The sequence below is a fragment of the Streptomyces sp. NBC_00727 genome (assembly GCF_045161745.1).
Classification (GTDB): Bacteria; Actinomycetota; Actinomycetes; order Streptomycetales; family Streptomycetaceae; genus Streptomyces.
In genome coordinates this window covers 3,945,510-4,000,799 of sequence record NZ_CP108981.1, presented here as the reverse complement: position 1 = coordinate 4,000,799, position 55,290 = coordinate 3,945,510, and the positions used below count along the sequence as shown (strand labels likewise).

General features: G+C 71.8%; 54 protein-coding genes, 2 pseudogenes and 1 riboswitch (1 of these 57 cut by a window edge). Of the genes and pseudogenes, 26 read left to right on the top strand and 30 right to left on the bottom strand.

Going from position 1 to position 55,290, the window contains the following annotated elements; genetic code table 11:
* The first annotated feature begins 84 nt into the window (after positions 1–84).
* Genes OG242_RS17940 through OG242_RS17925 form a run of 4 tightly spaced genes read left to right on the top strand, consistent with a single transcriptional unit; the run spans position 85 to position 3,704 of the window.
* Complete coding sequence (locus tag OG242_RS17940; RefSeq protein ID WP_405899130.1) at positions 85–375, top strand: response regulator transcription factor; 291 nt, start codon at positions 85–87, stop codon at positions 373–375.
* The gene (locus tag OG242_RS17935; protein WP_405899129.1) at positions 365–1,720 is read left to right on the top strand and encodes a peptidoglycan-binding protein; all 1,356 of its coding nucleotides are present in this window, start codon (positions 365–367) and stop codon (positions 1,718–1,720) included. Before OG242_RS17940 ends, OG242_RS17935 begins: the two co-directional genes overlap by 11 nt.
* On the top strand, positions 1,717–2,430 hold the full coding sequence (locus tag OG242_RS17930) for an ABC transporter ATP-binding protein (RefSeq protein WP_405899128.1): 714 nt from the start codon (positions 1,717–1,719) through the stop codon (positions 2,428–2,430). Before OG242_RS17935 ends, OG242_RS17930 begins: the two co-directional genes overlap by 4 nt.
* A complete protein-coding gene (locus OG242_RS17925) occupies positions 2,427–3,704 on the top strand; it encodes an ABC transporter permease (RefSeq protein ID WP_405899127.1) in 1,278 nt (425 codons plus the stop codon). The genes OG242_RS17930 and OG242_RS17925 overlap by 4 nt, the downstream gene beginning before the upstream one ends.
* Before the next feature lie 89 nt (positions 3,705–3,793).
* On the opposite strand, the gene OG242_RS17920 is transcribed toward OG242_RS17925, so the two are convergent.
* Positions 3,794–4,177, bottom strand: coding sequence for a cold-shock protein (locus OG242_RS17920; protein ID WP_405899126.1), 384 nt, complete (start codon positions 4,175–4,177; stop codon positions 3,794–3,796).
* Positions 4,178–4,377: 200 nt separating this feature from the next.
* On the opposite strand from OG242_RS17920, the gene OG242_RS17915 reads away from it, so the two are divergent.
* Complete coding sequence (locus OG242_RS17915) at positions 4,378–4,605, top strand: hypothetical protein (protein ID WP_405899125.1); 228 nt, start codon at positions 4,378–4,380, stop codon at positions 4,603–4,605.
* Here OG242_RS17915 and OG242_RS17910 read toward each other — a convergent pair.
* Positions 4,602–5,225: an HAD family hydrolase gene (locus tag OG242_RS17910; RefSeq protein ID WP_405899124.1), complete on the bottom strand. Its 624-nt coding sequence runs from the start codon at positions 5,223–5,225 to the stop codon at positions 4,602–4,604. The genes OG242_RS17915 and OG242_RS17910 overlap by 4 nt on opposite strands.
* A 44-nt stretch (positions 5,226–5,269) precedes the next feature.
* Positions 5,270–6,280 (bottom strand): hypothetical protein, encoded by a 1,011-nt coding sequence (locus tag OG242_RS17905; RefSeq protein WP_405899123.1) that lies wholly within the window; start codon positions 6,278–6,280, stop codon positions 5,270–5,272.
* 84 nt (positions 6,281–6,364) lie between these two features.
* Here OG242_RS17905 and OG242_RS17900 point away from each other — a divergent pair, with 84 nt between their 5' ends.
* A complete protein-coding gene (locus OG242_RS17900) occupies positions 6,365–8,800 on the top strand; it encodes a helicase C-terminal domain-containing protein (RefSeq protein WP_405899122.1) in 2,436 nt (811 codons plus the stop codon).
* A gap of 176 nt (positions 8,801–8,976) precedes the next feature.
* Positions 8,977–10,620 (top strand): DNA repair helicase XPB, encoded by a 1,644-nt coding sequence (locus tag OG242_RS17895; protein WP_405899121.1) that lies wholly within the window; start codon positions 8,977–8,979, stop codon positions 10,618–10,620.
* Positions 10,621–10,639: 19 nt separating this feature from the next.
* Here the strand turns inward: OG242_RS17895 and OG242_RS17890 are convergent, their stop codons facing one another.
* Complete coding sequence (locus OG242_RS17890; RefSeq protein WP_405899120.1) at positions 10,640–10,810, bottom strand: hypothetical protein; 171 nt, start codon at positions 10,808–10,810, stop codon at positions 10,640–10,642.
* A gap of 359 nt (positions 10,811–11,169) precedes the next feature.
* Between OG242_RS17890 and OG242_RS17885 the strand changes: the two genes are divergently transcribed.
* Positions 11,170–13,242: a HelD family protein gene (locus OG242_RS17885; protein WP_405899119.1), complete on the top strand. Its 2,073-nt coding sequence runs from the start codon at positions 11,170–11,172 to the stop codon at positions 13,240–13,242.
* A 53-nt stretch (positions 13,243–13,295) separates the two neighbouring features.
* Here the strand turns inward: OG242_RS17885 and OG242_RS17880 are convergent, their stop codons facing one another.
* Both OG242_RS17880 and OG242_RS17875 read right to left on the bottom strand, forming a co-directional pair.
* Positions 13,296–15,935 (bottom strand): glycoside hydrolase family 9 protein, encoded by a 2,640-nt coding sequence (locus OG242_RS17880; RefSeq protein ID WP_405899118.1) that lies wholly within the window; start codon positions 15,933–15,935, stop codon positions 13,296–13,298.
* A gap of 460 nt (positions 15,936–16,395) precedes the next feature.
* Positions 16,396–17,085 carry a copper homeostasis protein CutC gene (locus OG242_RS17875; protein WP_405899117.1) on the bottom strand — a complete coding sequence of 230 codons (690 nt, stop codon included), beginning with the start codon at positions 17,083–17,085 and terminating at the stop codon, positions 16,396–16,398.
* Between the two features lie 257 nt (positions 17,086–17,342).
* Here OG242_RS17875 and OG242_RS17870 point away from each other — a divergent pair, with 257 nt between their 5' ends.
* On the top strand, positions 17,343–19,613 hold the full coding sequence (locus OG242_RS17870) for a heavy metal translocating P-type ATPase (protein ID WP_405899116.1): 2,271 nt from the start codon (positions 17,343–17,345) through the stop codon (positions 19,611–19,613).
* Positions 19,614–19,630: 17 nt separating this feature from the next.
* Here the strand turns inward: OG242_RS17870 and OG242_RS17865 are convergent, their stop codons facing one another.
* The 4 genes and pseudogenes from OG242_RS17865 to OG242_RS17850 all read right to left on the bottom strand — a co-directional run bounded on the left by OG242_RS17865 (position 19,631) and on the right by OG242_RS17850 (position 21,495).
* Positions 19,631–20,182 (bottom strand): GNAT family N-acetyltransferase, encoded by a 552-nt coding sequence (locus OG242_RS17865; RefSeq protein WP_405899115.1) that lies wholly within the window; start codon positions 20,180–20,182, stop codon positions 19,631–19,633.
* Between the two features lie 42 nt (positions 20,183–20,224).
* Positions 20,225–20,494, bottom strand: a pseudogene (locus OG242_RS17860) (GNAT family N-acetyltransferase); the annotation flags it as partial.
* Positions 20,495–20,535: 41 nt separating this feature from the next.
* A pseudogene (locus OG242_RS17855) lies at positions 20,536–20,793 on the bottom strand (IS200/IS605 family accessory protein TnpB-related protein); the annotation flags it as partial.
* A gap of 66 nt (positions 20,794–20,859) precedes the next feature.
* Complete coding sequence (locus OG242_RS17850; RefSeq protein ID WP_405899114.1) at positions 20,860–21,495, bottom strand: hypothetical protein; 636 nt, start codon at positions 21,493–21,495, stop codon at positions 20,860–20,862.
* A 175-nt stretch (positions 21,496–21,670) separates the two neighbouring features.
* Between OG242_RS17850 and OG242_RS17845 the strand changes: the two genes are divergently transcribed.
* Positions 21,671–22,318 carry a hypothetical protein gene (locus OG242_RS17845; RefSeq protein WP_405899113.1) on the top strand — a complete coding sequence of 216 codons (648 nt, stop codon included), beginning with the start codon at positions 21,671–21,673 and terminating at the stop codon, positions 22,316–22,318.
* Between the two features lie 85 nt (positions 22,319–22,403).
* The gene (locus tag OG242_RS17840; protein WP_405901641.1) at positions 22,404–23,627 is read left to right on the top strand and encodes a Cmx/CmrA family chloramphenicol efflux MFS transporter; all 1,224 of its coding nucleotides are present in this window, start codon (positions 22,404–22,406) and stop codon (positions 23,625–23,627) included.
* Between the two features lie 27 nt (positions 23,628–23,654).
* Here the strand turns inward: OG242_RS17840 and OG242_RS17835 are convergent, their stop codons facing one another.
* The gene (locus OG242_RS17835; protein ID WP_405899112.1) at positions 23,655–23,924 is read right to left on the bottom strand and encodes a DUF4031 domain-containing protein; all 270 of its coding nucleotides are present in this window, start codon (positions 23,922–23,924) and stop codon (positions 23,655–23,657) included.
* A 12-nt stretch (positions 23,925–23,936) separates the two neighbouring features.
* Positions 23,937–24,320: a hypothetical protein gene (locus OG242_RS17830; RefSeq protein ID WP_405899111.1), complete on the bottom strand. Its 384-nt coding sequence runs from the start codon at positions 24,318–24,320 to the stop codon at positions 23,937–23,939.
* Positions 24,321–24,418: 98 nt separating this feature from the next.
* On the opposite strand from OG242_RS17830, the gene OG242_RS17825 reads away from it, so the two are divergent.
* The 3 genes from OG242_RS17825 to OG242_RS17815 all read left to right on the top strand — a co-directional run bounded on the left by OG242_RS17825 (position 24,419) and on the right by OG242_RS17815 (position 28,106).
* A complete protein-coding gene (locus OG242_RS17825) occupies positions 24,419–25,336 on the top strand; it encodes a MurR/RpiR family transcriptional regulator (protein ID WP_405899110.1) in 918 nt (305 codons plus the stop codon).
* A 74-nt stretch (positions 25,337–25,410) separates the two neighbouring features.
* The gene (gene murQ / locus OG242_RS17820) at positions 25,411–26,373 is read left to right on the top strand and encodes an N-acetylmuramic acid 6-phosphate etherase (RefSeq protein ID WP_405899109.1); all 963 of its coding nucleotides are present in this window, start codon (positions 25,411–25,413) and stop codon (positions 26,371–26,373) included.
* A 209-nt stretch (positions 26,374–26,582) separates the two neighbouring features.
* Complete coding sequence (locus OG242_RS17815; RefSeq protein WP_405899108.1) at positions 26,583–28,106, top strand: PTS transporter subunit EIIC; 1,524 nt, start codon at positions 26,583–26,585, stop codon at positions 28,104–28,106.
* 66 nt (positions 28,107–28,172) lie between these two features.
* On the opposite strand, the gene OG242_RS17810 is transcribed toward OG242_RS17815, so the two are convergent.
* The 6 genes from OG242_RS17810 to OG242_RS17785 all read right to left on the bottom strand — a co-directional run bounded on the left by OG242_RS17810 (position 28,173) and on the right by OG242_RS17785 (position 32,466).
* The gene (locus OG242_RS17810) at positions 28,173–28,778 is read right to left on the bottom strand and encodes a Uma2 family endonuclease (RefSeq protein WP_405899107.1); all 606 of its coding nucleotides are present in this window, start codon (positions 28,776–28,778) and stop codon (positions 28,173–28,175) included.
* A gap of 119 nt (positions 28,779–28,897) precedes the next feature.
* On the bottom strand, positions 28,898–29,671 hold the full coding sequence (locus OG242_RS17805) for an inositol monophosphatase family protein (RefSeq protein WP_405899106.1): 774 nt from the start codon (positions 29,669–29,671) through the stop codon (positions 28,898–28,900).
* Complete coding sequence (locus OG242_RS17800; RefSeq protein ID WP_405899105.1) at positions 29,619–31,244, bottom strand: IS200/IS605 family accessory protein TnpB-related protein; 1,626 nt, start codon at positions 31,242–31,244, stop codon at positions 29,619–29,621. Before OG242_RS17800 ends, OG242_RS17805 begins: the two co-directional genes overlap by 53 nt.
* A complete protein-coding gene (locus OG242_RS17795; protein ID WP_405899104.1) occupies positions 31,237–31,812 on the bottom strand; it encodes an IS607 family transposase in 576 nt (191 codons plus the stop codon). The genes OG242_RS17800 and OG242_RS17795 overlap by 8 nt, the downstream gene beginning before the upstream one ends.
* Positions 31,813–31,987: 175 nt before the next feature.
* Positions 31,988–32,233: a hypothetical protein gene (locus OG242_RS17790; protein WP_405899103.1), complete on the bottom strand. Its 246-nt coding sequence runs from the start codon at positions 32,231–32,233 to the stop codon at positions 31,988–31,990.
* The gene (locus OG242_RS17785; RefSeq protein ID WP_405899102.1) at positions 32,230–32,466 is read right to left on the bottom strand and encodes a hypothetical protein; all 237 of its coding nucleotides are present in this window, start codon (positions 32,464–32,466) and stop codon (positions 32,230–32,232) included. The genes OG242_RS17790 and OG242_RS17785 overlap by 4 nt, the downstream gene beginning before the upstream one ends.
* A gap of 113 nt (positions 32,467–32,579) precedes the next feature.
* Here OG242_RS17785 and OG242_RS17780 point away from each other — a divergent pair, with 113 nt between their 5' ends.
* Complete coding sequence (locus OG242_RS17780) at positions 32,580–33,422, top strand: helix-turn-helix domain-containing protein (RefSeq protein ID WP_405899101.1); 843 nt, start codon at positions 32,580–32,582, stop codon at positions 33,420–33,422.
* The gene (locus tag OG242_RS17775; RefSeq protein ID WP_405899100.1) at positions 33,403–33,669 is read left to right on the top strand and encodes a DUF397 domain-containing protein; all 267 of its coding nucleotides are present in this window, start codon (positions 33,403–33,405) and stop codon (positions 33,667–33,669) included. Before OG242_RS17780 ends, OG242_RS17775 begins: the two co-directional genes overlap by 20 nt.
* A 69-nt stretch (positions 33,670–33,738) precedes the next feature.
* On the opposite strand, the gene OG242_RS17770 is transcribed toward OG242_RS17775, so the two are convergent.
* Positions 33,739–34,035: a hypothetical protein gene (locus OG242_RS17770; protein WP_405899099.1), complete on the bottom strand. Its 297-nt coding sequence runs from the start codon at positions 34,033–34,035 to the stop codon at positions 33,739–33,741.
* Between the two features lie 401 nt (positions 34,036–34,436).
* On the opposite strand from OG242_RS17770, the gene OG242_RS17765 reads away from it, so the two are divergent.
* Positions 34,437–35,150, top strand: coding sequence for a hypothetical protein (locus tag OG242_RS17765; protein ID WP_405899098.1), 714 nt, complete (start codon positions 34,437–34,439; stop codon positions 35,148–35,150).
* A 19-nt stretch (positions 35,151–35,169) separates the two neighbouring features.
* On the opposite strand, the gene OG242_RS17760 is transcribed toward OG242_RS17765, so the two are convergent.
* Positions 35,170–35,754, bottom strand: a complete 585-nt coding sequence (locus OG242_RS17760) for a DinB family protein (protein ID WP_405899097.1) — start codon at positions 35,752–35,754, stop codon at positions 35,170–35,172.
* Positions 35,755–35,927: 173 nt separating this feature from the next.
* On the opposite strand from OG242_RS17760, the gene OG242_RS17755 reads away from it, so the two are divergent.
* The gene (locus tag OG242_RS17755) at positions 35,928–36,758 is read left to right on the top strand and encodes a DUF6461 domain-containing protein (RefSeq protein WP_405899096.1); all 831 of its coding nucleotides are present in this window, start codon (positions 35,928–35,930) and stop codon (positions 36,756–36,758) included.
* Positions 36,759–36,824: 66 nt separating this feature from the next.
* Here the strand turns inward: OG242_RS17755 and OG242_RS17750 are convergent, their stop codons facing one another.
* Entirely contained in the window at positions 36,825–37,214 is a 390-nt protein-coding gene (locus tag OG242_RS17750) for a hypothetical protein (RefSeq protein ID WP_405899095.1), read from the bottom strand.
* Positions 37,215–37,336: 122 nt separating this feature from the next.
* On the opposite strand from OG242_RS17750, the gene OG242_RS17745 reads away from it, so the two are divergent.
* A complete protein-coding gene (locus tag OG242_RS17745) occupies positions 37,337–37,579 on the top strand; it encodes a type II toxin-antitoxin system VapB family antitoxin (RefSeq protein WP_374781379.1) in 243 nt (80 codons plus the stop codon).
* The gene (locus OG242_RS17740) at positions 37,579–37,998 is read left to right on the top strand and encodes a PIN domain nuclease (RefSeq protein ID WP_405899094.1); all 420 of its coding nucleotides are present in this window, start codon (positions 37,579–37,581) and stop codon (positions 37,996–37,998) included. Before OG242_RS17745 ends, OG242_RS17740 begins: the two co-directional genes overlap by 1 nt.
* 17 nt (positions 37,999–38,015) lie before the next feature.
* On the opposite strand, the gene OG242_RS17735 is transcribed toward OG242_RS17740, so the two are convergent.
* The 6 genes from OG242_RS17735 to thrC all read right to left on the bottom strand — a co-directional run bounded on the left by OG242_RS17735 (position 38,016) and on the right by thrC (position 45,271).
* The gene (locus OG242_RS17735; RefSeq protein WP_405899093.1) at positions 38,016–38,648 is read right to left on the bottom strand and encodes a maltokinase N-terminal cap-like domain-containing protein; all 633 of its coding nucleotides are present in this window, start codon (positions 38,646–38,648) and stop codon (positions 38,016–38,018) included.
* 104 nt (positions 38,649–38,752) lie between these two features.
* Positions 38,753–40,804 (bottom strand): glycosyl hydrolase family 28-related protein, encoded by a 2,052-nt coding sequence (locus tag OG242_RS17730; protein WP_405899092.1) that lies wholly within the window; start codon positions 40,802–40,804, stop codon positions 38,753–38,755.
* 352 nt (positions 40,805–41,156) lie between these two features.
* Positions 41,157–42,782, bottom strand: a complete 1,626-nt coding sequence (gene groL, locus OG242_RS17725) for a chaperonin GroEL (protein WP_093707625.1) — start codon at positions 42,780–42,782, stop codon at positions 41,157–41,159.
* Between the two features lie 317 nt (positions 42,783–43,099).
* A complete protein-coding gene (locus tag OG242_RS17720) occupies positions 43,100–43,306 on the bottom strand; it encodes a cold-shock protein (RefSeq protein WP_003967346.1) in 207 nt (68 codons plus the stop codon).
* Positions 43,307–43,661: 355 nt separating this feature from the next.
* Positions 43,662–43,937 (bottom strand): MoaD/ThiS family protein, encoded by a 276-nt coding sequence (locus OG242_RS17715; protein WP_405899091.1) that lies wholly within the window; start codon positions 43,935–43,937, stop codon positions 43,662–43,664.
* 41 nt (positions 43,938–43,978) lie between these two features.
* The gene (gene thrC / locus OG242_RS17710) at positions 43,979–45,271 is read right to left on the bottom strand and encodes a threonine synthase (protein ID WP_405899090.1); all 1,293 of its coding nucleotides are present in this window, start codon (positions 45,269–45,271) and stop codon (positions 43,979–43,981) included.
* A 17-nt stretch (positions 45,272–45,288) separates the two neighbouring features.
* Positions 45,289–45,415, bottom strand: a riboswitch (SAM riboswitch).
* 461 nt (positions 45,416–45,876) lie between these two features.
* Between thrC and OG242_RS17705 the strand changes: the two genes are divergently transcribed.
* On the top strand, positions 45,877–46,824 hold the full coding sequence (locus tag OG242_RS17705) for a glucosyl-3-phosphoglycerate synthase (RefSeq protein WP_405899089.1): 948 nt from the start codon (positions 45,877–45,879) through the stop codon (positions 46,822–46,824).
* Between the two features lie 64 nt (positions 46,825–46,888).
* A complete protein-coding gene (locus tag OG242_RS17700; protein WP_405899088.1) occupies positions 46,889–48,283 on the top strand; it encodes a trehalose-6-phosphate synthase in 1,395 nt (464 codons plus the stop codon).
* Here OG242_RS17700 and otsB read toward each other — a convergent pair.
* From otsB to OG242_RS17685, 3 genes are all read right to left on the bottom strand, one after another.
* The gene (gene otsB / locus OG242_RS17695) at positions 48,280–49,116 is read right to left on the bottom strand and encodes a trehalose-phosphatase (RefSeq protein WP_405899087.1); all 837 of its coding nucleotides are present in this window, start codon (positions 49,114–49,116) and stop codon (positions 48,280–48,282) included. The two genes, OG242_RS17700 and otsB, sit on opposite strands and share 4 nt — an antisense overlap.
* 433 nt (positions 49,117–49,549) lie before the next feature.
* A complete protein-coding gene (locus tag OG242_RS17690) occupies positions 49,550–49,810 on the bottom strand; it encodes a DUF3263 domain-containing protein (RefSeq protein ID WP_405899086.1) in 261 nt (86 codons plus the stop codon).
* Positions 49,811–49,855: 45 nt separating this feature from the next.
* Positions 49,856–51,073 (bottom strand): extracellular solute-binding protein, encoded by a 1,218-nt coding sequence (locus OG242_RS17685; protein ID WP_405899085.1) that lies wholly within the window; start codon positions 51,071–51,073, stop codon positions 49,856–49,858.
* 336 nt (positions 51,074–51,409) lie between these two features.
* Here OG242_RS17685 and OG242_RS17680 point away from each other — a divergent pair, with 336 nt between their 5' ends.
* From OG242_RS17680 to OG242_RS17665, 4 genes are all read left to right on the top strand, one after another.
* On the top strand, positions 51,410–52,318 hold the full coding sequence (locus OG242_RS17680; protein WP_405899084.1) for an SIS domain-containing protein: 909 nt from the start codon (positions 51,410–51,412) through the stop codon (positions 52,316–52,318).
* 178 nt (positions 52,319–52,496) lie between these two features.
* Positions 52,497–53,390 (top strand): ROK family protein, encoded by an 894-nt coding sequence (locus OG242_RS17675; protein WP_405901640.1) that lies wholly within the window; start codon positions 52,497–52,499, stop codon positions 53,388–53,390.
* The gene (nagA, locus tag OG242_RS17670) at positions 53,390–54,550 is read left to right on the top strand and encodes an N-acetylglucosamine-6-phosphate deacetylase (protein ID WP_405899083.1); all 1,161 of its coding nucleotides are present in this window, start codon (positions 53,390–53,392) and stop codon (positions 54,548–54,550) included. The genes OG242_RS17675 and nagA overlap by 1 nt, the downstream gene beginning before the upstream one ends.
* A 161-nt stretch (positions 54,551–54,711) precedes the next feature.
* Positions 54,712–55,290: the 5' portion of a 1-phosphofructokinase family hexose kinase gene (locus tag OG242_RS17665; RefSeq protein WP_405899082.1), read on the top strand. 369 nt of this gene lie beyond the right edge of the window; the window shows 579 of its 948 coding nt (coding positions 1–579); it begins with the start codon at positions 54,712–54,714; its stop codon lies off the right edge, out of view.

Below are 55,290 nucleotides of genomic sequence, written 5' to 3'. Positions count from 1 at the left end.
CCATCCTCTCCCCCCTGCCAGTGAGCTAACGTGGTCCGGACCACGGAACTGGCAATTCCACGGGCGGATCCCGGGGGGGGAGATATGGGCAATTCGGACAAGAGTCATAGAATCAATGAACATGAGGCAAGACTCCTGCAACTTCTTTATGCGGGATATGAGGACGCCCGGGTCGCCCGAGCTCTCGGCCTGAGTCACCGCACTGTGCAGCGCCATGTGAAGCGGCTGATGCTCAAGGTCGGCGTGAACAGCAGGCTGGCCCTTGGGGCGCGGGCGCAGGAGCTCGGCTGGCTGAGCCGGTCCGGCGAACGGGGCGACACCCAGGGGCCCGAGACATCGTGGGGGCAGCGCGTGAGGGACCGGGATGCCGCGTAATCGACGACACGTCCTGTTCACGGTGGCGGCCCTGGCGGTCACGCTGACCGGGGCCGGTCTCGCGTCCACCGCCTTCATCTCCTCGCCCCAGCAGGCCGCCGCCGAGGCGGGACCGCCCACACCGGACGTCCTCACGGCGCCGGTGGAGCGCCGGGTGCTCACCGACACCATCGTCCTTCGCGGCCAGGTCACCGCCGGCCGGACCTTCGACGTGTCGTCGGCCGGGCCGTCCGGTAAGGACGCCGGCGCGCCCGTGGTGACGAAGGTGATGGTGAAGACGGGCGCCGCGGTGAAGCCGGGCAAGGTGCTGCTGGAGATCTCCGGACGCCCCCTCTTCTCCCTCGAAGGCAAACTCCCGGTCTACCGCGACCTGCGCCCCGGATCACGCGGCGACGACGTCCGTCAGCTGCAACACGCGCTGGCCGCAGTCGGGTTCGGCAGCCAGGGCGATCAGGCGGGCTACTTCGGCACCGCCACGAAGACGGCGGTGACCCGGTTCTACGCATCGCTCGGCTACGACCCCGTCCCCGCGCAGGAGGACGGACAGCTCAAGCTGCGGGAGGCCCGGCGCACGGCGACCGACATGGAACGCGCGGTGCAGGACGCCAAGCCCGGTACGGCCAAGCAGAGGGCGATGGAGGACCTGGAGGTCGCACGCGACGAGCTGAACGCCGTGGAGGCCGCGGACGGCCCCATGGTTCCGGCTTCCGAACTCGCGTTCTTCCCGGTGTTCCCCGCTCGGGTCGACTCGCTCGACGCACGCGTGGGCGGACCGGTCGGCGACAAGCTCCTCACCGTCTCGGCCGGAGACCTGGTGGTCAAGGGCTCCCTCGGGTCGAGCGAAGTCGGGCTGGTCAGGCCGGGCCAGAAGGTCCGGATACTTTCGGAACTCACCGGCACGTCCGCGTCGGGCGTCGTCGAATCGGTCGCCGACGGCCTGTCCGCCGCCGTGTCCGACACCGGGGAAGAGGGCGCGGCCCCCGCCGCCGACGGCGAGAAGGGGGCGGTCGGACATGCCCTCGTCGTCACCCCCACCAAGGCGCTGCCCGCCGAACTCGCCCACCAGAACGTCCGGCTGACCGTCGAGGCGGCCACGTCCAAGGCCAAGGTCCTCGTCGTCCCCATTTCCGCGGTGTCCGCGGGAGCGGATGCCAGGACCACGGTCACCGTGCTCCTGGCCGACGGCGGACGGCGCCGGATCGAGGTGCGCCCCGGCATCTCGGGCGACGGATACGTCGAGGTCACTCCGGTCGGAGGTAGCGGCCTCGCCCCCGGTGACAAGGTCATCGTCGGTGGCGCCCCGGCCGGCGGCGCCACCGCGGAACGGGGCGGCCCGTCTTCATGACGACCCACGCCCCCCTCGAAGACGCTCCTCCGCTCGTCATGGAGTTCGACCAGGTGGCCCTCACCTATCCCGGGGCGCCGCCGGTCGAGGCGCTGAAGCCCTGTCACCTCGCGGTGCGCAAGGGCGACTACCTGGCCGTCGTCGGCCCGTCCGGCTCCGGGAAGTCCACCTTCCTCAACATCGCGGGGCTCCTCGACGTGCCCACCCAGGGCCGCTACCTGCTCGACGGCACGGACACCACCGCCCTCCGGGAGGCCGACCGCACGGCGCTGCGGGGCCGCCGTATCGGCTTCGTCTTCCAGGCGTTCCACCTCGTACCGCACCGCAGTGCCGTCGAGAACGTCACGCTGTCCATGCTCTACGCGGGCACTCCGCGTCGTGAGCGCAAGAAGCGCGCGCTCGAAGCGCTCCACCGGGTGGGGCTCGGCCACCGGGCCGAGGCGTTGCCGATCCGGATGTCCGGCGGCGAGCGGCAACGGGTCGCCATCGCCAGGGCCCTGGTGGCGCGCCCGTCCCTCCTGCTCTGCGACGAGCTCACCGGCAACCTGGACTCCGCCACCGCCGAGTCCGTACTCACGCTCCTCGACGAACTCCACCGCGACGGCATGACCTTGCTCGTCATCACGCACGACCCGGTCGTGGCCGCTCGCGCGGCCCGGAAGGTGACGATCAGGGACGGCGTCCTCACCGAGACGGAGAGCGCCGCATGACTCCACGCGTTCTGCGCACCGTCCTACGACGGCTCCGGCACCGGGGGCCCGCCGGGGCGGTCGCCCGGACCCGTCTCCACCCCCTGGACCTGCTCGCCGAGGCACACGCCGGAATCCTCCAGCGGCCCGGCCGCTCCGCGCTGACCGCCCTGGGCACCGTGCTGGGGGTGGGTACGTTCGTCGCCATCCTGGGCCTGACCGCCACCGCCTCCTCCCAGATCGACGCACGCTTCAACACCCTCGTCGCGACGGAGGTGACGATCGAGGACATCGGCGGGGACGGTGCCGAGCACATCGCCAACGCGTTCCCCGACGACGCGCCGTCCCGCATGGAGAACCTGAACGGCGTCCGGCACGCGGGCGTCTACTGGCACGTCGACGTCACCGGCGGAAGCACGGTCACGGCCGCGCCGGTCGGCGACACGGCGGCCGGTGAGGAAGCGGCCGTGGTCGCGGCGACCCCCGGGGTGCTCGCGGCAGCCGACCCGACGCTCTCCCAGGGGCGGACCTTCGACGCCTTCCACCAGGGCCGCGCCGAGGATGTCGTGGTCATCGGCTCCGGGCTCGCCGACCGGCTCGGCATCACCACCCTGGAGACCCAGCCGGCCGTCTTCATCGGCGGCACCCCGCTCACCGTGATCGGCATCGTCGACGACGTGGCCCGCCAGGAGGACCTGCTCCTCTCCGTCATCGTCCCGAGCAGCACGGCCGAGAAGTACTGGGGCGGCCCGGCCCGCGGCGAACGCGCCAAGATGCTGGTCTCCACCCGGCTCGGGGCCGCCACCCAGATCGCGCAGGAAGCGGCGCTCGCCCTGGACCCGGCCCACCCGGACCGCTTCAAGTCGATCCCGCCGCCCGACCCGCGCACCCTGCGCGGCAACGTCAGCGGCGACCTCGACCAGCTCCTGCTGCTGCTCGCCGGCATCTGCCTGGTCATCGGTACGGTCGGCATCGCCAACACCACGCTCGTCGCGGTGCTGGAGCGCACCGCGGAGATCGGTGTACGCCGGGCCCTCGGCGCGCGCGCCCGGCACATCACCGCCCAGTTCCTCACCGAATCCGGGGCACTGGGCGCGCTGGGCGGCCTCGTGGGCACCAGCCTGGGCACCCTCACCGTGGTCGGCGTCGCCGTCGCCCGGGACTGGACCCCGATCATCCACCCGGCGACGGTGGCGGCGGCGCCCCTGATCGGCCTGGCCACCGGCCTCCTGGCCGGCCTCTACCCCGCGTGGCGGGCGTCCAGAATCCAGCCGGTCGAGGCCCTGCGGCGCTGACGCGCGCCGAACACGCCTGTGGGCGCCCCGGCCGGGGCGCCCACAGAGACTTTCGAGGGAGACCTTCCCCTGGACGTCGAGCTGGTCCGCTAGACGTCGAGCTGGTCCGCGACCGCGCGCAGGAGGCCGGCGATCTTGGCGCCCGCCGCCTTGTCGGGGTAGCGGCCTCGCTCCAGCATCGGGGTGATGTTCTCCAGGACGGTCGTCAGGTCCTGGACGATCGACGCCAACTCGTCCGGCTTGCGGCGCTGGGCCGCCGCGACGGACGGGGTCGGGTCGAGGACCGACACGGAGAGCGCCTGGTCACCGCGCTGGCCGGCGACCACGCCGAATTCGACGCGCTGGCCGGGCTTGAGAGCGTCGACCCCGGCCGGGAGCACGGACGAGTGCACGAAGACGTCGCTGCCGTCGTCGCGGGAGAGGAAGCCGAAGCCCTTCTCGCTGTTGAACCACTTGACCTTGCCAGTCGGCAAAGCACGCACCCCATCTCAACCCGTATGCCGGAACAAAGCCCTCAGCAGGTCAGGCCGTCCTGTGGTCGTGCTCCCCTGCTGGCTGAAGCCTCCACAGGTGAAGTACCCCTCGTCAAGCCTGGTCATCCGGACTGTGTCCGGAAACGGCACCCGCTTCACCCGGACACGGATTCACCGCCCCCGGGAACTACCCTGACGGTGTGAGTACCTCAACTTCCGACGCCCGCGGCGCGGGCGACCGGCTGGTCCGGATCGGCGCGATCGTCTTCTTCGTCGGCGCCCTCGCCACCATGGCGACCATGGCCCCCCTCTTCCTGGGCACCCACCCGCTCCCCTCGATCGCGTGGTCCCTCTGCATGCTGATGGGCGTCGGCTTCCTGATCGCGGCGGCGGGCGTCATCCGCTCGGCCCGCGCGGGGGCGCGCTAGCGCCGGGCCTTCGCGTACGCCTCCAGCCAGGCGGGCAGCTCCGTGAGCGAGGCGAGGACCACGTCCGCGCCCGCGTCACGCAGTTCGTCGGCGTCGCACGGGCCGGTCGCGACGGCCACCGAGACGGCGTCCGCGGCCCGGGCGCCGCGTACGTCGCCGACGTGGTCGCCCACGTAGACCGTGGCGCCGTGCTCCCTCAGCGCCACCGCCTTCTGCTCGGCCCAGAGGTCGCCGACGACGACGTCCGGCTCGATGCCGAGGTGCGCCAGGTGCCGCTTGGCGTTCGGTTCGTACTTGGCGGTGACCACCATCGTCCGGCCGCCGAGCGCGCGGATCGCCTCGATCGACTCCCGCGCGCCCGGCATGGCGAGCGTCGGCGTGATCGCGTACGAGGGGTATATCTCCCGGTACCGGTCCGCCATCGCGGGCACCTGGTCGGCCGGGAACCAGTGCGCGATCTCCTGCTCCAGCGGCGGGCCCAGGCGGCTCACCACCAGGTCGCCGTCGATCGTGGCCCCGGTCTCGGCGGCGAACATCGCGAAGGCGGCCTTGATGCCGGGGCGGGAGTCGATGAGCGTCATGTCCAGGTCGAAGCCGACCATCAGCGGTGAGGAAGTCATGCCCCCATTCTGAACGCCGTACGAGCCCGGCCGGGCGGCCCCCTCTACCGACGCCTCGCCCGCCACACCAGGAACAGCGCCGAGGCCACCGCCGCCGCACGGATCGTGACCGGCCATACGTCGCCCAGCGCGTCCTTCATGCCGTGCTCCGGGATCGGGGTGCCCCAGCGGCCGTCCATGCGGCCCCACAGCCAGACCAGGGCCGCCGCCGCGACCACCCCGGGCAGGCCCATCGCCGCCCACTTCGCCTCCGCGCGGGTCAGTTTCCGCGAGCTGTACGCGAGCAGCCAGCCGCCCGCCAGGGCCAGCAGGGAGCCCATCACCGCCCCCGTCACCAGGAGCGCCGCCGCCAGCAGCAGTACGGGGTTGCTGAAGCCGCGACGCGGGGCGGCGGCCTGGACCGGGGCCGGGGCCGGTCGGGTGCGGCGGAGCTTCGGCAGCCGGCGGCGGCGCTTCTCCGGGGCCGCGGCCTCCGGCTCCTCGTCGTCCGCCGGGGTCTCCCCCTCCGGCTCCTCCTCCCGCGCCCTCTCCCGCTCCTCCTCCGGGACCGGCGGCCGCAGCAGTTCCGGGATCTCCACACCGCCCCGGAAGCCGGCCACCTCCGTACCGGGGCCGAACTCGCCGAACGCGCCCGGGCCCGACTCGCCGAACGGACCGGGCTCGTCCAGCCACCAGTCCGCCTCGCCGCCGTCACCCAGCTCGTCCGTACCCGCCCGGTGCGGGCCGGCGGCGCCCGGGTCCGGCGAGGCGTCCGCGTCGTCCTCCTCCGGCGCGTCGCCCGAGGGACGCGCGCGGCGCGGTCCGGGAATTTCCGGCGCCTCCGGTGCCCTCCGGCCCGCCGCCGCGACCAGTTCGTCCGGGGTGCCGAGCGTGCCGATGATGCGGCGGACCTGGCCGGGCGTGTGCGCGGCCCGGGACGTGCGCTGCCGCTCGATCTCGGCCCGGAGCTCCGACACGAGCCGCATCCGGGCGCCGGAAGGCAGCTGTTGCTGCTGGGCCAGGTCGCCGACCCGGCTCAGATAGTCGTAGACCAGCTGGTCGCTCTCGATCCCCACGCGATGGTCCCCTCGGTTCCCCTCTACCGGCCTGCACCGACGGTAGCGCCCTCGCGGCTGTCCGGAGCGACTACCGTGGGGCGGATGGGGACCACACCACCGCGGACGCTCGCCGAGGCTCTGCGCGCCCGGGACGACGAGTCACTGGCCGGGCTGCTGCGGGCGCGGCCCGATCTCCTCTCCCCCGTGCCGGGCGACATCACCCAGCTCGCCACGCGTGCGGGCACCCGTGCGTCCGTCGTCCGGGCCCTGGAACACCTCGACCGGTTCGCCCTGCAGACCGCCGAGGCCCTGGCGGTGGCGCCCGACCCGGCCCCGTACGAGACGCTGCTCGGGCTGATGACCGGTGACGGGCAGGACGACGGCGAGCAGCGCGACGGCGCGGGCGCCGCGATCGCCGAGGCGCTGCCCGGCGCGGTCGGCACCCTGCGCGAGCAGGCCCTCGTGTGGGGCGAGGACGACCGGCTGCGGCTGGTGCGTACGGCGCGGGAGCTGCTGTCGCCCTCCCCGCAGCACCCCTCCCCCACCGGCCTCGGCCCGACCGTCGCCGAGGCCACCGCCGGGATGTCGCCCGGCCGGCTCCAGGAGATCCTGACCGCGGCCGGGCTGCCCGCCACGCACGACCCGGTGTCCGCGGTGACCGCCCTGACCGCGCTGTTCACCGACCGCGCCCGGATGGGCGAGCTGCTGGACACCGCCCCCATGGAGGCGCTGGCGGTCCTGGACCGGCTCGTGTGGGGGCCGCCGTACGGGGAGGTCACGCCGAACCCGACGCCGCCCGTGAAGTGGCTGCGCGACCGGGGCCTCCTGCTGCCCGTCTCGACCCGGACCGTCGTGCTGCCGCGCGAGGCCGCGCTGCATCTGCGGGCCGGGCGCGCGCACCGGGTGCCCGAGCCGCGGCCGCCGGTCGTGGCGGCGGTGGCCGAGCGCGATCCACAGGCTGTGGACAGTGCGGCGGCCGGCCAGGCGTTCCTGGCGGTGTCCGCCGTCGAGGAGCTGCTGAAGCTCTGGAACGGCGGCGGGCCCGTCGTCCTGCGCTCCGGCGGGCTCAGCGTCCGCGAGCTGCGGAAGACCGCCACCGCGCTGGACGTCCAGGAGCCCGTCGCCGCGTTCTGGGTGGAACTCGCGTACGCCGCCGGGCTGCTGGCCTCCGACGGCGAGGCGGACGAGCGGTACGCGCCGACCCCGGCGTACGACGAGTGGCTGGAGCGGTCCGCGCAGGAGCGCTGGGTCGCCCTCGCCACCGCCTGGCTCACCGCCACCCGCACCTCCGGACTGGTCGGCGGCCAGGACGCCAAGGGCCGGGCCCTGTCCGCGCTCGGCCCCGACCTGGACCGCTCCGCCGCGCCCGAGGTACGCCACCGGGTCCTCGCCCTCCTGGGCGCGCTGCCGCCCGGCACCGCGCCCGACCCGGAGACCGTGCTCGCCCGCCTCCGCTGGGAGCGGCCCCTGCGCGGCGCCGCCGGGGAGGGCATGGACCTGCGGTCCCGGATCGCCCTGTGGACGCTCAACGAGTCGGAGCTCCTCGGCATCACCGGGCGCGGCGCCCTCGCCTCGCAGACCCGCGCCCTGCTCACCGGCGGGCCCGCCGAGGCGGCCGGCCTGCTCGCCCCACTGCTGCCCGAGCCCCTGGACCACGTCCTGCTCCAGGCCGACCTGACCGCCGTCGCGCCCGGGCCGCTGGAACGGCCGCTCGCGGACATGCTCGGCGCCCTCGCGGACATCGAGTCCAAGGGCGGGGCGACGGTGTACCGGTTCACGCCGGGGTCGGTGCGCCGGGCCCTGGACGCCGGGCAGACCGCCGCCGACCTGCACGCCTTCCTCGCCACGCACAGCCGCACGCCGGTGCCGCAGCCGCTGAGCTACCTCATCGACGACGTGGCCCGCCGCCACGGCCACCTCCGGATCGGCGCGGCCTCCTCGTACGTACGCTGCGACGACGAGGCGGTCCTCGGGGAGATCCTCGCCGACAGGCGGTCCGCCGCGCTGCGGCTGCGCCGGATCGCCCCGACGGTGCTGGCCGCCCTCGCCGACCCGGCGTCCCTCCTCGACGGGCTCCGCGAGATGGGGTACGCCCCCGCCGCGGAGTCCGCCGACGGCGACGTCCTGATCACCCGGGCCGGCGCCCACCGCACCCCGCCCCGCTCCGCGCCCGCCCCCGTCCCCGAGGGCCCGCCCGTGCCCGACACCACCCTCCTCGGCGCGGCGGTCCGGGCGATCCGGGCCGGCGACAACGCGGCGACGGTGGTCAAGGCCCAGCCGGACACCGGGCCCGCCGGACCGCCCGGCGCGCTGCCGCGTACCACCCCGGCGGAGACCCTGGTCACCGTCCAGGCCGCCGCGATGACCGGCTCCACGGTCTGGATCGGCTACGTCAACGCGGAGGGCGCCGCCAGCCAGCGCGTGATCGCCCCGGTCCGGGTGGAGGGCGGCTTCGTCACGGCGTACGACCACACGGCGGACGAGATCCGCACGTACCCGCTCCACCGGATCACGGGCGTGGCGGAGCTGGCGGAGTAGGACGCGCGCCTTCGGGCTGCCCGCGCGATTCCAGCCCGTCCGGCGCTTGAGGACGGAACCCTCGGCCCCGGCCCGGGGTACCCGCGCGAGGCCCACCAGACGTACCGGGCCCACGACACACCGCCCACCGATGCGGCACACTGGAGGTTTCCCACGAGCCGAAAGGGCCAACGCGCGTGAGCGGACCCCTCATCGTCCAAAGCGATAAAACACTCCTGCTCGAAGTCGACCACGAGCAGGCCGACGCCTGCCGCCGGGCCATCGCGCCGTTCGCCGAGCTGGAGCGGGCGCCCGAGCACATCCACACGTACCGGCTGACCCCGCTCGGGCTGTGGAACGCCCGCGCGGCCGGGCACGACGCCGAGCAGGTCGTGGACGCGCTCGTGACGTTCTCGCGCTACCCCGTACCGCACGCGCTGCTCGTCGACATCGCCGAGACGATGGACCGCTACGGCCGCCTCACGCTGTCGAAGCACCCCGTGCACGGGCTCGTCCTGACGACGACGGACCGGCCGGTGCTTGAGGAGATCCTCCGGTCGAAGAAGGTCCAGCCGCTGGTCGGGGCCAGGATCGACCCGGACACCGTGGCCGTGCACCCGTCCGAACGCGGGCAGGTCAAGCAGACGCTGCTCAAGCTCGGCTGGCCCGCCGAGGACCTCGCGGGGTACGTGGACGGCGAGGCGCACCCGATCGAGCTGGACGAGGACGGCTGGGCGCTGCGCCCGTACCAGCAGCAGGCCGTGGACGGGTTCTGGCACGGCGGGTCCGGGGTCGTCGTGCTGCCCTGCGGGGCGGGCAAGACGCTCGTCGGGGCGGGCGCGATGGCGCAGGCCAAGGCGACGACGCTGATCCTCGTGACGAACACCGTCTCCGCCCGCCAGTGGAAGCACGAGCTGGTGAAGCGGACCTCGCTGACCGAGGACGAGATCGGCGAGTACAGCGGGACGCGGAAGGAGATCCGGCCGGTCACGATCGCCACCTACCAGGTGCTGACGACCCGCCGGAAGGGTGTCTACCCGCACCTGGAGCTGTTCGACTCCCGGGACTGGGGCCTGGTGATCTACGACGAGGTGCACCTGCTCCCCGCGCCCGTGTTCAAGTTCACCGCCGACCTCCAGGCCCGCCGCCGCCTCGGGCTGACCGCGACGCTGGTCCGTGAGGACGGCCGCGAGTCGGACGTCTTCTCGCTCATCGGGCCCAAGCGGTTCGACGCGCCGTGGAAGGAGATCGAGGCGCAGGGCTACATCGCGCCGGCGGACTGCGTGGAGGTCCGGGTCAACCTCACGGACTCGGAGCGCCTCGCGTACGCGACCGCCGAGGCCGAGGAGAAGTACCGGTTCTGCGCGACGACCGCGACGAAGCGGAAGGTCACCGAGGCGCTGGTGCGCAAGCACAAGGGCGAGCAGACACTTGTCATCGGGCAGTACATCGACCAGCTGGACGAGCTGGGCGAGCATCTGGACGCCCCGGTGATCAAGGGCGAGACGAGCAACGCGCAGCGCGAGAAGCTGTTCGAGGCGTTCCGGCAGGGCGAGCTGAGCGTGCTGGTGGTGTCGAAGGTGGCGAACTTCTCCATCGACCTGCCGGAGGCGACGGTGGCCATCCAGGTGTCGGGGACGTTCGGTTCGCGCCAGGAGGAGGCGCAGCGCCTGGGCCGGGTGCTGCGGCCGAAGGCGGACGGGCACGAGGCGCGGTTCTACTCGGTCGTCGCGCGCGACACCATCGACCAGGACTTCGCGGCGCACCGCCAGCGGTTCCTGGCCGAGCAGGGCTACGCGTACCGCATCGTCGACGCGGACGAGCTGCTGTCGGAGAGCTGAGGGAAGGGCGGGGGTGCGGTCAGCGGCGCCGCACCCCCGCCTCCTCCGCGTACTCGCCGAGCACGACGACGCCGAACGCGGCCTGCGCGAACACCTTCACGGCGCGCAGGGCGCCGGTGGTGCGGTTGTGGGGGTGACCGGGGGCCGCGGTGGCGCCGGTCCTTCGAGGGTCGAGAGTGACGGTACTCATGTATCCATGGTGCTCCGGACGGGTGCGCCGGGGCGTCGGCCCGGAGGCGGAAGCGGGGCTCCGCGCGCGTACGCCTCCGGTCGCACGGCATCCCCTACGGGACGTACGTGAGCACCCCGACCCCTCCGCGTAAAACCGTTCGCGCCCCGTACCACCCCCCGGTACACTCTCCGGTCTGCCCGCCTCCCGCACCGTGGTACCGGCGGCCCCCGAGGGGCCCTGCCGGCAGCCGGGGGAGCGCCGCCGACCGGACGGAAACCGGCCGACAACCGTACGCACGATCGATCCCCGAGCGGACCGCACACCCCCAAGGGTGAGACGCGGTCCGCCGTCCTGCGTTGAATGCCGGAGGCAACACCGTGCCCGCGCACGAATTCGAGAGCGACACCACCACAGACCCCCTCGCCCATGAGCGCGCCCATCTCGCGGCGTCCCGCGCCGCGTTGCGCGCCATGCGGGAGGACGCCCAGGCCCTGGACATCCGCGACGTCACCGCGAACTGGGTGAACGCGGCGGTGCTCCAGGCGCAGATCGACGAGCGGATCAAGTCGCTCGCGGACCTCGCGCACACCCCGCTGTTCTTCGGGCGCCTGGACTACCTGCACGTGGTCGGCGCCGAGGAGGCCGAGGGCGCGGAGGGCGAGCAGTTCTACATCGGGCGCCGCCATGTGCACGACGCGGTCGGCGACCCGATGGTGATCGACTGGCGCGCCCCGGTCTCGCAGCCGTTCTACCGGGCCTCCCGCAAGGACCCGCTGGACGTGGGACGCAGGCGCCGCTTCGGGTACACGGGCGGCGACCTCACCGCGTACGAGGACGAGCACCTGACCGACCCGGCGGAGACGGAGCAGACGAGCAAGCTGCTCCAGGCGGAGATCGAGCGCCCGCGCGTCGGGCCGATGCGGGACATCGTCGCGACGATCCAGCCGGAGCAGGACGAGATCGTCCGCAGCGAGCTGGGCGGCACGGTCTGCGTGCAGGGAGGGCCCGGCACCGGGAAGACGGCCGTGGGCCTGCACCGGGTGGCGTACCTGCTGTACGCGCACCGCGAGCGCCTGGCCCGCACCGGCACCCTGGTCGTCGGCCCGAACCGCTCGTTCCTGCACTACATCGAGCAGGTGCTGCCCGCCCTCGGTGAGCTGGAGGTCAAGCAGGCGACCGTCGAGGACCTGGTGACCGCGAAGGTCGAGGTCCGGGGCGCGGACGAGGCGACGGCGGCCGTCGTGAAGGGCGACGCGCGGATGGCGGAGGTGCTGCGCCGGGCGCTCCGCTCGCACGTCACGCTGCCGACGGAGCCCGTGATGGTGGTGCGCGGCTCGCGGCGCTGGCGCGTTCCGGCGTACGAGATCGAGGAGATGGTCCAGGAGCTGCTGGCCCGGGACATGCGGTACGGCGCCGCGCACGAGGCGCTGCCGCAGCGCATCGCGCACGCCGTACTGGTGCGGATGGAGCAGTCGGGCGAGGCGCCCGACGACCGGGTGCAGAATTCGGTGGCCCGCAACCCCGCCGTGAAGGCGGCCGTCAAGGCGATCTGGCCGGCGGTCGAACCGGCCAGGCTGGTCCTGCGCCTGCTGGCCGAGCCGGAGTTCCTGGCGGAGCACGCGGAGGGGCTGCTGACCGAGGACGAGCAGAAGGCGATCCTCTGGATCAAGCCTGCCCGCAGCGTGAAGTCCGCCAAGTGGTCGGCGGCGGACGCGGTCCTGATCGACGAGGCCGCCGACCTGGTCTCCCGTACGCACTCGCTCGGCCATGTCGTGATCGACGAGGCGCAGGACCTCTCCCCCATGCAGTACCGCGCCGTCGGCCGCCGCTGCTCCACCGGTTCGGCGACCGTCCTCGGCGACCTGGCGCAGGGCACGACGCCGTGGTCGACGCAGAGCTGGGAGCAGGCGCTGCACCACCTGGGCAAGGCGGACGCGCTGGTGGAGGAGCTGACGGCCGGTTTCCGCGTGCCGCGCGACGTGATCGCGTACGCCTCCCAGCTGCTCCCGGTGATCTCGCCGGGGCTGACCCCGGTGGAGTCGGTGCGTGAGTCGCCCGGTTCGCTGTCCGTACGGGAGGTGGCGGACGCGACGGCGCTGGACGCGGCGGTCGTCGCGGCGTGCGAGGAGTCGCTGGTCCACGAGGGGTCGATCGGCCTGATCGCCGCCGATGCCCGCATCCCGGCGCTGGCCGACGCGCTCACGGCGGCCGGTCACACGTATCTCTCACCCGGCCAGGAGACGACCGCCGAGTCCCGGCTGACCCTGGTCCCGGCGTCGCTGGCGAAGGGCCTGGAGTACGACTACGTGGTGCTGGACGAACCGGCCGCCGTGGTCGACGGCGAACCGGACGAACGCACGGGCCTGCGCCGCCTGTACGTGGCGCTGACCCGTGCGGTCTCCGGCCTGACGGTGCTTCACGCAGCGTCGCTGCCGGAGGAGTTGGCGTAGCGAAGGAGCGGGGGCGGGAGGACCCTCGCGTCCACTCCCGCCCCCGCCCGGTCTCATCCGGCCGTACAGGACCGCCCGTTGAGCTTGACCGTGCCCGGGTCGGCCGCCGGGCCCGTGCGGCTGCTGTTGAACCCGAAGTCGACGGAGGCGCCGGGCGCGAGCGTCCGGTTCCAGGAGAGCGGCTCGGCCGTCACCGTCCTTCCGTACTGGGCGAGTTCGGCGCTCCAGGTGTGGCTGAGCTTCTGGTCGCCGGGCAGCAGCCAGGTCAGGGACCAGGGGGTGACGGGCTCGGTGCCGGTGTTCTTCACCGTGACCGTGGTGGTCGAGCCGGTGTTCCACGGGTGCGAGGAGTACGTCACCGTGCAGGCGCGCTCCGGTCCGGCGCCGTCGCCCGCGTCGTCCAGGTAGGAGGCGATGTAGGCCAGCGGGGCGTTCCAGTTGATGGCGACCTCGTTGGTGGCGTAGGAGCCGTTGTCGTCGAGGTAGCACATCGCGGCCGCGCAGCCCTTGAGCTTCGACGCGGCCTCCGGGTCGCCCGAGGTGGGGGCGGTCAGGTTGGGCCCGCCCGCGAGGGAACCGGCCGGCGGGTGCGGCAGGGACGGGTCGGACTCGTGGGCCCAGAACCGGTGGTGCTGGTTCTGCGAGAACCGCTCGCCGTAGCCGGTGACGTACGACTGGTTGAGCGGGTTGCGCCCGAACAGGTAGTCCGCGCCTCGCAGGACGGCGTCCCGGTAGCCGGCCTCGCCGGTGAGGTCGGCGGCGGTGGCCAGCACGATCATGTTGTTGAGGACCTGGCTGTTGGAGCCCCAGGCGTAGTTCTGGTCCTTGGGCGCGTACGGCACGCCGTACAGCTGGTCCTCGGTCTGCTGCGCGTACCGGTCGGCGGCCGTGGTGACGACCTCGCGTACGTCGGCGAGCTGGGCGGACGTCAGGTCGTTCGGGACCGTGGCCAGGGTCAGCACGCCGAGCCCGGCGGTGCCGCCCCACCACATGCCGCCGTCGGCGGGGAAGGCCGCGTCCACGTCACCGTGCAGCGGCGATGCGAGCAGCGCCTGCCGGTAGGTGTCCTTGCCGGTGGTGGTGAACAACTCTGCGGCGGCCCAGTAGAACTCGTCGCGCACGTCGTTGTCCTCGTACGTTCCGCCCCCGACCCCGTCGGCCGGGCTGGCGAGGACGTCCGGGTGCGCCTTCGCGGCGGCCCACGCCGTCTCGGCGGCGGTACGGCACTTGGCGGCGAACTCCGCGTCGAACGGGGCGTACAGCCGGGCGCACTGGGCGGCGGTCGCGGCGAGGTTCAGGGTCGCGGCGGTCGTCGGCGGGTGCAGTTCGCGCTGCTCCGGGTCGAGTTCGGGCCGCATCGGCAGGCCGGTCCAGTTGGCGTCGTGCACCTTGTGGTGGGCCATGCCGGCGAGCGGCTGCCCGGCCGGGACCTGCATGCGCATGAGGAAGTCCAGCTCCCAGCGCGCCTCGTCGAGGATGTCCGGCACGTCGTTGCCGTGCTCGGGCACCCGCAGCGCGCCGTCGCCCAGCTCGGCGGACTCGGCGCCGTCGGCGGTCAGCGTCCGCTCGTACGTGTCCATCAGCTCGGCGACCGCGATGCCGCCGTTCACCACGTACTTGCCCTGGTCCCCGGCGTCGTACCAGCCGCCGCGCACGTCGAGCCGGTAGTCGCAGACGCCCGCCTGGCACGGCACGTCCGTGTCGCCCTTGTTCGGCGCCACGCCGAGGTGTCCGGCCGGGCGCGCGTACTCCTCGCCGACGAGGTCCGCGTCGATCGCGATGCCGCTGCGGTTCTGGTAGAAGTACGCGAGCGAGTCGGACCGCAGCCCGTCGTAGAGGTCCGCGCGGATCGAGAACGGCTCGCTGACCTGCCCGTCCGCCTCGACCGTGAAGCCGTCGCCGGTGGCGGTGGCGTCGCTGAAGTCGAAGGTGTGCACGTTCTGCCGCGAGGTCGGGTCCTCGCCCTTCGGCACGGTCGTCCCGCTCGCGACGGTCGCCCCGTCGGCCGCCTTCAGCTTCCACGGCAGCGGGTCGGTCGCGTCGGTGACCAGGGTGCCGGTCTTCGGTCCCCTGGGCAGGTAGCCGACCTGGTTGACGCGTACGGGCGAGCCGGTGTCGGGCACGTACACGGGCGGCTCGGCGCCCCCGCGCAGCGACACGTCGTCCACACAGAAGGTGGCCGCCGCCGCGCCCCCGCCGACCTGGAAGGCGACCTGCGCGCCGTCCTGGTCCGCGCTCGCCGTGAAGACATGGGTGAACGCGGTCGCGTCGGCGCCGATGTGGTCCGTCGCGGAGAGGTCGGCGGTGTACGGGTCGGTCGCCATCTGCACGTTGGTGTGAATGGACAGGGGCGCGGACGAACTCGCCGTGTACGTCAGCGTGTACGCCTCCCCCGCGACGAGCGGGATGTCGTTCTGCCCGATGATCGCGTCCCACGGATTGGCGGTCCCCGCCGGCACGTCGGCACACAGCCGCCCGTCGACCACGGCGACGGGCGCGTTGGCCGTCGACCACCAGGGCGCGGTCCCGGCGGAGAAGTCACCGTTGGTGATCTGCTCCGGCGCGGGCTCGTCGCCATCGGCGGCAGCGGCCCCGGGCGCGGTGATGAGGCCGCCGCAGAGGGCGGCCAGAGCCAGCACGCCGAACACACGACGTCTGCGCCGGACGGATGACGGGGGCGAGAAGGCGTTCACGGATAGCCTTTCGACGTGGGGGCCTGATACGGGATGGGAGCGCTCCCACGACAGACGGGCATGCCGGGGAGGCGCGCCATGGGAGCGGTCCCATCACGCGCAGCCATTGTGGAGCGAGGGACACCCGTTACGCCAGGGTCATGACAGGGCGACGTTCCGCCGCGAGGCTGGGCGCGACCGAATCCCGCCCGTCCCGGGGCGACCGCGCCCGCCCCGGGGCAATCCCGCCCGCCCGGGCCGGCCGCGCCCGCCCGGGGCAATCGCGCCGCTCGGGGTAATCGCGCCCGTGGGGCAATCCCGCCCACCCCAGGGGCAATCCCGCCCGCTCGGCACAATCAAGCCCCTCCGGCGATTGAGGAGCGGAGGTCCGGGGGTAGCGCCCCCGCGACGGGCGGAGGCAAAACCAAGCCCCTCCGGCGATTGAGGAGCAGGGGTCCGGGGGCAGCGCCCCCGGGAGGCCCTACGCGTCAAGCACCGCCCGCCACTCCCGTACCGCCGCCGCGTCCACCGGCCCCGCCCAGCCCCCCGGCCGCGCCGCACCACCGATGTGCACGGCGTCGATCCCCGCACCCAGCAGCTCCGGCAGGTGCTCAAGCCGAAGCCCGCCCCCCACAAGAATCCGCGGCTCGTACCCGGGCTCGCCGTCGCGCCCCGCCTCGGTCACCAACGTGGGAATCCCCGCGTCCACCCCCGCGGCCGACCCGGCCGTCAGGTACGTGTCGAGCCCCGGCAGATCCGCGAGGGCCTTGCGCAGCGCATCCCGGTCCGCCGCGCGGTCGATCGCACGGTGGAACGTCCAGCGGCACCCGTCCAGCTCCGCGACCAGCCGTTCGACCGCGACCAGGTCCGGGTTCCCGTCCGCGTCCAGGAAGCCGAGCACGAACTCGTCCGCGCCCTCCGCCCGCAGCTCGCGCGCCTTGCTTACGAGTACGTCGACGTCACCGGCAGCGAATCCGTCGGCGACCCTGAGCATCACGCGCAGCGGAATGTCCACCGCGGCCCGGATCGCCGCGAAGGTCGCACAGGACGGGGTGAGGCCGTCCGCCGCCATGTCGGTGACCAGCTCAAGCCGGTCCGCACCACCCGCCTGGGCAGCGACCGCGTCCTCCGCGTCGAGAGCGATCACCTCCAGGACTGCACGGTTGCTCATGGGAACCCAATCCTCCAGGAAGCAGCTATAGGTCTAGTCCAATGACCCAGCCTACGGGGCGGTAGGCCGGGGGCGCAGCCCCACCGTGAACGTGAAGATACGCGAGGTCAAACGCACGCCGGGCGATCGTCAGAGGCGACCCGCACATCCACCGGGGATCACGCTTGCCTCTCCATAGGGGGGAGGGGTATACATGGGAACCAGAAGGAGATACCCCCTGGGGGTACCCACCAGCCATCCGAGGAGGGGAAGGGCCCGTGTCCACGCACACCGCAGCCACCACGCCCACCACACCCACCACCGAGGTCGAGCTGGCCATCGGAGGCATGACGTGCGCCTCCTGCGCGGCCCGTATCGAGAAGAAGCTCAACCGGATGGACGGCGTGACCGCCACGGTCAACTACGCCACGGAGAAGGCCCGCGTCAGTTACGACGGCGGCGCCGGCGTCTCCGTACAGGACCTCATCGCGACGGTCGAGAGGACCGGCTACACCGCGCAGGAGCCCGCACCCCCGCCGCGTAGGCCCGAGGAAACGACCGCACCACCCGTCCAGGAGACGGACACGTTGCGGCAGCGGCTGGTCACGGCGGTCCTCCTCGCCGTGCCGGTGATCCTGATGTCGATGATCCCGGCGCTCCAGTTCGACAACTGGCAGTGGCTCTCGCTGACGCTGACCGCGCCCGTCGTCACGTACGCCGCCTGGCCCTTCCACCGCGCCGCGTGGACCAACGCGCGGCACGGCGCGGCGACCATGGACACGCTGATATCGGTCGGCACGTCCGCCGCGTTCCTGTGGTCGGTGTGGGCGCTGTTCTTCGGCACCGCCGGGATGACCGGCATGACGCACCCCTTCGAGCTGACCATCGGCCGCAGCGACGGCGCCGGGAACATCTACCTCGAAGCGGCGGCGGGCGTCACGGCGTTCATCCTCGCCGGGCGGTACTTCGAGGCCCGTTCCAAGCGGAAGGCGGGCGCCGCGCTGCGGGCCCTCCTCGAACTGGGCGCCAAGGAGGTCACGGTCCTGCGCGACGGCCGCGAGGTGACCGTGGACACGGCGGATCTACGGGTCGGCGACCGCTTCCTGGTCAGGCCGGGCGAGAAGATCGCGACGGACGGCGTGGTCGTCGAGGGCTCGTCCGCCGTGGACGCGTCCATGCTCACCGGCGAGTCCGTCCCCGTGGAGGTCTCCACCGGCGACACGGTGACCGGCGCGACGCTGAACGCGGGCGGGCGGCTCGTCGTCGAGGCGACCCGCGTCGGCGCGGACACCCAGCTGGCCCGGATGGCGAAGCTGGTCGAGGACGCGCAGAACGGCAAGGCGGCGGCGCAGCGGCTGGCGGACCGGATCTCGGCGGTGTTCGTCCCCGTGGTCATCGCGCTCGCACTGGGCACGCTGGGCTTCTGGCTGGCGAACGGGTCTGGGCTGACGGCCGCGTTCACGGCGGCGGTGGCGGTCCTGATCATCGCCTGCCCGTGCGCGCTCGGCCTCGCCACGCCGACCGCGCTGATGGTGGGCACGGGGCGCGGCGCGCAGCTCGGCATCCTGATCAAGGGCCCCGAGGTCCTGGAGTCCACCCGCCGGGTCGACACGATCGTCCTGGACAAGACGGGCACGGTCACGACGGGCCGGATGACCCTCCAGGCCGTCCACACGGCCTCGGGCGCAACCGAGACCGAAGCCCTCCGCCTCGCCGGCGCCCTGGAACACGCCTCCGAGCACCCCATCGCCCAGGCGGTGGCGACCGGAGCCGCCGAGCGCACCGGCGCGCTCCCCACCCCGGAGGACTTCGCCAACGTCCCCGGCCTGGGTGTCCAGGGCGTGGTCGACGGCCACGCGGTCCTCGTCGGCCGCGAGCAGCTGCTCGCCGAGTGGGAGATCCGCCTCCCGGCGGACCTGGCCGCCCGCAAGGCCGAGGCGGAGGCCACCGGCCGCACGGCCATCGCGGTCGCCTGGGACGGCGAGGCGCGCGCGGTGCTCGAGGTGGCCGACGCGGTGAAGGACACCAGCGCGGAGGCGATCACCCGCCTGCGCCGCCTGGGCCTGACGCCCATCCTGCTGACCGGCGACAACCGGGCGGTGGCGGAGTCGGTCGCGGCGGAGGTCGGGATCGCCGAGGTGTACGCGGAGGTCATGCCGCAGGACAAGGTGGACGTGGTCAAGCACCTCCAGGCGGACGGCCGTTCGGTCGCGATGGTCGGCGACGGGGTCAACGACGCCGCCGCCCTCGCCCAGGCCGACCTGGGCCTCGCGATGGGCACCGGCACGGACGCGGCGATCGAGGCGGGCGACCTCACCCTGGTCCGCGGCGACCTCCGAGCGGCCCCGGACGCGATCCGCCTGGCCCGCCGGACGCTGGGCACGATCCGGACGAACCTCTTCTGGGCCTTCGCGTACAACGTGGCCGCGATCCCGCTGGCCGCGGCGGGCCTGCTGAACCCGATGATCGCGGGCGCGGCGATGGCGTTCTCGTCGGTGTTCGTGGTGGGCAACTCACTGCGGCTGCGGGGGTTCAGGGGGGAGGGGTAGGGCGTACACCCGCACTGTCAGCTCCGGCGCTCCGCCCACTCCTCGTACAGCAGGCCGTAGACCACCCGGTCGTACCAGCGGTCGCCGACGCGGACGGCGGAGCGCCGGCGTCCTTCCTCCACGAACCCGGCGCGCAGGAAGGCCCGCATGGCGCGCTCGTTGCCGCTCCAGGTGTCGAGCTCGACGCGCCGGATCCCGCACGCGCCGAAGAGATGCTGAAGCAGCAACTGCAGCGCCTCGGAGCCGTATCCGCCTCCCCAGTGGCTGCGCTCGCCGATGTTGATGCCCACCGTCGCCTGCCGGGTGAACGGTTCGATGTCGCGGTAGTCGACGGTGCCGATGACCTGCCCGTCGGCCAGGTCCTCCACGGTGAGCGATGCCTCCGCACGCGGGTCCTGCCGGAGGCGCGCGTCGTGGAACCCCTCCAGGGCCTCGCGGGTGACGGGCCCGAAGTGCGGGTCGCCACCGGTGGCCCAGTGCACGACCTCGGGGTCGTTGCGCCATCGCAGGTGGGCGTCCAGGTCGGAGGCGTGCAGGGCGCGGATTCGAACGAGTTTTCCCTCAATCATGCGGTGATCGTAAAGGAGCCGGTACGGCGTACGACTCGGCCCTCAGCGCGCGATCCGCGCCTCCAGGCGCCCTCGTACGTCCGGCCACTCCTCGGCCGTGACGGAGAAGATCACCGAGTCCCGCAGCAGCCCCTCCTCGCCGGGCGCCCAGGAGCGGGACCAGTTCCGCAGGACGCCCTCGAAGCGCGCGCCCACCGACTCGATCGCGGCCCGCGAACGCCGGTTGCGCGCATCGGTCTTGAGGTCCACCCGCGCCACGCCCCACACCTCGCACGCGTGCCGGAAGAGCTGGTACTCGGACTCGGTGTTCACCGTTCCTATTCAGTGAGCAGGAGTGAGTCTTGGACCCATCCCTACTCACTGCGGACATCCCGAACGGTTTTGGGTGTCCTGGTCGCCCGCGTTCTCGCCGCGTCCGGCGGCACGGATCGTGTCCGTGGTCCGGGAATGCGGGGGCGGGGTCCCTCACGCCCTGGGGCACCTGGTGCGGCCTGGACGGTCCGATGCCTCACACGATCGCTCCGGTCGTGTGAGGGCGGTGTCGTCCGACGCCGGACCGGGTGTCCGAGGGCGCGTCGCCCGATCGCGATACCGGCGGCATCGTGACGGGACATTCCCGTACGCAGGTTTCCAGAGTCGTCGCACGCGTGTCGCGCGAGTACGGGCTTGTGGGGGCATCAGAGCCGGTCGGCCGGCACACCGGCCGTCCGTCCCGCTTCGGCCCGCCCCCGCCACCAGCTCCACGCCGTGTGCCCCACGAGCCACGCGCCGACCACGCAGGCGGCCGCGCGGCTCACCGCCCAGGTGAATCCGAGCACCGGATGCTGCACGTCCGCCTCCGCGTGGAGGCGTTGGTTCGTCTCGACGTAGGCCGTCAGCGGCACGAGGAGCCGGAAGAACAGGCCGCCGACGCCGGGTGTCCGGGCCAGGTTGCCCGCGAGTCCCACCGGGGCGCCGAAGAGCAGCGCCACCGCTCCCCACATGAGGATCTGCGGGGAGATCCCGACATCGGCGGCGGGGCCCGCACCCACTCCGGCCGGGAGCGCGGGATAGAGCTGCTTGAACAGGTAGTACGCGACCACGCCGACGACCAGTCCGAGGGCGGCCAGCAGCGCCGACTCGATTCGGGAGCGACGGAAACACCCCACCAGGAAGGCGTAGCCGACCCACGGCCAGCCCCCGGAGAAGAGCACGTTCAGGGCCTCGCAGGCGGAGTTGTCGAACTTTCCGGCGACGGGGCCCGCCAGCCCGAGCAACAGGCCCGCACCGATCCACGCGGCAGCCGATGCGACACGAGCACGCGGAAAGCGCATGGATACGGTCCCCCTTGGTCATCCCCCGGACCCACCGGCCCCTACGGTCGTCCCCCGGACTCACCGGCCCCTACGGGACGCATCCTCCCCTAACCCCCCGGCGCGCACGAACCGCACCGGTGTCCCTGCCCCCGCCCGGACACTGACCGGCCGGGTCAACCCCTACCCTCGGGGCATGGACGACATGGCTCAGGCGCTCCGCACCCGCTGGCACGACGCCCTCGTCGCGGCCCGGGGCGGTGCGGACGGCCCCGATCCGCTTCCGTACGCCGACAACCTCCTCGCCCGCTGGGCCGAGCCGCAGCGCAGGTACCACACGACCGCCCACCTCGCGGCGGTCCTGGACCGCATCGACACGCTCGCCGGGCACGCCGCCGACGCGGACGCCGTGCGCCTGGCGGCCTGGTTCCACGACGCGGTGTACCGGCCCGACCGGTCGGAGAACGAGGAGCGCAGTGCGGTCCTCGCCGAGCGGGCGCTCCCCGAGGCCGGGGTGCCGGACGCGGTGACCGAAGAGGTCGCGCGGCTCGTCCGGCTCACCGTCACGCACGACCCGGCCGCCGGCGACACCAACGGCGAGGTGCTGTGCGACGCGGATCTGGCGATCCTCGCGGCGCCGCCCAAGGAGTACGCGGAGTACGCGGCGCAGGTCCGCGAGGAGTACGGCTTCGTGCCGGAGGAGGCGTTCCGGGAGGGGCGGGCGGCGGTCCTGCGGCAGCTCCTCGGGCTGCCGAGGCTGTTCCGTACGCCCTACGGGACGGCCGAGTGGGAGCCGAAGGCGCGGCAGAACCTGCTGACGGAGCTGGAGCTGCTCACGCGCTGACGCGGGAATGCCCGCGGGAATGCCCAGGTCGCGGTCCGTGTTGGCTGCTGTTATGCCTGACTCAGCCGCGCGCGGCCGCTCCCGTATGCCCCTGGCCGTCTACATCCTCGGCCTCTCGGTCTTCGCCCTGGGCACGAGCGAGTTCATGCTCTCCGGGCTGCTGCCGCCGATCGCCGACGACATGGACGTGTCGATTCCGCGCGCCGGACTCCTCATATCCGCGTTCGCGATCGGCATGGTGGTCGGCGCCCCGCTGCTCGCCGTGACGACGCTGCGGCTGCCGCGCCGGACCACGCTCATCGCGCTGATCTCGGTCTTCGGTCTCGGTCAGGTCGCGGGCGCGCTGGCGCCGACGTACGAGGTGCTGTTCGCGTCCCGGGTGGTGAGCGCGTTCGCGTGCGCCGGTTTCTGGGCCGTCGGGGCGGCCGTCGCCATCGCGATGGTGCCGGTCAACGCGCGGGCCCGGGCCATGGCCGTGATGATCGGCGGGCTGTCCATCGCGAACGTGCTGGGCGTCCCGCTCGGGGCGTTCCTCGGGGAGAACCTGGGCTGGCGGTCCGCGTTCTGGGCGGTCGGCGCGGCCTCGGCGGTGGCCCTGGTCGGCGTGGTGACGTTGATTCCGCGCATCCCGCTCCCTGCCGAGAAGCCGCAGCTCAAGCGTGAGATGGGGATCTACCGGGACCGGCAGGTGTGGCTGTCGATCGTGATCACCGCGCTCGCGGCGGGCGGGGTGTTCTGCGCGTTCAGCTATCTCGCGCCGCTGCTGACGGACGTGGCCGGTCTCGACTCCGGCTGGGTGCCGACCGTGCTGGCGCTGTTCGGGGCGGGCGCGCTGGTCGGTACGACGATCGGTGGCCGGGTCGCGGACGCGCACCTCTTCGGGGTGCTGCTGAGCGGGATCGCGGCGTCGACGGTGTTCCTGGGGGCGCTCGCGCTGTTCGCGTCGAACCAGGCGGCCGTGATCACGCTGTCGTTCCTGCTGGGCCTGTCGGCGTTCTACACCGCGCCCGCGCTCAACGCCCGGATGTTCAACGTGGCGGGCGCGGCCCCGACGCTGGCGGGGGCGACGACGACCGCCGCGTTCAACCTCGGCAACACGGGCGGCCCCTGGCTGGGCGGCACGGTGATCGACGCGGACTTCGGCTTCGCGGCGACGGCCTGGGCGGGCGCGGCGATGACGGTGGTGGCCCTGGTGGCCGTGGTGTTCTCGCTGCGCCTCCAGCGCTCGCACGCCTCGGCGTCCCGGCTGGTGGCGCAGGGCTCGCCCAAGGCGGCACCGGTGGAGTCGACGGAGTGCGCGACGGGCTGAGCCGGACGGACCGAGCAGGTGACGGCGTCAGGGCGCCGGCCGCCCCTTCGGCCGCCGCAGGCCCGCTTCCGTGAGCCGCCGGACCAGCTCCTTCGAGCCGATCTCCCGCGCCCCGGCCCGCACCGCGTCCTCGTAGCGGGCGGCCGGGATGTCGTAGTGGTCGCGCTCGAACGCCCGCGCGGGGGCGCCGATGGACGCGGCGAAGGCGTGCAGCTCCTCGAACGAGACGTCGCTGACCAGGTGCGACCAGAGCAGCCCGTGTCCGGGCCAGGTCGGCGGATCGATGTAGAGCGTCATCGGGTCACCGCGTCATCGCCGGAGTATGCCGCTGAGCGCGCCGACCGGGGCGACCGCGACCGCGGCCTTGGTGCAGACCCAGTGCGGGTGCGGCCCGAGCTCCGGCTCGACGTCCAGCGCGTGCGGGTCGCCCGCGTCGCAGACCGGGCAGAGCGGCCAGCGGCCGTACCGCTCAAGGAGCGCGTCCTGCACGTCCTGGGCGACCAGGCCCACGACGAACTCGGCGCCCTCCGGCCACTGCTCGACCCACCACCGGCGGTGCGTCACGGCGTCCTCGACCATCGAGACGATCTGCGCCTCGGCGACGTCCCCGGCGGCGAGGTCGGCCATGACGAGGGCGCGAGCGGTGTGCAGTGCCTGTTCCAGGCGGTCCGGCTCCGGTGGGTTCTGCTCCATGCACCCATTGTCCACCCGTTCGGCGGCGTCAACGGTTTCTTTCAGAGGTCACACCAAAGGGGGTTGACGGGCCCCGGGCTTGAAAATATCTTTCAAAGGTGACCAATGACCTGAAGGAAAGTTTCAGTACGGACTCGCCGCCCGCTCCGGCGGCCCTGGCCGCCAAGGTGCGGACGCTGGCGCCGTCGATGACCCGCTCCATGCAGCGCGTCGCCGAAGCCGTCGCCGGCGACCCGGCCGGCTGCGCCGCCCTGACGGTCACCGGTCTCGCCGAGCTGACGGGCACCAGCGAGGCGACGGTGGTCCGCACCGCCCGCCTCCTGGGCTACCCCGGCTACCGCGACCTGCGCCTCGCGCTCGCCGGTCTCGCCGCCCACCAGGAGTCCGGCCGCGCCCCCGCCGTCACCGCGGACATAGCGGTGGACGACCCGATCGCCGACGTGGTCGCCAAGCTGGCCTACGACGAGCAGCAGACCCTCGCCGACACGGCCGCCGGGCTCGACACGGTGCAGCTCGGCGCCGCCGTCGCCGCCGCCGCCACGGCCCGCCGGATCGACATCTACGGGGTCGGCGCGTCCTCCCTCGTCGGCCAGGACCTGGCCCAGAAGCTGTCCCGGATCGGCCTGATCGCCCACTCCCACACGGACCCGCACCTCGCGGTGACCAACGCCGTGCAGCTGCGCTCCGGCGACATGGCCATCGCGATCACGCACTCCGGCTCGACGGGCGACGTCATAGAGCCGCTGCGCGTCGCCTTCGACCGGGGCGCGACGACGGTCGCGATCACCGGCCGCCCCGACGGCCCCGTCTCGCAGTACGCGGACCACGTCCTGACGACGTCCACGGCCCGCGAGAGCGAGCTGCGCCCGGCCGCCATGTCGAGCCGCACCAGCCAGCTCCTGGTCGTCGACTGCCTCTTCATAGGGGTCGCCCAGCGTACGTACGAGACGGCCGCCCCGGCCCTCGCCGCCTCCTACGAGGCGCTGGCCCACCGCCACACCCCGCGCACCCGCTGACCGTCACCCGGACGCCCTCCGGCAGCCCCCGCACCCGCACCCGCACGCCGTACGAGAAAGCAGAGCCGCCCTCCATGACCTCCCTCACCGACGCCGACGCCACCCCCGACGGCTACGGCGAGCTGCGCGCCCAGCTCGCGACCCTCACCACCGAGGCGTTCCGCCCGGAGCTCGCCGAGATCGACCGGCTGGCCACCGCGGAGATAGCCCGGATCATGAACGGCGAGGACCAGACGGTCCCGGCGGCCGTCGCCGAGCGGCTGCCCGAGATCGCGGCCGCGATCGACGGGACGGCCGAGCGCATGGCCAGGGGCGGCCGGCTGATCTACGCGGGCGCGGGCACCGCGGGCCGGCTCGGCGTGCTGGACGCCAGCGAGTGCCCGCCCACGTTCAACACCGACCCGGCCGACGTGATCGGTCTCATCGCGGGCGGCCCGTCCGCGATGGTCACCGCGGTGGAGGGGGCGGAGGACAGCAAGGAGCTGGCCGCCGCCGACCTGGAGGCGCTGAAGCTCACCGCCGACGACACGGTGGTCGGCATCTCCGCCTCCGGCCGCACGCCGTACGCGATCGGGGCCGTGGAGCACGCCCGCGCGAAGGGCGCCCTGACCCTCGGTCTGTCGTGCAACGCGGACTCCGCGCTGGGCGCCGCCGCCGAGCACCCCCTCGAAGTGGTCGTCGGCCCCGAGCTGCTGACCGGCTCCACCCGCCTCAAGGCCGGCACGGCGCAGAAGCTCGTGCTCAACATGATCTCGACGATCACGATGATCCGGCTCGGCAAGACGTACGGGAACCTCATGGTCGACGTGCGTGCCTCCAACGAGAAGCTGCGGGCCCGCTCCCGGCGCATCGTCGCGCTGGCCACCGGCGCGGCCGACGAGGAGATCGAGGCGGCCCTCGCCGCCACGGACGGCGAGGTGAAGAACGCCATCCTGACGATCCTCGGCCAGGTCGACGGCCCCACCGCGGCCGCGCTGCTGTCCGAGTCGGACGGCCACCTCCGCGCCGCGCTCGCCGCCGCCCCCCGCACCACCTGACCTAGGGGCCTGTCCGGCGGATCAGGGCCGGGGTCGCGACGCCTGGCACGGCACCTCGCCGCGTTGCCGGAACGCCCTAATCGCTCCGCGATGAGGACGCTCCGGCGCCTTGCGCTGCACCGCACCAGACGCCGCGCCCTATCCGACCCTGGTCCGCCGGACAGGCCCTACGCACCACCCCTCCCCCGCACAGCAAGGCACCACGCACCATGGCTACAGAAGACAAGAACCGCGCCACTGCCGCCGCGATCCTTCCGCTCGTCGGTGGCGCCGCGAACGTCAGCTCCATCGCCCACTGCATGACCCGGCTCCGGCTCGGGCTGCACGACCGTTCGCTCGTCCAGGACGACGCGCTGAAGGCCGTCCCCGCGGTCATGGGCGTGGTCGAGGACGACACGTACCAGATCGTGCTCGGTCCCGGTACGGTCGCCCGCGTCACCCCGGAGTTCGAGAAGCTCGTCGAGGAGGGGAAGGCGGAGGCCCCCGCCCCCGCCCCGGCCGACGCCGCCCCGCTCACGGCGGAGGAGCTGGCCGCGCAGGGCGCCGAGATGAAGGCGGCCCGCAAGGCGAAGAACGCGACGCCGTTCAAGCTGTTCCTGCGCAAGATCGCCAACATCTTCGTGCCGCTGATCCCGGCCCTGATCGGCTGCGGCATCATCGCCGGGCTCAACGGCCTGTTGGTCAACCTCGAGTGGCTGCCTTCGGTGACCCCGGCGCTCGCGGCGATGGCGTCCGGCTTCATGGCGCTCATCGCGGTCTTCGTCGGCTACAACACGGCGAAGGAGTTCGGCGGCACGCCGATCCTGGGCGGTGCGGTCGCTGCGATCATCGTCTTCCCGGGCGTCGCGAACATCGAGGCGTTCGGCCAGAAGCTCTCCCCCGGCCAGGGCGGCGTCCTCGGCGCGCTGGGCGCGGCGGTGCTCGCGGTGTACGTCGAGAAGTGGTGCCGCCGCTGGGTGCCGGAGGCACTGGACGTGCTGGTCACGCCGACGCTGACGGTCCTGGTCTCCGGCCTGGTCACGATCTTCGGCCTGATGTACGTGGCGGGCGAGGTCTCCACCGCCATCGGCGAATTCGCGGACTGGCTGCTGTCCAACGGCGGCGCGGGCGCGGGCCTGATCCTGGGCGGCTTCTTCCTCCCGCTGGTCATGCTGGGCCTGCACCAGGCGCTGATCCCGATCCACACGACGCTGATCGAGCAGCAGGGCTACACGGTCCTGCTCCCGATCCTCGCCATGGCCGGGGCCGGCCAGGTCGGCGCCGCCATCGCGACGTACTTCCGCCTCCCGCGCAACGAGTCGATCCGCAAGACCATCAAGTCCGCCCTCCCGGCCGGCTTCCTGGGCGTCGGTGAACCGCTGATCTACGGTGTCTCGCTGCCGCTGGGCCGCCCGTTCATCACGGCGTGCGTGGGCGGTGCGTTCGGCGGCGCGTTCGTCGGCTTCTTCAACCAGTTGGGCGACGCGGTCGGCTCGACCGCGATCGGCCCCTCCGGCTGGGCCCTGTTCCCGCTGCTCGACGGCAACCACGGCCTGGGCGCCACGATCGCGATCTACGCGGGCGGCCTGGTCGTCGGCTACCTCGCGGGCTTCGTCGCGACGTACTTCTTCGGCTTCAGCAAGGAACTCCTGGCGGAGTTCAACGTGGCCCAGGAGGAGGCGGCCCCGACGGCGACCCCGGCCCCGGCCCCCGCCGCAGCGACCGCGACGGCGAAGGCGCCGGCGTCGGTCTGACCGGTACGACTACGACTACGGAGCGGCGGCTCTCTCCGACAGGGGGCCGCCGCTTTGTCGTACGTATCAGACCGGGAAGCCCTCGGTGGGCAGCGTGACATCGAAGGGCGCGGGCAGCACGAGCGGCTTTCCGAACGGCACCGCGTCGGAGTGCTTGTACGTGCCGTGCTCGCTCGGCTCCGTGAACAGGGTGGCCATGGCCCCCCGGGTGTCGAACCGGTCGATCAGCAGGTACATCGGCACACCGGCGCGGGCATAGGCGCGGTACTTCTTCGTACGGTCCTCGCGGGCGTTCCCCTTCGAGGTGATCTCCACGACGAGGAGAGCTTCGGAGGCGTCCATGGGGGCGCTGACGTCCGGGTCGGCGGCGTCGATCAGCTCGGACGGCATGACGACGAGATCGGGGACGTAGAGCTTGTCGAGAGGCGCGACGTGCACGCCCAGCGTTTGGTAGATCTCCAGCTCGTCGGGCAGGTTCCCGTAGAGACAGCGCTGCACCTTGGCGGCGATCCCGTTGTGATGCGCGTGCGGCGGCGGTACCAAGACGATCTGCCCTTCGTCGATCTCGGCGCGCCACCCCTCGGGCACGTCCAGTTCCTGCCAGGTGCGCAGGAGGTAGTCCCACTGGCGGCCTTCAGGGTCCTGCTGGTGTTCGACCATCGCGGCGGTCATCGCGGGTCCCTTCTTCCGAAGCCTGTCCGAGGAGCGTAGATCGACGGTTCAGCGGCGCGGGGGCCGCTTTCCTCAGCGTCCCACGTTCGTGTGAGCGACGCACCGAGCGCCGCTCACCTTCACTCCCCGGCCCTCGCCCCGCCCCGCGCCAGCGCCAGCGCCAGCAGCACCGCATGCGTCTCGTGGTCGGCCGCGACGATCAGCCCGCCCTCGCCCTGGTCCACCGGCAGCCCGTCGATGCCCGTCACGACGCATCCGGCCGCCTCGCACAGCGCGATGCCCGCCGCGAAGTGGACACTGTCCAGGCGCAGACCGGGCCCGCCGTCGGTGACGTACGCGGCCCGGCGGCCGGCGGCGACCCAGGCGACGGCCACCGTGCTGGAGACGACGCGCGGCCGGAACCCGGCGACGAACTCCGGGGCCGCCATGAGCTCCACCGCGCGGAAGCCGGGCGCGTGCGGGAACGGCGGATCCAGGTTGAGGTCGACGAGCCGGGAGCCCGCCGAGGGTATGAGGCGTTCGCTCCCGCCGTCCTCCCGCAGGACCCACGCCCCCGCCCCGTCGGTCCAGAACACCTCGCCGCTGAACGGATCGGCGGAGGCCGCCGCCGCGATGCGGGAGCCGTCCCGCAGCGCGACGTTCACCGCGACGAGCATGTTGCCCACGGCGTAGTTCAACGTCCCGCACAACGGATCGACCAGCCACCGGCGCCCCGCACCGGCCGCCCCGGACTCCCCGCTCTCCTCCCCGGTCACCGCGTCATCGGGCCGGGCCGCGCGCAGCACCCCGAGGACGGCCTCCTCCGCCGCGATGTCGGCGGCCGTGGCGAAGTCACCGTTCCTATTCAGTAAGCAGGAGTGGGTCTTGGACCCACACCCTGGCACTGCGGACATCCCGAACGGTTTTGGGTGTCCTGGTCGCCCGCGTTCTCGCCGCGTCCGGCGGCACGGATCGTGTCCGTGGTCCGGGAATGCGGGGGCGGGGTCCCTCACGCCCTGGGGCACCCGGTGCGGCCTGGACGGTCCGATGCCTCACACGATCACTCCGGTCGTGTGAGGGCGGTGTCGTCCGACGCCGGATCGGGTGTCCGAGGGCGCGTCGCCCGATCGCGATACCGGCGGCATCGTGACGGGACATCTTCCGGTGCGGGGCGGTCAGCGGCTTCTGCCAGTGCTGTCCACCCCACATCGAGGTGTAGGCCGGGTCGACCGCGATGATCGCGAGACCGTGTTCGGCGGCCATGGAGACCAGGCGTGCCTTGAGCTTGCCGGTGGGCATGCCGGAGATCAGCTGCCGGAAACGTTTCCTGCGTCCGTGCTTCTCCCGGGTCTTCTCCGCGCTGAAGTCGAGCTCCTCGATGGCGATCGCGGTGACGCCGGACCGGCGGGCCCAGTGCAGGAGGCGGGTGAGGGCGTGGCGGACCTGCGCGTCACGGTGTGCGGCCGTTCCGGACAGGTCGTAGGCGAAGCGGTGGGGGTTGCCGACGGGGTTGCCGTGTGTGTCGAGGCGGTAGGCGGCGAAGTGGTCGGCGTTGGTGTCCACACCGATCACACCACCAGCACGAGCAGCTTCCAACGGGAGGGTCTGCACCACTGGTTTCTGCCAGGACGCGGTCAGGTACCAGCGCCCCCGGCCGGTGTCGTAGTGGATGCGGTAGGCCACAGCACGGTTCGCCTCAATACGGTCGGCCCACTCCGCACCCCGGTGCGCGAACCCGACCGTGCAGGTGAGGGTGTAGCGGCCGTGTGCGCTGTTGGCCAGGTGGGCCAAGGGGACGGGGAGCTTGATGCTGACCCGGCCGTCCGGGGTGACGCGGATCGTCTCGTTCCCGTACCGCTTGCCCGACTCGCCGTCCGCCGCCAGAAACCACCGCTCCGCCTCCCACCGCCCCCGCCACTCCTCCTCGCTCAGCCCGGCCTCGGCCAGGTGATGGCGGGTGTTCAACAGGCGCTTCCCGCCCCGCACCACCCGGACCCGCCCCGACCGCCAGTCCGCGACAGCAGACGCCAGCCGGTCCTCCAGCGCCCTGAGGCGACGCGACTTCTGGAACCACTCACCCCGGGACCGGTAACCGCCCGCCGCGTTCTTCGTCCCCCTGGCCCCGACCGGCAGCGACAGGCGGTGGCGCAGCGTCCTGATCCCGGCCTCAAGGCTGCGGATGTGCGCGGCCTGGCCCCGCCTCGCCAGTGCCCACTGGTCATGTGACGCCTTCGTGACCGCCCCCGCCCATCTGGACGACGACTCGCCCGTCAGGCCCCGCTTACGGGCCGCCCATGAGGCGCTGGAGTGCTCCAGGCCCTCGGCGCAACGCGCTTTGAGGTCCATCGAGGCGAGCGAGCCCAGGTGCGCACTCACCAGGCGCAGCACGTTCCTGTCCTCGTGCGCGAGGTCCTTGAGCCGGGCACGTACCGCCACACCGGACGGGCCGAGAGCGAACGGAGCGGTGACCGGGCGCAGGTCAGCCATGTTCGGCGGCCTCCATGGCCCTGCGGGCACGGTTCCGTGCCGACTTGCGCCCGTACAGGCGGGCGCAGAACGAGGTCAGCACCTCCACCATGTCCCGCACCAGGTCGTCCTCGACTTCGCCGTCGTCCAGCACCAGGAGGCGACGGCCCGTCGCGCACAAAGCGGCCTCGACAAGTTCTACGTTCATCCGGCCGAACCGGTCCTTGTGCTCCACCACCACGCAGGTCACGTGCTGATCCGCCAGCAGGCGCCGGGCCTTGGGGCGACAGCCGTTCATCCCGGACGCGATCTCTGCCTCGACCCGAACGACCCGGTGACCGGCCTTCGCCGCCCACGCCGACAGCCGGGCGACCTGGCGCTCCAGATCGCTCTTCTGCTCGTGCGAGGACACGCGGGCATACAGACCCACTCCGCCAATGACCCCGGCCGTGGTGTTCGCGTCCACGTTCACCAGGATTGTTCGCGGCCCGACCCGCTGAGCCGGCACCGGCAACGTTCCCTCACGGAACCATCGATACGCGGTCTGCGGATGCACACCCTGCACCCTCGCCCACTCCGTCAGATTCACGCCCTGAGAACGACACTCACTCATACATGGTTACGCTCACTCCCCCAGCTCTGAGGAACAGCAGGTGGATACCCCTGTGGCGGGGCGGCCCTGGTCCCCTCGTACTCCGGGCCGTCCAGGCGCGGAGGCCGCCCCACCGGACAGTGGATCAACGTGAACCGGTGCCGACCAACGCTCATCGCGGCAGCTTCCCCTCGCGGTTCAGCTCCGTCACCCGCGCACGCAGCACGACCCCCGGCGACGCCGGCCGCACGGACTCCGGCGGGCAGTCCCACGCCGCCCCGCCGCCCGGGGGCCGCAGCCGTACGTACGGCCCGACGCGGCCCATCACCCGGCCCACTCGCCCGTCCCGTACGTCCACGGCGAACGACCCCCGCTCCGGCGTACACGCCGCCTCCGGGCCGTCACCCCCGCCCGTCATGACGCTGCCGCCTTCTCCTCCAGCACCCGGCTCAGCCGCTGCGCCGCCTCCAGGTTGCAGCGCCCCAGGTCCACCAGCACCGCCGGATCCTCACCCGCGCACGACGCCGCGTCGATCCGCAGCGACGGCAGCTTCACCCCGGCCCGCGCGAACCCTTCCCTGAGCAACGCCACCACCTCCTCGGCCTCGCGAATCTTCGCCACCGCTGCCCTGCGCCGTTCCGTAGTCGTCATGATCCATTCCTTCCACGCTGAGTAATGGGAATGCATACCCAGAGTGGTGATTCTCTCGTTAGCCTGGAAGAGGTTCCGACCCAACAACCACATGTGCACGACCGGGAGTTGTCATGGCACGCCCCAGAAAGCTCGACCCCTCCTCCTCCCCCAGGGCCCTTCTGGGCGCCGAACTCCGCCACCGACGAGAGCAGGCCGGCCTCTCCCAGAACGACCTGGGCGAGCCGCTCTTCCTCAGCGGCTCCTTCATCGGCCAGCTGGAGTCAGGCGTGCGGCGCATGCAGATGGACCAGGCGATCCAGTTCGACAAGGCGTTGAACACGGAAGGCTTCTTCGAGCGGAACTGCGCGGCGCTGGGGAAGTCCAAATACCCGGAACACTTCGCGGAGGCCGCCGAGGCGGAGGCGCGGGCGGCCGAGATCAAGGCGTACGCACCGCAGCTCATCCCTGGACTGCTACAGACGGAAGCGTACGCGCGAGCAGTGTTTAGGGAGTACCAGCCGACAGCGATCGAGAGTGTGATCGACGACCTGGTGGCTGCCCGACTCGAGCGCACTCAACTACTCGCCGATCCAACAGAGCCGATGTTGTGGGCCGTGCTGGATGAAGCAGTACTGCGTCGGCAGGTGGGCGGCCCGAAGGTCATGGCAGCGGCGCTGCGCCACATCCTGGGACTGATGAAGCGACACAGGATCATCGTTCAGGTGCTGCCGTTTTCTGCAGGCGCACACATGGCTCTCGAAGGCCCACTCAAGCTGATGACCTTCCCCGACGCCCCGCCACTTGCCTACCTGGAAGGTTTGGGTACAGGGCAGTTGCAGGACGATCCAGCATCCGTACGCCACTACGAGCTGACCTACGATCTGGTCGTGGCCAGCGCGCTCTCACCGGCAGCGTCCCTGGCCTTGATCCAGTCGGTGGCGGAGGATTACGAGCATGAAGCGCAGGAGCACTGACTACGACCTGTCCACGGCCACCTGGCACAAGTCGAGTTACAGCGGCGGCAGCGGCGGCGACTGCGTAGAGGTCGCCACCTGGCGCAAGTCCACCTACAGCGGCGGCGACGGCGGGGACTGCCTCGAAGTCCTCGACGGCATCCCGGACGTCGTCCCCGTCCGCGACTCGAAAATGACCGACGGCCCGGCGGTCGTCTTCGCAACGACCGCCTGGCAGCAGTTCGTCACCGACCTCAAACGCGGCTGACTCACCGGGACTCGGAGCTCAGTTCAGGCGGTGCCAGTGCGCCCGGAGTATCAGAGGCTGTCCGATTTTCTATCCCGCGGCGATCCGGGCCGCTTCCACGTTCGCCAGGGCCTCGTCCCGCACGAACGAGGTGTCGATGGACTGTGCAATACGCTGGGCGGTCTTCATCAGCCGCCTGGCCTCCCGTCCGTTACCCATTCGAGCAGCGACAAGGGCGATATCGCTGGAGATACACATCAGTCCGTGGTCCCTGGCGAAGGCGTCCTCAATGGACCGCACCGCCTTCTCGGCTCGGTCCGGCTGACCCGACCGGATCATGGCCTCAGCCATGTTCATGAGCGCTTCGTCCTTCTTCGACATGTTCATCGTTGCTCTCCTGTGGGCTCCGACGGCGGGACTGGCCGCAGGATCCCAGCGCGCCTAACGCGTGTCACTGGTAGCGAGGTTCACTCGACAGAATCTCGCCAACTTCAGAGATGAGCGCTATCGCACTCCCCGGGGCTCAAGTCGCGAGCTTCGAGCGCTCTTTCAACGGAATGGTTGGGAGGGCTTGTACCCACCCGCCCACCCTTGTGACCCGCAAGGGTTCACTTTTCGCGTTCGAGTTGCGACGGAGGGTAGGCGCGCTCTAGCTTCAGCGAGGACACAGACCAAGACGGCCCCTGCCGGTGCAGAAACACCGCCAGAGGCCTGACCACCTCGATCGCCCGGAGCGCGACCTCATGGCTGACAGCCAGTTTAGTAGTACCCCCTCGTCCGACCACCCGATGGCGAACCCCGGTTACGGAAAGCGCTCGGCGCCCGACCAACGCCCGCATACGGGTTCGGACTTCGCCCATCTGCTTCCCCGCGACGCCGCCATCGCCGCGTACATCGACGGGCTGTGCGACGGCGCCGACATCTCCGTGAAGACGCTCGCGAAGGCACTGCCGTACGGGCAATGCGCGATCCGCACCACGCTGAACCGCCTCCAGGAAGCGGGCCACCTGCGCCGGGGCAGCGAGTGCGTGGCGAGCGGCGAGAACCTGCTGTGGGTGACGCGTACGTTCTTCTCCCGCACCGCACGGGACAACGCGTGGTGGGCGGCGTTCAGCCGGGGCGACGTACCGAAGGAGCCCCAACGGGCCACGCGCTCGAAGGCGTTCATCCTGCTGGCGGCGCTGGGCCGCACCGCGCCCGCGTTGTCGCTGTCCCACCGCGACTGCGTGGCCCTGGAACCCGGGGTGACCGAGTGGCTGAACCGGGGCGCCACGCCCCCGGAGATCCTCCAGGCCCTGACCACGGGCCTCCCGAGCCGCGTCCACCACCCGGCCGCGTTCGTGGCCACCCGCCTCCAGAACAAGCTCCCCCCGCCCCGGGAACCACAGACGGTCCTGCGCACCCTGGAATGCAGCGAATGCCGGGCCCCCGGCACGGCCGACGCGCTACCGGGCGGCAAATGCGCGGGCCTGATCCCGAAGTCGGACCGCCCCAGCCGCTGACGGGCCGGGCGGGACCGTCCTACGGCTCGACGGGCGCGGCCGGCCTCGCCGCCCGTTCGACCTTCGCGCGGTAGGCCGCACGGGCCTTCTCGTCGATCTCCTTTTCGTGTTCGGGACGCACCCCGGTCCGGCCGTCCAGGCCCTCGCGCAGGATGTCGGCGTGCCCGGCGTGGCGAACGGTTTCGCCGAGCACGTGGACGAGGACGGCGAACAGGTTCGTGTCGGTGTACGGCTCCGGCCACCAGGGGATGCGGCCGGGGGCGTCGATCGCGAGCGCGTCGATCGTCGCGTCGGAGTGCTCCCACGTGCGCCGATAGAGCCCGATGATCTGCTCGCATGTCTCGTCCGCCGCCGCCCACAGATCGCTGCCGTCGGAGTCCTGCCACCGGGGCATCGGCTCCGGGAACGGGCGGCCGAAGACCTCACCGAAGTACCTGGCCTCGACGGTGGCCACGTGCTTGACCAGGCCGAGAAGGCTCGTCCCGGTCGCTGTCAAAGGCCGACGGGCGTCGTACTCGGACAACCCGTCGAGCTTCCAGAGCAGCGCCTCACGGTCCCGCCGCAGCCGCCCGTGCAGGTGGTCCTTCGCGAATCCATCGATCATGCAACGTGACCCTGCCACGGCCACCCGGTGCGCTCAAGGGCGTTCCGCCGTCGCCGGAGTGCCGCTCAACGCTGCGAGAAGCCCCGGCACGGATTCCAGTCAGTGGCAGAGCCACGACCACCGGGGCCCGAGTATCGGCATCAATGTCAGTGGCATCGGCCACACTGCACCGTATGAACTCGGTGACCGCGCACGACTACGCCTGGATCCGTACCTCGCCGTTCTTTCACCACGCGAGGGACATGGGGTACGCCCTGACGCTGATACGGGGGCGCAGCCCGCAGGAGGTGCTGCGCGCGATGCGGGCGGAGCCGCGCGGCGCCGTGGAAGGGACGGACGGGCTCGTCGAAGTGAACGACGCCCACCGGGACGAGGTGGACGACTACAGCGACGATTCCTACATCGCCGGCGCCTTCAGCACCCCGGGCGAAGACGGCGACTGGACGCTCGTCCTCGGCTTCGACGGCGGCCTCGGGCTCGAGGACACGTGCGCGGAGACGCTGTCGCAGGGCGGCGGCCGGGTCGTGGCGCACTCCACCAACGGCGGCAAGCCGATCGACCTGTTCCACTGGTTCGAGGACGGTGCACTGCGTACGACGTTCGAGGGCGCCTCGGCGCGCTACGGCAACGGCCCCGACGAGCTCGTGCCCCTCATGCGGGAAGTCGGCTTCCCGCTGACCCCGGAGGGCGAGCACGACGAGAGCGCCCCCGACGTCGACGAAAAGGCGGCGGTCCTCGCCCTGGCCGAACGCCTCACCGGCATCCGGATCACCGAATCCCTCCTCCGGGACGCCACCTACGAACTGGGCCTCGTCCCCGACCGGCCCGCCGAGGAATGGACCGGCCTGGTCATCGACATCACCGACGCCCACGGAGAGCGCTTCTACCGGGAATGGAGGCACGAGGAGATCGCGACGATGCCGACCCGCACCCTCGCAGAAGCGAACCCGCCGATCGTGATCACGTACGACGAGCCCCAGCCCCCGGGCAGCGCCGACCGGTGAGCGAGGCCACCCCCTGGCAAGAAGGGCTTTCGGCTGCCGCCGCACCCCCTTCGGCGAGGGTGGCCGTCAGGCCTCGGGGTCGGCCTCCGGGTGCGTGAACCGCACCGGCTTGCCCAGCGATCGGGCGTACGCGATCTCCGCCCGGGTGCTGTCCCCGATGTAGTCGCCGACCACGAGCGCCTCGTCGGCGAGCCGGATCTTCGCCCGGTGCAGCTCGTCGAGCCGGGCCTTCAGCGCTTCGGCCTCGACGGGGTCGGACCACAGTGCGTGCGGCGACTTCAGGTCGCATCCCGGCTTGACGACGATCCTGCCGGCTTCGGTCTCCCGCAGTTCGGCCTCGGTCATCTCGGCCATGAAGCGGGTGGAACCGCAGATCACGACGATGCGCGGAAGGTCCAGCCGCTTCTTCGCGTCGGCGAGTGACTCCTCGGGGGTGAGGGGCTGCGGGTATGGCACGGGTTCCTCCGGGCGGTGCGGTCAAGGCGGGCGTGCATGCCCAGCGCCACCCGAAACGATATCGCGGGAACCATCCAAGTGATATCGTTTTAGCCCCGGAGGCAGGAGCAAGGAGCGCGCACATGGCCAGGACCGTCATCGACCTCGACGAGGCCATGGTCGCCGAGGCCATGCGCATATTCGGCACCAAGACCAAGGCTCAGGCGGTGCGCCTCGCCATGGAGGACGCGGTCAAGCGCCACCTGCGGCAAGAGGGGTTCGATGCCATGGACGCCGGTGAGCTCGACTTCAGCGAGATCGTCGAGAGCACGGGGCCCCGCAATGCCGACGGCAGCCTCAAGCGCGGCGGCGGCCGGGCCGCCTGATGCAGGACCGCTATCTGATCGACAAGTCCGCGCTGGCACGCTGGACGAAACCCGCCGTCAAGCAGGTACTCAAGCCGCTGCACGAGCGGTATCTGCTGGCCGTCTGCCAGCCCACCGAATACGAGATGGTCCACTCGGCACGGGACAGCCCGGAGGCGACCAGGATCAGCACCTGGTTGCACGCCTTCGATTACCTGTACGTGACGGACGACGCCTTCACCCGCGCCCTGGAAGTGCAACACCAGGCTCTCCACGCCGGCTTCCACCGCGCCCTGTCGCTGCCCGATCTACTGATCGCCGCGACCGCGGAGCTGAACCGGCTGACCGTTCTGCACTACGACGGCGACTTCGACATGATCGCCTCGCTCACCGGCCAGCCCGCCGAGTGGGTCGTCCCGCCGGGCAGTGCCGACCGGTGAGCGGGGGTCTTCGGGCCCTACGCCGTACGCAACACCGCGAACGCCCCTCGCACCTCCGCGTCCTCCGGCGTACGCCACGGGCCGGAGATGTGGCCCCCCGTGCCCTCCGGCATCGCGTCGGCGGGGCGCAGGACACGGTTCAGGTGCAGCGTCGCACCCGTGACGGAGAGGTCCGTGCCCTCGGGGCCGTCGGTCACCGTGGCGACGGCGGAGCCGAAGGGGCCGCCGGTGGAGGGGTGGGTGATCGTGGGGTCCGGGGTGTCCGTCTCGCTCTGGGCCTGGGGCTCGGCGCGGCCGTCGAGGAGGGCGAACAGCTGCTCCGCCAGGACCGGGTCGTGGCCGCCGTCGTACACCCAGCGCTTCCCGAGCACCCCGTGCTCGGTCGTGCCGACGAGCGCGTCCTCGGCGCCCGCGAGCGGCGCGCCCCGGTAGGTGAGCGGCACGAAGTACGCCACCGGCTCGGCGCCCGATGTGTCGGTGACCACCATGAACTCGATGCCCACCTCACCCTGCGGATCGTCGAGCCGGAAGCCGCCGGTCCTGGCCAGGACCGGGCTCGCGGAGCCCGCGTACCAGGGGCGGGACGGAAGCCAGGCGGTGAGCAGTTCGAGCTTGGTCGGTGACAGCGTGGTGCGGTGGATGACGGCCATACCGGTGGTCTCTCCCGTGCGTCGAGTGGACGGCTGGTTGCCGTGCGCTGTGCCGAGCGTATGCAATCAGCCGTCCCCGTGGCCGTCGGGCCGTCAGGAACTCGTCACCACGCCCCCGGCGCCGGCGGCGGGACGACCTCCGGGCGGTCGTCGCAGGTGATCGTGTTGGGCAGGAGCCACGGGGCGAGCCAGCCGCCGTTGTTGCCGCCCAGGTCCGTGAGCGCGAACTCGGAGCCCGTGGCGGGGAAGTTGAACGAGCCGCAGTTGTTCACGCCCACCGCGCCCACGTTGCGCGCGTCCACGTTCTCGAAGGTCGCGCCGCCCGCCGCACGGGCGCTCAGGACCGAGGTGCCCGTACCGTCGACGCGTAGGTCCTTGAAGTGGATGTTCTCGATGACGTACTGGTCCTTCACCGCCCAGTCCGAGACCAGCATGACCGCGTTGTACGTGCTGTCCAGGAAGTCGTTGCCGGTGACCCGGATGTCGGCGCCGTCGATGCTCCGGTCCAGGGCGAAGACCCACAGCGCGCCGAGGCCGATCTTCCAGTTGAGTTCGTACGTGCCCGCACGGACCGTCGTATTGCCCGTGAGGTTCACCTTCCCCGCGAACGGCTCCGCGCCGAAGCGGGCGCCGAGGTGCAGGGCGCTGCCCTCGCGGACCGGGTCCGCGACCAGGTTGTCCGAGACCGTGATGTCGGTGCCGCCGTAGATCGCGATGCCGTTGGCGAGGACCGGCGTCTGGACGGTGTTGTGGTCGAAGGTGTTGCGGGCGTTGGTCGTCCTCTCGGCCCACATCGCGAGGCCGTCGTCGCCCGAGTTGCGTACGAAGGTGTTCGTGACGCGTGAACCGGTCACGCCGGTGTGGAAGTTGACGGCGTCCGCGATCTGGTCGGTGATCATCGTGTCGGAGACCCGCAGGTTCTTCATCGGGCCGTCGAACCACATGCCGACCTTGGTGTGGCTGATGTGGAGGCCGGTGATCGTCGAGTCGCTCATCGCGCCGCCGATCGCGTTGACCTGGTCGGTGTCGATGCGCTCGCGCACGTCGCCCTCGATGGCGAAGCCCGACAGGTGCACGTTGCGGCTGCCGCCCTCGGCCGCGGACTTCCCGTAGAAGCCGACGCCGGTGTGCGTGGACCCGTCGGCGGCGGGCTCGTCGAGCGCGACCTCGCGGCCCTTGACCTTCGTGTACCAGCTGCCCGCGCCGGTGATCGTGACGTCGTCGACGACGATGTGCCGGTCCACGCGGTACGTCCCCGGCGGCAGGTACACCTTCAGGTGGGTGCGCCGGGCGAACGCGATGGCCCTCTCGATCGCGCCCGCCGCGTCCCGCCGCCCGGTCGGATCGGCCCCGAACGCGAGGACGTTGGCGGCGAGCAGCTCGACGTGCGGCAGCCCGACGCGCTCCGAGTCCAGCAGGTCGATCGCCGTCCACGCGGCCCGGCTGCCGGCCGGCACGGTCAGCCGTACGGTGTCGCCCGCGCGGTACGTACGGCCGAGCAGGAGGCGCTGTTCGTCGTAGAAGTGGCTGGGCCGGAACGGCTTGTCGACGACCGGGGCGGGCGTCGTCCCGGCCGGCACGCAGGAGCACTCGGTGATCCACCAGTCCGGGTGGAGCAGCCCGGCGCCCGGGTCGTTGGAGAACGGGTACTGGTTGTACAGCCAGGAGTACTGCGAGGTCAGCGTCATCGTGGACCGCTTGGTGCCGTTCACCGAGACGTCCAGCGGGGCCGTGATCCCGCCGCCGCCCGGCGCGTCCGGGATGCTGTAGCGGACGGTGATCGCGTTGGCCGCCGCGGGCAGCGTGAACTCCACGTGCTGCCCGGGCGCCAGCTTGACCGCCTTACGGCCGGACGCCTCGGACGGCAGCGTGTACGCGTCCCGGTCCGGGCCGATGACCGTGCCGTTCGTGACCGCGTTCTCGGCCTCCTGCTCGGCGAAGGCCACCTTCGCGCCGCGCCCCTGGACCAGCGCGGGATCGAGGGCGGCCCGGGTGACGACCGGGGCGGCGGGGCGGGGTTCGGCGGACGCGGGGGCGGCGGCCAGTGCGCCGAGGCCCACGGCGGCCGCGGTCACCGAGGCGACGGCGGTCGCGTACAGCCCTGTCCGGCGCGGTCTTCGCACCGGAGCCGCAGCAGCGGCGGTCTTCCGTGACATCGCATGCCCGTTTCTCTGAGTCCTGGGTGTCAACGGCCGTGCGCGCGTGGGGAGTCGCCGCCGTCATGAGTGAGGCGACAGTAGGGCGCGCACCAGCCCACCCACAAGAGCCGTGCAACCAAATTTCCGCACGACTGAAGTACAGATGCATCCAGTCGTATGTTTTTTGCAGAAAGAGACGCAAGTGCTTGGCGGCTCCCCGCTTCCCCGGACGCGACCGGTTCCTCGCCGCCTGGTCGACGGGCTCAACGCGGGCTGAGCCCGTACACGTACACACAACGACACCGGCCCCCGGGGACGAGTCCCCGGGGGCCGGTGTCTTGGTACTGCTGGAACTGCCGATCCGTCAGGATCAGAAGTCCATGTCACCGCCCGGCATGCCGCCCGGAGCGCCGCCGGCGGCGGCCTTCTCCGGCTTGTCGGCGATGACGGCCTCGGTGGTGAGGAACAGCGCGGCGATCGACGCGGCGTTCTGCAGGGCGGAGCGCGTGACCTTCGCCGGGTCGAGAATGCCCTCGGCGATCATGTCGACGTACTCGCCGGTCGCGGCGTTGAGGCCGTGACCGATCGGCAGGTTGCGCACCTTCTCGACGACGACGCCACCCTCGAGACCACCGTTGACGGCGATCTGCTTGAGCGGGGCCTCCAGCGCGAGCTTCACGGCGTTGGCGCCGGTCGCCTCGTCACCCGAGAGCTCGAGCTTCTCGAAGACGGCCGAGGCCTGGAGCAGAGCCACGCCACCACCGGCGACGATGCCCTCCTCGACGGCGGCCTTGGCGTTGCGCACCGCGTCCTCGATGCGGTGCTTGCGCTCCTTGAGCTCGACCTCGGTGGCGGCACCGGCCTTGATGACGGCCACGCCGCCGGCCAGCTTCGCCAGGCGCTCCTGGAGCTTCTCGCGGTCGTAGTCCGAGTCGGAGTTCTCGATCTCGGCACGGATCTGGTTGACGCGGCCCTGGACCTGGTCGCTGTCACCGGCGCCGTCGACGATCGTCGTCTCGTCCTTGGTGATGACGACCTTGCGGGCGCGGCCGAGCAGGTCGAGACCGGCGTTCTCCAGCTTGAGGCCGACCTCCTCGGAGATCACGGTGCCACCGGTGAGGATGGCGATGTCGCCGAGCATGGCCTTGCGGCGGTCGCCGAAGCCCGGGGCCTTGACGGCGACGGACTTGAAGGTGCCGCGGATCTTGTTGACGACCAGGGTCGACAGGGCCTCGCCCTCGACGTCCTCGGCGATGATCAGCAGCGGCTTGCCGGACTGCATGACCTTCTCCAGCAGCGGAAGGAGGTCCTTCACGTTGCTGACCTTGGAGTTGACGATCAGGATGTACGGGTCGTCGAGGGACGACTCCATGCGCTCCATGTCGGTGGCGAAGTACGCCGAGATGTAGCCCTTGTCGAAGCGCATACCCTCGGTGAGCTCCAGCTCCAGACCGAAGGTCTGGGACTCCTCGACGGTGATGACGCCTTCCTTGCCGACCTTGTCCATGGCCTCGGCGATGAGCTCGCCGATCTGGGTGTCGGCGGCGGAGATGGAGGCGGTCGAAGCGATCTGCTCCTTGGTCTCCACGTCCTTGGCCTGCTCCAGGAGGGCGGCGGAGACGGCCTCGACGGCCTTCTCGATGCCCCGCTTGAGAGCCATCGGGTTCGCACCCGCGGCCACGTTGCGCAGACCCTCGCGGACGAGCGCCTGGGCGAGAACGGTGGCGGTGGTCGTACCGTCGCCGGCGACGTCGTCCGTCTTCTTGGCGACCTCCTTGACCAGCTCCGCACCGATCTTCTCGTACGGGTCCTCCAGCTCGATCTCCTTGGCGATGGAGACACCATCGTTGGTGATCGTGGGGGCGCCCCACTTCTTCTCGAGGACGACGTTGCGGCCCTTGGGGCCAAGGGTGACCTTGACGGCGTCGGCGAGCTGGTTCATGCCGCGCTCGAGACCGCGCCGGGCCTCCTCGTCGAACGCGATGATCTTGGCCATGTGAAGTGGTCCTCCCGGACAGGGGTGGATTGCTCCGGACCGAGTGGCGCCCGCGACGGACGGCCTGCGTGCCTGGCGGTTCCTTGCCCCGCCACGCCTGCGGGCCTCACCGGCCCGGTCCAAGTTCTGTCACTCTCACCTGGAGAGTGCTAAGCCAATGATTAGCACTCGACCCCCGAGAGTGCAAGCGTCGCCCTCGGCATGTGGACAGTGCCCGGGACACGCAGCAGGCGGGCCCGGGACGCGCGAAGGGTCCGTACCCCTAGGTACGGACCCTTCGTACGTGCGTAGCGTCGTGGCCGACGTGCGTGCCGGGCTCAGCCGACGGCGAGCTTGACCATGTCCGCCTGCGGCCCCTTCTGGCCCTGCGAGATTTCGAACTCGACCCGCTGACCTTCTTCGAGGGTGCGGTAACCGTCCATCTGGATCGCGCTGTAGTGGACGAATACATCCGCACCACCGTCGACCGCGATGAAGCCGTACCCCTTCTCCGCGTTGAACCACTTGACGGTGCCCTGAGCCATGCCTAACTCCCCTGTAACGTGTGTGCGCCGAAGCGCGTCGACCGCCGCTGAATGTATCTGCCCAACTGCCCTGTGCAACAGGTCAGTCGGACGACAATTCTGCGCAGCACCGATCGCCCGAATACGGGGAATTCACGGGATTGCAGGACAAGTCGGGCCCGGCAAAGGTGACTTATGGCGCAAGAGGCTCAAGCACTTTGGCTGCATTTGATCGTGGGGCGGCGCATTCTCATATGCGGGCGGCACGCGCAGCGAAGGGGACTTCCCACACTCTACCGCGCTCAACCATGCAGAATTGCCCCCTCCGCTTCTCTCGCGGAGGGGGCAATTGCGGTGATGCTGCGAAGTCGGGGGCTCAGCCGCCGGCGACGGCGGGGATGATCGAGATGCCGGCGCCGTCCGGGGTCGCCGCGTCGAGGCCGCCCTCGAAGCGCACGTCGTCGTCGTTGACGTACACGTTGACGAAGCGGCGCAGCTTGCCCTGGTCGTCAAGGACGCGGGCCGCGATGCCCGGGTGGTCCTTCTCCAGCGACGCGATGACCTCGGAGAGGGTCGCGCCCTCGGCCGGAACCTCGGCCTGGCCGCCCGTGTAGGTGCGGAGGATGGTGGGGATGCGGACCTTGACGCTCATGGCGGGTGCCCTTCCTGAAGTCTCGGGTGGTCGGAGGCGGATCAGCTGGTGGCGAGGCCCGCGGCGCGGAAGGCGTCGAGGCTCGGGCGGATCGTGGCGGTCGCCTGCGAGGTCTCGGCCACCGCGTCCAGCGTCTTGAGGCCGTCACCGGTGTTCAGGACGACGGTGGTGAGCGCCGGGTCGAGCAGACCGGCCTCGATCAGCTTCCTCGTCACGCCGACCGTCACCCCGCCCGCCGTCTCGGCGAAGATGCCCTCGGTGCGGGCCAGCAGCTTGATCGCGTCGACGACCTGCTCGTCGTCGACGTCCTCGACGGCGCCGCCGGTGCGGCGGGCGATGTCCAGGACGTACGGGCCGTCGGCCGGGTTGCCGATCGCCAGGGACTTGGCGATGGTGTTCGGCTTCTGCGGGCGGACCACGTCGTGGCCTGCCTTGAAGGCGGTGGAGACCGGGGAGCAGCCCTCTGCCTGGGCGCCGAAGATCTTGTACGGCTTGTCCTCGACCAGGCCCAGCTTGATCAGCTCCTGGAGACCCTTGTCGATCTTCGTGAGCTGCGAGCCGGACGCGACCGGGATGACGATCTGGTCGGGCAGCCGCCAGCCGAGCTGCTCGCAGATCTCGTACGCCAGCGTCTTGGAGCCCTCGCCGTAGTACGGGCGCAGGTTCACGTTGACGAAGCCCCAGCCCTCGCCGAGCGGGTCGCCGATGAGCTCGGAGCAGAAGCGGTTGACGTCGTCGTAGTTGCCCTCGATGCCGACCAGCTCACCGCCGTACACCGCGGCCATGACGACCTTGCCCTGCTCCAGGTCGTGCGGGATGAACACGCAGGAGCGCAGGCCCGCCCGGGACGCGGCGGCGCCGACCGCACCGGCGAGGTTGCCCGTGGAGGAGCAGGACAGGGTGGTGAAGCCGAAGGCGCGGGCGGCCTCGACGGCGATCGCGACGACACGGTCCTTGAAGGAGTGCGTCGGGTTGCCGGAGTCGTCCTTCACGTACAGGCCGCCGGTCACACCCAGCTCGCGGGCGAGGTTGTCGGCCTTGACCAGCTTGGTGAAGCCGGGGTTGAGATTGGGCTTGCCGGCGACATCTGCGGGCACCGGCAGCAGCGGCGCGTAACGCCAGATGTTGTCCGGACCGGCCTCGATGCGCTTCTTCAGCTCGTCGGGGGAGCCGCTCGGCAGGTCGTACGCCACTTCGAGCGGCCCGAAACAGGACGCGCAGGCGAAAATGGGACCGAGTGCGAACCGTTCACCGCATTCGCGGCAGGAAAGCGCCGCGGCGGGACCCAGGTCCACAGAGGATTCGGTGTTTGCTGCGACAGTCTCAACAGCCATGATGGCGAGGCCCTTTCTCCTCATCTTCCTCACGGCGCGTTTCGCCGCGAGACGGAATTGGCACCTTCCCCACCTGACCTCGCGGTCGGCAGGAGGGTTGCCGGGACTTCAACGGGCCGTTCCCTCTGTCCCTCTGGATGAGCGCTGTGGCACCGGATCATGGATCCGGGCATTTGTCGGCGGACCGACCCCGGCATGCGATGGCCGTCCGCGTTGTTCAAGACTGTAACCGAAGGAGCGGACTGTTGAGATAGTCGTCCGTACCGCGAGATGGATCACCGAGCCGCCCGGGATGCCCGGACCGGGCAGGAATTGGGCCCCTGCGGAGCAGGACAGAAAGCGGTCTTCCGCCCCAGAGCGAAAGACGCCCACATGATCGGGTACGCTGACAAGCGTGCGGTGTGCGAACAAGCTCCGCACACGTGCTGATCGAGAACCAAGACGGCACACGCACCTCCAAGCTTTGCCGTGCCAAACCGGGCAGGTTTCGTCCCGGCTGGTGTTGATCGTGGAAGACCTGCCGGGTCGCTGACCCGCAGGCAGCGTGAGCCAGGAATCCCCCTGCGTCAGCTGGGGGGAGGATTCAAATACAGGGAGTATCGACCGTGCTCGAAGAGGTCGAACGCTGGTTGACCAGGCGTTCCTGGTCGGCCGCCGACCGCCCGTCGGCGAGCGCGCAGGCCGCCGCGCACGCGGGCCGCGGTACGGGCGTGAGCGTCGTCCTGCCCGCGCTGAACGAGGCGGAGACCGTCGGGGACATCGTCGCCACGATCCGGCGCGAGCTGATGGAGAAGGTCCGGCTGGTCGACGAGCTGGTGGTGATCGACTCCGGTTCCACGGACGCCACCGCCGAGGTCGCCCGCCGCGCGGGCGCCCGGGTCGTCCACCGCGACAGCATCCTGCCCCGCCTCCCTGCCGTCCCCGGCAAGGGCGAGGTGCTCTGGCGCTCGCTCCTGGTGACCGGCGGCGACATCCTGTGCTTCGTGGACGCGGACCTGAAGGACTTCTCCGCGGACTTCGTCTCCGGCATCGTCGGCCCGCTGCTGGACGATCCCGAGGTGCAGTTCGTCAAGGCCATGTACGACCGGCCGCTCGGCGAGGTCGCGGGCCAGGGCGGCCGCGTCACCGAACTGGTGGCCCGCCCGCTGCTCAACCTGCACTGGCCGCTGCTGGCGGGCTTCGTCCAGCCGCTGGGCGGCGAGTACGCCGTACGCCGCTCGCTCCTTGAGCGGCTGCCGTTCCCGGTCGGTTACGGGGTCGAGCTCGGGCTGCTCGTCGACGCGCTGCACACCGTCGGCCTGGACGCCCTCGCCCAGGTCGACGTCGGCGTACGTGTCCACCGCCACCAGGACGGCCGGGCGCTCGGCCGGATGGCCGCCGCGATCTACCGCACCGCGCAGGTACGCCTCTCCCGCGGCCATCTGGTCCGCCCGTCGCTCACCCAGTTCGAGCGCGGGCCCGGCGGATTCGTCCCGCGCACCCACCCGGTCGACACGCAGGAGCGGCCGCCGATGCTGGAGATCGAGGAGTACGTGGCACGGCGCGCGGCCTGATCACGACCCCACCCCGTCCGACTTCGTACGTTTGGGCGGATCGGGTTCGGGCTAGATTCCGGCCATGGTCTCCGAGCACGCCCCCCACCAGCCCGCTGCCCAGGTCCTCGTCGCGTCCAACCGCGGTCCCGTGTCGTACACACGGGGCGAGGACGGCTCCCTCGAAGCGAAACGGGGCGGGGGCGGACTCGTCTCCGGCCTCAGCGCCGTCGACGACAAGATGTGGGTCTGCGCCGCCCTCGGCGACGGCGACCGCGAGGCGGTGCGCCGCGGGGTCGGCGAGCCGGGCGTCCGGATGCTCGACATCGACGCCGACGTGCACGCCGACGCGTACAACGGCATCGCCAACTCCGTGCTGTGGTTCGTCCACCACATGCTGTACCAGACGCCCGTCGAGCCCGTCTTCGACGCGGAGTTCCGCAGGCAGTGGGCCTCCTTCGAGGCGTACAACCGGGCCTTCGCGGAGGCGCTCGCCGAGGAGGCGGGCGAGGGCGCGGCCGTCCTGGTGCAGGACTACCACCTCTCGCTCGTCCCCGGCATGCTCCGCGAGCTCCGCCCCGACCTGCGGATCGGCCACTTCTCGCACACCCCGTGGGCGCCCGTCGACTACTTCCGGCTGCTCCCCGACGACATCGCCGAGCAGCTGCTGCGCGGCATCCTCGGCGCCGACCGCGCCGCCTTCCTGACCCGCCGCTGGGCGGACGCCTTCATCGGCTGCTGTACGGAGATCCTGGGCGGCACCGGCCGCACCCGCATCGGGGTGCACGGGCTGGGCGCCGACGCCGGCTTCCTGCGCCGCCGCGCGCACGAGGCGGACGTCGACGAGCGGATGGCGGCCCTGCGCGAGCAGATCGGGCCCGACCGGAAGACCATCGTCCGGGTCGACCGCACGGAGCTGTCCAAGAACATCGTCCGGGGCCTGCACGCCTACCGCGCCCTGCTCGACGAGCGCCCCGAGTGGCGCGAGCGCGTCGTGCACGTCGCGTTCGCCTACCCCTCGCGGCAGGACCTGGCGGTCTACCGGGAGTACACCGCGGAGGTCCAGCAGGTCGCCGACGCGATCAACAAGACGTACGGCACGGACTCCTGGACCCCGGTCGTCCTCCACGTCAAGGACGACTTCGCCCGCTCGCTCGCCGCGTACCGGCTGGCCGACGTGGCCCTCGTCAACCCCATCCGCGACGGCATGAACCTGGTCGCCAAGGAGATCCCGGTCGTCTCCGACGAGGGCTGCGCGCTGGTCCTGTCGCGGGAGGCCGGTGCGTACGAGGAGCTCGGCGAGCACGCGTTCACGGTCAACCCGTACGACGTCTCGGCGACGGCGGCCGCGCTCCACGAGGCGCTGACGCTCCCGGACGACGTGCGCGCCGCCCGCTCGGAGCGCCTGGCCGACGCGGCGACCGCGCTGCCGCCGCAGCGGTGGTTCCTGGACCAGCTGGAGGCGCTGCGGCGCGATTAGGGCAGGCGGTCGGCCAGGGCGCGGAGGTACGCCACGACCGCGCCCGGCCCCGGCACGGACAGGTCGGCGCGGTCGGCCAGCTCCGGGACCTCGGCGCTGCCGCTGCAGACGAGCAGCCCCGGTACGGGGTTCTCCTCGTCCGTCCGCAGCTTCTCCACGGCGGCGTACGCGGCGAGGTCGCCCAGGTCGTCGCCCGCGTACAGCACGGACGTGGCGCCGATCTCGCGCACGTACTCGGTGAGTGCGACGCCCTTGTCCATGCCTGGGGGCCGCAACTCCAGGACCAGGCGCCCCGGTTCGACGATCAGCCCGTGCTCGGCGGCCAGCTCGCCGAGGGGCCCGCGCAGCGCGTCGAACGCGGCCTGCGGGTCGGCGGCGCGGCGGGTGTGCACGGCGAGGGCGCGGCCCTTGTCCTCGGTCCAGGCCTCCCCCTGCGGGTCGAACTCCTCCAGTACGCGGGGGAGTTCTGCACGTGCGGTGTCGACGCCGGGGTGCGGGGCGGGGGCGTGCACGGTCCCCGTGGCGGCGTCCCAGCGCTCGGCCCCGTAGTGCCCGAGTACGACGAGGTGGTCGAGCCCCTCGACCTCCGCGAACCCGCCGTACCGCACGGCGACCGCGGCGGGCCGCCCGGTGATCACGGCCACGGACGCGACCTTCGGCGCGAGGGCGGCCAGCGCCTCCACGGCTCCGGGGTGCGCCCTGGCCTGCTCGGGGTCCGGCACGATGTCCGCCAGCGTGCCGTCGAAGTCGAGCGCGACGAGGGCCTCGGCCGGCCGGGCGAGGATGGCGTCCAGGCCGCGGTGGCCGGCGGGGGTGTGCGGTTGGGTGCCCATGCGGTCGAGCGTATCCGCCCCCGGGCCCACCGCCACGGGGGCGCCGCCCCCGAACCCCCGCTGCTCAAACGCCGCAGGGGCTGGACTTGGCCGACGCACCCCCGGGGCTCCGCCCCGCACCCCGCTGCTCAAACGCCGCAGGGGCTGGATTCGGCCGACGCACCCCCGGGGGGCTCCACCCCGAACCCCCGCTGCTCAAACGCCGCAGGGGCTGGACTTGGCCGACGCGCCCCCGGGACTCCGCCCCGCGCCCTGCTGCTCAAACGCCGCAGGGGCTTGGTTTTGCTTTCGCTGCCGGGCAGCTGCGGCAGCTTTTGGCTTCGCCGGTGCCACTTCCAGCCCCGCCGGCGTTTGAGGCGCGGGGTCCGGGGCGGCGCCCCGGGTTCGGGGAGGGGCGAGGTGGGGAACAGGCTCGCCGCAGGCGCACCGCGCCCTACCGCCTCCCCCGCCGCGCCTCCCGGACGCGGCGGAGGCGGTTCACCGTCACCGGGTCCTCCTCCAGCGCCCGCCGGTCGTCCAGCAGGGCGTTCAGGAGCTGGTAGTACCGCGTCGGCGACAGCCCCAACCGCTCGCGGATCGCCCGCTCCTTCGCCCCCGGCCCCGCCCACGACTGCCGCTCGACCGCCAGCACCGCGCGGTCGCGGTCGGACAGCGGGGCGGGATCGGCAGGGCCGTTCGGGGGGTGGGCGGTCATATCAGCCAATATATGGCGCGCCCCGCCCCCACGAAACGCGGAGGACTACTCCGCCGCCTCCGCCGCGACCGCCTCCCGCGATATGTGCGCGAGCACGGTCTCCGGGTTCGCCCCCGGCTCCACCGCCTTGCCGATGTTCTCCTTGATCGACTCGCTCGCCGCAGCCCAGGACGTCTTGCCGAACGGGTAGAACTCGGACTCCGACAGCGCCTCCAGGAACTTGTGCAGCGGCTTGTACTTGGAGTCGTCCTCCATCGCCGCCGACGCGCTGTCCGTGACCGGCAGCAGGTCGTACATGTCGGCGAACTCGATGACGTTCTTGTCGGTGAACAGGAAGTTGAAGAACTTGCCGATCTGGGTCCGGTGGCCGTTCTGCTTGAAGCCCATGATCCAGTCGGCGACGCCCATCGACGCCTCGGTGTGGCCGTTCTCGCCGGGCAGCGGGACCATGCCGACCTCGACGCCCTGCTGCTCGGCCTCCTCCATCAGCGTGGGGTGGCCGTTGAGCATGCCGACCTGGCCCTTGGTGAACGCCTCGAAGGCCTTCGCCCGGTTCAGCTTGCCGGGCGCGACGGGGCCGACGAGGCCCTTGTCGACGAGGTTCGTCTTCAGCCAGTTGAACGTCTTGACGTTCTCCTCCGACTCGATGTCGTACGAGCCGACCTCGTCGGTGTAGCCGCCGCCCCCGCTGAGCATCCACATCAGGGTCTCGGCCTGGGACTCCTCGGGGCCGAGCGGCAGCGCGAAGGGGTACGTCACACCGCGCTGCTTGAGCGCGGCGGCGTCGGAGGCGATGTCGCTCCAGGTGCGGGGGGCCTGGAGGCCGGCCTGGCTGAAGAACTTCTTGTTGTAGAAGAGCAGCCGGGTGCTGGCGACGAAGGGCAGCCCGTACTGGATGCGGTTGACCCGTCCGGCGTCGACGAGCTTCGGCAGGAAGTTGGCCTGGGTGGGGATGCTCAGCATCTCGTCGGCGGAGTAGAGCTTCCCGGCCTTGGCGTAGTCCGCGTAGGCGCCGATCTGCGCGATGTCGGGGGCCTTGCCGTCCTTGACCATCTTGGCGACCTCGCGGTCGATGTCGGTCCAGGGCAGGACGGTGACGTCGACCTTGATCCCGGGGTTGGACGCCTCGAAGCTGCGGGCGACTCCGTCCCAGTACTTGTCGGACTTGTTCGCCTCGCCGGTGCCGTAGTCGGCCGCGACGACCGTCAGCGTGGCGTCGCCCGAGCCGCCGTCACCGCCACAGCCCGACAGCGTGGCCGTCATCCCCATCACGGCGACAGCCGCCGTCAGTCCCAAGTAACGCCGCTGCACAGCTCAGTCCGTCCTCGTCGATTGCACCGCCCGGGGCTCCCGCGTCCGCGCGGGGCCCTCCGGGTGAGCTGCGATTTTCCCCGCCATCGGCATAGAGGTCTACACCACGGAGGTATCGCTTCCACAACGCAGCAGCATTGCACGGGGCCCGCGGCGGCTGCTAAGTAGGTCTCGGCGTATGAGTCTTATTGGTCCAGACCTTTAGTCAACTCCGGTCCGGCCCCTGGTCCGTGCGCACCACCTCCCCGCCGAGTCGCCTCGCCCGCCCACCGCAAGGAGCCGTTCCGCATGTCGCGTACCGCAACCGAAATTGCCACCCAGCCCAGCTGCTGGCGGCGTGCCGCGCAGGCGGGCGCGGAGTTCGAGGGGCTGCCGAGACCGGGCGAGCGCGTCGCGGTCACCGGGTGCGGCACCTCCTGGTTCATGGCCATCGCCTACGCGGCGCTGCGGGAGGCCGCCGGGCAGGGCGAGACGGACGCGTACGCCTCCTCGGAGTTCCCGGTGGGCCGCCCGTACGACCGGGTGGTGGCGATCACGCGGTCCGGTACGACGAGCGAGGTGCTGGCGCTCCTGGGCGAGCTGCGCGGGAGGACCGCCACCGTCGCGCTGACCGGCGACCCGGGGACGCCGGTCATGGAGGCCGCCGACGCGGTCGCCGTACTCGACTGGGCGGACGAGGAGTCGGTGGTCCAGACCCGGTTCGCCACCACCGCGCTCGCCTTCCTGCGCGCCGGCCTGGAGGCGGCCGGTCCGCTTCCGGCGGGCGTGAAGACGGTGGCCGAGGCGGCGGTGGACGCGGAGCTGGCGGTGACCGAGCCGCTGGACGAGGCGGTCGTCGCGGCCGAGCAGTGGACGTTCCTCGGGCGCGGCTGGACCTACGGGCTGGCCCAGGAGGCCGGGCTGAAGATGCGCGAGGCGGCGGGCGCCTGGACCGAGTCGTACCCGGCGATGGAGTACCGCCACGGCCCGATCGCGATCACCGGACCGAACCGGGTCGCCTGGGTCTTCGGCGCCCTGCCCGAGGGACTGGCGGGCGAGGTGGCGGCGGTCGGCGGGACGCTGGTCGCCCACCGCTCGGCGGACCCCATGGCCGACCTGATCCGCGCGCAGCGGCTCGCGGTGGTGCTGGCCGAGTCGAAGGGGTACGACCCCGACCACCCGCGCAACCTCTCGCGCAGCGTGATCCTGCCGGAGTAGGGCCACCGGGCCCGCCGGGGGACGGTTCTCGACAATCCGGGACCGTTCCCCGTAACCGGTACCGGGATTTTGTATGGATGCGCAACAAACAGCGATAGTGGACTAGACCTTTTGGGTCCCTCGGGCGAAACTGTTCCACGTGAAACACGTCATCGCCCTCGATGTGGGCGGCACCGGAATGAAGGCCGCACTGGTCGGGGCCGACGGCGCCCTGCTCCACGAGGCACGGCGCGCGACCGGCAGGGAGCGCGGCCCCGAAGCCGTCGTGGAGTCGATCCTGACCTTCGCCGCCGACCTGCGCGCGTACGGCGAGGAGCACTTCGGCGAGAGCGCCGTCGCGGCCGGAGTCGCGGTCCCCGGCATCGTCGACGCCGAGAAGGGGATCGCCGTCTACGCGGCGAACCTGGGCTGGCGCGACGTACCCATGCGGCAGCTGCTCGGCGAACGCCTCGGCGGCGTGCCCGTGGCGCTCGGCCACGACGTCCGCACCGGCGGCCTCGCCGAGGGCCGGATCGGCGCGGGCCAGGGCGCCGACCGCTTCCTCTTCATCCCGCTCGGCACCGGCATCGCCGGGGCCATCGGCATCGCCGGCGCGATCGAGGAGGGCGCCCACGGCTACGCGGGCGAGATCGGCCACATCGTCATCCGCCCGGACGGCCCCGACTGCGGCTGCGGCCAGCGCGGCTGCCTGGAGACCCTGGCCTCCGCCTCCGCCGTCAGCCGCGCCTGGGCGGCCGCGTCCGGCGACCCGGAGGCGGACGCCGCCGACTGCGCGAAGGCCGTCGAATCGGGCGACCCGAAGGCCGTCGAGGTCTGGCAGAACGCCGTGGACGCGCTCGCCGCCGGGCTCGTCACCGCGCTCACCCTGCTGGACCCGCGCACGCTCATCATCGGTGGCGGGCTCGCCGAGGCCGGGGAAACCTTGTTCACACCACTCCGTGCGGCCGTCGAGGAACGCGTCACGTTCCAGAAGCTGCCCCACATCGTCCCGGCGGCCCTCGGGGACACCGCCGGATGCCTGGGCGCAGGGCTGCTCGCCTGGGATCTACTCTCCACGGAGGTATCCGCCTGATGGCCGGACGCGCAGACAGCACCGTTCTCGCAGGGGCCCGGGTGGTACTGCCCACCGGCACCGTCGAGGACGGCCGGGTGATCGTCGAGGGCACCCGCATCGCCGGCGACGGGGCCGAGAACGCCCCGGTCCTGGACCTCTCCGGCCACTGGATCGTCCCCGGCTTCGTGGACATGCACAACCACGGCGGCGGCGGCGCGTCCTTCACCTCCGGCACCGTCGACGAGGTCCTCACCGGCGTCCGCACCCACCGCGAGCACGGCACCACCACCCTGGTCGCCTCCACGGTCACCGGCGAGATGGACTTCCTCGCCGAGCGCGCCGGCATCCTCTCCGAGCTCGTCGAACAGGGCGATCTCGCCGGCATCCACTTCGAGGGCCCCTTCATCTCCCCCTGCCGCAAGGGCGCCCACAGCGAGGCCCTGCTGCGCGACCCGGACCCGGCCGAGGTCCGCAAGCTGATGGACGCCGCACGCGGCACCGCGAAGATGTTCACCCTCGCCACCGAGCTGCCCGGCGGCATCGACTCCGTACGGCTGCTCGCCGAGCACGGTGTCATCGCGGCCATCGGCCACACCGACGCCACGTACGAGCAGACCGTCGAGGCGATCGACGCCGGTGCCACCGTCGCCACGCACCTCTACAACGCGATGCCGGCCATCGGCCACCGCGCGCCCGGCCCGATCGCCGCCCTCCTGGAGGACGAGCGGGTCACCGTCGAGCTGATCAACGACGGTACGCACCTGCACCCGGCCGCCCTCGGACTGGCCTACCACCACGCCGGCGCCGAACGCGTCGCCCTGATCACCGACGCCATGGACGCGGCCGGCTTCGGCGACGGCCGCTACCAGCTCGGCCCGCTCGCCGTGAACGTCGAGAACGGCGTCGCCCGCCTCGTCGAGGGCAACTCCATCGCGGGCTCCACGCTCACCCTGGACACCGCTTTCCACCGGGCCGTGACCATCGACCGCATCCCCGTCGAGGACGTGGTCCGGTCCATCTCCGCCAACCCGGCCCGCCTCCTCGGCGTGGACGACAGGGTCGGCTCGCTGGAGCCCGGCAAGGACGCCGACCTGGTAGTCCTCGACGCGGACTTCCGGCTCAAGGGCGTCATGCGCAAGGGCGAGTGGATCGTCCGGCCCGAGGCCGCGGCCGGCTGAAGTCCGCGCGGCGGGCTACGTAACGAAGAGACGGCGGTTGGTCCCCAGGTCTGGGCCGACCGCCCCCTCTTTGGCATGATCGCCTGGGAAACCAGCACGGAAAGCGCGTTCCGGCAAGGAATCAGCGCTCGGCACGGATCGAAAGCGAAGGGGCGGCCGCGGTGATCCTCACGGTCACGCTGAACACGGCACTCGACCTGACGTACGGCGTCCCCGCCCTCGTACCGCACTCCAGCCACCGGGTCACCGATCTCTCCGAGCGCCCCGGCGGCAAGGGCCTCAACGTCGCCCGCGTCCTCACCGCCCTCGGCCACGACACCGTCGTCACCGGCTTCGCCGGCGGCGCCACCGGGGCCGTCCTGCGCGACCTGCTCGCCGCGCTCCCCCGGCAGAAGGGCGCCCTCACCGACGCGCTCGTCCCCGTCGCCGGCGACACCCGCCGCACCCTCGCGGTCGTCGACGCCGCCACCGGCGACACCACCCAGTTCAACGAACCCGGACCGCACGTCGGCGCCGACGAGTGGACCGCCTTCCTCGACGCGTACGCCGGCCTCCTGGAGACCGCCGACGCCGTCGCCCTGTGCGGCAGCCTCCCGCCCGGCATCCACGTCGGCGCCTACGGCGAACTCGTCCGGCTCGCCCGCGCCGCCGGCGTCCCCGTCCTCCTGGACACCAGCGGCGAACCGCTGCGCCGGGGCATCGCCGCCCGCCCCGACCTGATCAAGCCGAACTCCGACGAG

Bases quoted from the DNA above. Each gene is read 5' to 3' on its own strand.
- OG242_RS17740 (WP_405899094.1), top strand. From the start codon at position 37,579: ATGCAGGACCGCTATCTGATCGACAAGTCCGCGCTGGCACGCTGGACG.
- groL (WP_093707625.1), bottom strand. From the start codon at position 42,782: ATGGCCAAGATCATCGCGTTCGACGAGGAGGCCCGGCGCGGTCTCGAG.
- OG242_RS17910 (WP_405899124.1), bottom strand. From the start codon at position 5,225: ATGACTTCCTCACCGCTGATGGTCGGCTTCGACCTGGACATGACGCTC.
- OG242_RS17810 (WP_405899107.1), bottom strand. From the start codon at position 28,778: ATGACCGCCGCGATGGTCGAACACCAGCAGGACCCTGAAGGCCGCCAG.
- OG242_RS17760 (WP_405899097.1), bottom strand. From the start codon at position 35,754: ATGATCGATGGATTCGCGAAGGACCACCTGCACGGGCGGCTGCGGCGG.
- OG242_RS17865 (WP_405899115.1), bottom strand. From the start codon at position 20,182: ATGATTGAGGGAAAACTCGTTCGAATCCGCGCCCTGCACGCCTCCGAC.
- OG242_RS17835 (WP_405899112.1), bottom strand. From the start codon at position 23,924: ATGACGCTCTACATCGATCCGCCGACCTGGCCCGGACACGGGCTGCTC.
- OG242_RS17700 (WP_405899088.1), top strand. From the start codon at position 46,889: ATGGTCTCCGAGCACGCCCCCCACCAGCCCGCTGCCCAGGTCCTCGTC.
- OG242_RS17715 (WP_405899091.1), bottom strand. From the start codon at position 43,937: ATGAGCGTCAAGGTCCGCATCCCCACCATCCTCCGCACCTACACGGGC.
- OG242_RS17730 (WP_405899092.1), bottom strand. From the start codon at position 40,804: ATGTCACGGAAGACCGCCGCTGCTGCGGCTCCGGTGCGAAGACCGCGC.
- OG242_RS17935 (WP_405899129.1), top strand. From the start codon at position 365: ATGCCGCGTAATCGACGACACGTCCTGTTCACGGTGGCGGCCCTGGCG.
- OG242_RS17775 (WP_405899100.1), top strand. From the start codon at position 33,403: ATGAAGCGCAGGAGCACTGACTACGACCTGTCCACGGCCACCTGGCAC.
- OG242_RS17940 (WP_405899130.1), top strand. From the start codon at position 85: ATGGGCAATTCGGACAAGAGTCATAGAATCAATGAACATGAGGCAAGA.
- thrC (WP_405899090.1), bottom strand. From the start codon at position 45,271: ATGGCTGTTGAGACTGTCGCAGCAAACACCGAATCCTCTGTGGACCTG.
- OG242_RS17765 (WP_405899098.1), top strand. From the start codon at position 34,437: ATGGCGAACCCCGGTTACGGAAAGCGCTCGGCGCCCGACCAACGCCCG.
- OG242_RS17850 (WP_405899114.1), bottom strand. From the start codon at position 21,495: ATGCGCTTTCCGCGTGCTCGTGTCGCATCGGCTGCCGCGTGGATCGGT.
- OG242_RS17930 (WP_405899128.1), top strand. From the start codon at position 1,717: ATGACGACCCACGCCCCCCTCGAAGACGCTCCTCCGCTCGTCATGGAG.
- OG242_RS17780 (WP_405899101.1), top strand. From the start codon at position 32,580: ATGGCACGCCCCAGAAAGCTCGACCCCTCCTCCTCCCCCAGGGCCCTT.
- OG242_RS17720 (WP_003967346.1), bottom strand. From the start codon at position 43,306: ATGGCTCAGGGCACCGTCAAGTGGTTCAACGCGGAGAAGGGGTACGGC.
- OG242_RS17800 (WP_405899105.1), bottom strand. From the start codon at position 31,244: ATGGCTGACCTGCGCCCGGTCACCGCTCCGTTCGCTCTCGGCCCGTCC.
- OG242_RS17900 (WP_405899122.1), top strand. From the start codon at position 6,365: ATGGGGACCACACCACCGCGGACGCTCGCCGAGGCTCTGCGCGCCCGG.
- OG242_RS17840 (WP_405901641.1), top strand. From the start codon at position 22,404: ATGCCCCTGGCCGTCTACATCCTCGGCCTCTCGGTCTTCGCCCTGGGC.
- OG242_RS17675 (WP_405901640.1), top strand. From the start codon at position 52,497: ATGAAGGCCGCACTGGTCGGGGCCGACGGCGCCCTGCTCCACGAGGCA.
- OG242_RS17770 (WP_405899099.1), bottom strand. From the start codon at position 34,035: ATGAACATGTCGAAGAAGGACGAAGCGCTCATGAACATGGCTGAGGCC.
- OG242_RS17680 (WP_405899084.1), top strand. From the start codon at position 51,410: ATGTCGCGTACCGCAACCGAAATTGCCACCCAGCCCAGCTGCTGGCGG.
- OG242_RS17785 (WP_405899102.1), bottom strand. From the start codon at position 32,466: ATGACGACTACGGAACGGCGCAGGGCAGCGGTGGCGAAGATTCGCGAG.
- OG242_RS17685 (WP_405899085.1), bottom strand. From the start codon at position 51,073: ATGACGGCCACGCTGTCGGGCTGTGGCGGTGACGGCGGCTCGGGCGAC.
- OG242_RS17735 (WP_405899093.1), bottom strand. From the start codon at position 38,648: ATGGCCGTCATCCACCGCACCACGCTGTCACCGACCAAGCTCGAACTG.
- OG242_RS17875 (WP_405899117.1), bottom strand. From the start codon at position 17,085: ATGAGCAACCGTGCAGTCCTGGAGGTGATCGCTCTCGACGCGGAGGAC.
- OG242_RS17755 (WP_405899096.1), top strand. From the start codon at position 35,928: ATGAACTCGGTGACCGCGCACGACTACGCCTGGATCCGTACCTCGCCG.
- otsB (WP_405899087.1), bottom strand. From the start codon at position 49,116: ATGGGCACCCAACCGCACACCCCCGCCGGCCACCGCGGCCTGGACGCC.
- murQ (WP_405899109.1), top strand. From the start codon at position 25,411: ATGACCTCCCTCACCGACGCCGACGCCACCCCCGACGGCTACGGCGAG.
- OG242_RS17925 (WP_405899127.1), top strand. From the start codon at position 2,427: ATGACTCCACGCGTTCTGCGCACCGTCCTACGACGGCTCCGGCACCGG.
- OG242_RS17745 (WP_374781379.1), top strand. From the start codon at position 37,337: ATGGCCAGGACCGTCATCGACCTCGACGAGGCCATGGTCGCCGAGGCC.
- OG242_RS17790 (WP_405899103.1), bottom strand. From the start codon at position 32,233: ATGACGGGCGGGGGTGACGGCCCGGAGGCGGCGTGTACGCCGGAGCGG.
- OG242_RS17690 (WP_405899086.1), bottom strand. From the start codon at position 49,810: ATGACCGCCCACCCCCCGAACGGCCCTGCCGATCCCGCCCCGCTGTCC.
- OG242_RS17805 (WP_405899106.1), bottom strand. From the start codon at position 29,671: ATGTCCGCAGTGCCAGGGTGTGGGTCCAAGACCCACTCCTGCTTACTG.
- OG242_RS17890 (WP_405899120.1), bottom strand. From the start codon at position 10,810: ATGAGTACCGTCACTCTCGACCCTCGAAGGACCGGCGCCACCGCGGCC.
- nagA (WP_405899083.1), top strand. From the start codon at position 53,390: ATGGCCGGACGCGCAGACAGCACCGTTCTCGCAGGGGCCCGGGTGGTA.
- OG242_RS17845 (WP_405899113.1), top strand. From the start codon at position 21,671: ATGGACGACATGGCTCAGGCGCTCCGCACCCGCTGGCACGACGCCCTC.
- OG242_RS17830 (WP_405899111.1), bottom strand. From the start codon at position 24,320: ATGGAGCAGAACCCACCGGAGCCGGACCGCCTGGAACAGGCACTGCAC.
- OG242_RS17815 (WP_405899108.1), top strand. From the start codon at position 26,583: ATGGCTACAGAAGACAAGAACCGCGCCACTGCCGCCGCGATCCTTCCG.